We start from the raw sequence: 47344 nt of genomic DNA on the forward strand, positions 1-47344 counted from the left end.
AGGATAGTAGAGGGTCGCGCCCTTGCCGATGCGCCAGTTGTCGATGTTGCCGCCGGTGTAGCTCGGCGGGATCGAGTTCACCATCTCGGCTTCCTTGGGTGCCAAGCCCATCGTCCCGAAATGCGGTCGGATCGGCACGCGGAAGCCCTTGAGCGCATTGAAATTGCGCTGCGTGCGGGTGTGGTCCACCGGCAGGCCCGGATAGTCGATGGTCGGGTGGTCGACACCGGACGGGTCCGTCACGCCCGGCCAGCGAAAGCTGTAGACCGCCTGTGCCCAGTCGCGCGCGCCCGTGGCATCGACCTCGTAGATCGTCACCACCTCGCGGGGCCGATCACCGGTGATCATGTCCTTGTAGTGGTAACCCCAGTTCGCGGCGGCGTTGCTCCCGAAGGTGCGGCCCTTGAAGGCCGGGTTAGCCGAGGGGCGGGGCATCACGTCCAGGATGCGGACCTCGAGGACATCGCCGGGCTCGGCTCCACGGATCGCCACCGGGCCGGTACAGATATGCACGCCGAGGCCGCCGCCGGGGCCGAATTTGGTGTCCTCCGGGCCGGCCCCGCGCCGGGCGACGCCCTTCTTCTCCTTTGTCCAGAGAAAGACGCTCTCTGCACCGGGATCGCCATTGACCATGCGCTCGGCATCGTCGTTGGCATGGTGCGTCAGGGTTTCGATGGTGACGTAATCGCCGGAATCGATCTCGATCTGCGGTTTCAGGCTGCGGCTGAAATAGCCCCAATGCACGGTCTCGGCCGTGGCCGGCAGGTGGTAATGCGCCGTCCGCTTGGGGCCACGCTGCGCGCTCGCCTGGGCAAGGGCGACACCGGGCAACGTGAGGCCACCGGCCATCAGAGCGGCGGCGCCACCCGAAGCGACGAAGCCGCTTTTCAGGAAGGCCCGCCGCTCCGGTTCGAGGTCGCCCAGCAGGCGCCGCCGGTGCTCGGGAAAGTGGCTACAACTCGGATCGTCACCTTGGCACATCGCGATCTCCCGCCTAACCCATTCAGCAGGAATATTGCATGCAAAGCAGCGGCCACGCTTCCCGGTCCGGAACATTTCGGCAACGAGTCGGACGCTCCTGCGTTTGTTCCTCGGGCGAACGGATTCGTTCGCGTGAGGGGCGCCGACGCACCCGGGCGTCCTCTCCGGTGTCGGCGCCGCTTCTGTACACAGGATGCCAAAACCTTTGACGACGGGTGTCGACCGTTCTCAGCTGCACCAAATCATCGCCGGGCTCTCCGAGGGCGTGATCCTCATCGAGCCCGATCAGCGCATTGCCTGGGCCAATGCGGCCGCCCTCGCGATGCACGGGGCGGCTGACCTCGCCGAACTGGGCGGAACGGTCTCGGCATTTCGCGAGACCTTTGTCCTGCGCTACCGCAACAACCACGTCATCACGCGCACGCCGATCGAGCGCGTTCTCGCCGGCGAGACCTTCGATGAGGTCATCGTCAATGTCCGACGAACGGACCGGCCCGAATTCGATGTGATGCAGCGCATCCGCAGCCTCATCATCAGGGATGCGGCGGGCAAGCCCGATTGCCTCGTGCTGATCCTGGCCGACGTCACCTCGCAATTCGCAGCCGAAGAACGTTTCGAGAAGACATTCAACGCGAACCCGGCACCGGCCGTGATCTGCCGGCTGTCAGACCTCCGCCACGTGAAGGTCAATCTCGGCTTCCTGGAAATGACGGGCTATCGCAGCGCGGACATCATCGGGCGCAGCGTCTATGAGGTCGACGTGCTCAACGAGGCCCGCAGCCGGGACTTGGCCATCGCACGCCTCAACGCGGGCGAGACGATCCCGCAGATGGAGGCCTGCCTGCGTTTGCCCGACGGCGGTACCCGGTTCGTCATCGTGGCAGGCCAGCCCATCGACATGGGCGACGAGCCCTGCATGCTCTTCACCTTCGCCGATCTTGAATTGCGCAAGAAGGCCGAGACAGCCCTGCGCCACAGCGAGGAGCGCTTCGCGACGGCGTTCCGCCTCACGCCCGTTCCGACTCTGCTGTGTCGGGCCGATGGCCTCGCCGTGATCGGAATCAACCAAGCCTTCACGCGGACCTTCGGTCATGCGGAGGACGCCGTGGTGGGGCACGAACTCGATGCGATCGGCCTTTGGGCCAACGGCGCTCAGCGCGAGCGCTTCGGCCATGACCTTGCCGCGCAAGGCAGCGTTCTCGGCTTCGAGGCCTGCCTGCGCAGCCGCGATGGAATCGATCTCGACTGCCTCGTCTCGGCCGAGAGCGTCACCATCGGCGACGAACCCTGTCTCCTCGCGGTGCTGCAGGACATCAGCGATCGCAAGCGCTCCGAGCGTGAATTGTTCGATGCGATCGAGACCGTGATGGCCGACACCTCGTGGTTCAGCCGCGGTCTGATCGACAAGCTCGGCAGCCTGCGTCATCCGAGTTCGTCGGAGCCAGCGCCGGTCAGACCCGACCTCACCCGCCGCGAGGGCGAGGTGCTCCGCCTGATCTGTCAGGGCCTCGGCGACGGCGCCATCGCCAAGCGCCTGGGGCTGACCCCCAACACCGTGCGCAACCACGCTGCCGCACTCTATCGGAAGCTCGGCATTCATCGCCGCGGCGAGGCCATCATCTGGGGACGGGACAACGGCTTCGCGTCGTAGGTCGCGGCCGCGTCTCTGCCCGAGCCGCCGCGTCCGTTTCGGATCAGCTCCCTCGGCAAAGAACCGCCCGCTCCCTGTTGGAAGCGGGCGGTTCTCGAGGTCCCCGGCGGGGGTGCCCTGGAGCCGATGCTAGAGCGCCGCTCGAATCGCCGCGGCGATGCGCTTCAGGCCGGCCTCGACTTGACCGCCCTTGATATGGACGCGCAGGGCCCGGCGTCTGCGCTCGGCCAGAACCGCGAAATCGCCCCGGGCCTGGGCCGCTACCACCGTGGCGAAACCGAGGCTGCGACCGGGAATCGCGAGATCCGCCGAGGGATCGGCCGTGATCTGCAGGAACACGCCGGTATCGGGCCCGCCCTTGTAGGCCTGACCGGTGGAGTGCAGGAAGCGCGGCCCGAATTCGAGACAAGTGGCGAGGCGGCGCGTGTCGCGCAGCGCCACCCGGGCCTCCTGCAGGATCGCGTGGTGGCCGGGATTGCGCGCCACATAGGCCAGGAGCGCGACGTAGTCGCCGTCCTTCGCCCGGGCGAGATGGGCCGCGATGGCCGCCTCGAGCCCTTCGGTGGCCCGGGGCAGGGCGCCGGCATTGCCCGCATCCGCGTAGAGGGCCATCGTCTCGTCGGCGAAGATCGGCGTCTCGCCCGGCAGGGCACCGCTCTTCTCGGCCGCATCGAACAGCTTCTTCGTCTCGATCTTGCTCGCCTCGACGTCGGGCTGGTCGAAGGGATTGATACCGAGCATCGCGCCCGCGACCGCCGTGGCGATCTCGAAGCGGAAGAATTCCTGTGGCAGCTGCTCCTCGTTGGCCAGGGTGATGTGCGCCACCGGGTGGCCTTCTCGCTCGAGGTTGCGCACCGCCTCGTCCTGGTGAGGATCGGCGCGGCCGTCGAGTCGCAGGTAGACGAAGAAGCGGTCGCGGCCGTAGACGGCGGGTACGTCGACGGGCTCGCCGTCGATGGGGATCAGGCCCTTGCCCGCCTTGCCGGTGGATTCGGCGATGAGTTGCTCGGCCCAGGCGCCGAAGGTGTCGATGCCGGGGGACGCGACGATCGTGACCTTGTCACGGCCAGCGCTCAGCGCAGCCGCCCCCATGGCGGTGCCGAGGAGCACGCCCGGGTTCTGGGCAGGCGGCACGGCCGGGCCACAGGAGCGGACCATGGTCCGGGCGGTGTCGAGGAAGGCCCTCACGTCGATACCTGAGGCCGCCGCCGGGACGAGGCCGAACGCCGACAGGACCGAGTAGCGCCCGCCGATCTGCGGCACGCCGTAGAAGATCTTTCGGAAATTGTCCGTTTTCGCGGCCTTTTCCATGGCCGAACCCGGGTCGGTGACGGCGACGAAATGGGCACCGGCCTTGTCGGCCCCCACCGTCTCCCTCATCCGGCCGAGGAAGTAATCCCGGAAGACGTTGGGCTCGAGGGTCGAGCCCGACTTGCTCGCCACGATGAACAGCGTGGTCGGCAGGCTGATCGCGGCCTCCGTCTCGCGGACCTGATCCGGATCGGTGGAGTCGAGAATCCGCAGACGGGGGAAGCCCTCGCGGCTGCCGTAAGTCTCGGCGAGCACTTCCGGGCCGAGGCTCGAGCCGCCCATTCCAAGAACGACGACGTCGCTGAAGCCGCCCGCCCGCACGTCCTCGGCAAAGGCCTCGTAGTCGGCGACATGGTCGAGCTCGTCCTCGACGATGCGCAACCAGCCGAGCCAGCGGTCTTCGTCCGTCCCGCTCCAAACGGTCTTGTCGTGCGCCCAGAGCCGGCGGATCTTGCCGGACGCGCGCCACTCCTCGACCGCCTTCTTGGCGGCGGCGCCGAGCGTCTCGCCCAACACGAGAGTCTGCGCGTCGAGCTTCGGCCCCAGGAAGTCGATGCGCTTGGCCGCCACCGCACTGAGGAGCTTATCGGCGGCGTCGATGAAGAGTTGCACGCCCTCGTCGACCAGGGTGTCGGCGACCGTCTCGATGTGGATGCCGGCCTCGGCGAGGCGCGCCATCACGGCCTGCGCGCCCGAGACGTCGCTCTCGATGGCGGCCTTGACGGTGCCGTGATCGCGGAACGCGTCCATGGTGGCCGGCGGCATGGTGTTGACGGTATCGGGGCCGATCAGCGCCTCGACGTAGAGAACGTCGGAATAAGCCTTGTTCTTCACGCCCGTCGAGGCCCAGAGCAGGCGCTGCGCCTTGGCACCCTTCTGCGCGAGGGCCTGCCATTGCGGCTCGGCGTGGATAGCCTTGTAGCGCTGGTAGGCGAGCTTGGCATTGGCGATGGCGACCTTGCCCTTGAGGTCGTCGAAGCCGCCGGCCTCGTCCAAGGCCTTGTCGACCGCGACATCGATCCGGCTGATGAAGAAGCTCGCAACGCTCGCGACCTTCGACACGTCACCGCCTTTGGCCGCGAAGGCCTGCAGGCCGGCGATGAAGGCGCGGGCCACCGCCTCGTAGGTGTCGACCGAGAACAGAAGTGTGACGTTGATGCTGATGCCGTCCGCGGTCAGGGCCTGGATCGCCGGAATGCCCTCCCGGGTCGCCGGCACCTTCACCATCAGGTTGTCGCGGGCCACCATCGCGTGGAGGCGGCGGGCCTCGGCCAAGGTCTCCTCGGTGTCGAGAGCCAAGTAAGGCGACACCTCAAGACTGACGTAGCCGTCGGCGCCGTCGCTCTCGTCGTAGACCGGGCGCAGCACATCGGCGGCGGCCTGGATGTCGGCCACCGCGCAACCTTCGTAGAGGTCGATGACGCGCGCATCGCCTTGATCCATCACGGATTTCAGGGCGTCGTCGTATTCCGACGATCCGCCGATGGCCTTCTCGAAGATCGAGGGGTTCGAAGTGACGCCACGCAGGCCGTCCTCGTCCACCAAAGCCTTTAGCTTGCCTTGCGCAACGAAGCCGCGGGCGACGAAATCGAGCCACACGGCCTGCCCCTGTTCGGGAAAGAGAGCCTTGAGCGGGTTCATGGGAAACTCCTCGTCGTCCGGGCGCCGGGCGGGGAGCCCCGTCGCCGACATCCATCACCGGTTCTGTGCATCTCCCCCCAACGAGGGGAGGAGAGGATGGTAGGGTGGGGCCGGTCACGCTGACCGGCGGGGGAAGCTGGCGGCGCCGACTCGGCCCTCGGCCCTCCCCCAGAAGGGAAGGGGAAAACGTTCGCGCCGCCTACTTCCTGTGTCGAGCGATCTGATCGCGGGCGGCCTGGAGCACCTTCTCGGGGGTGAAGCCGAACTTCGTCTGCAGGTCCTTGATCGGCGCCGAGGAGCCGAAGGTGTGCATGCCGATGATCGTGCCCGCCGAGCCCGCAAAGCGGTCCCAGCCGATCACCGAGCCCTGCTCGACGGCGACGCGGGCCAGCACCTCGGGGATCAGCACGCTGTTGCGGTAGCCCTCGTCCTGACGCTCGAACAGGTCCCAGGACGGCATCGAGACGACGCGGGCCTTGACGCCCTCTGCCGTCAGCGCCTCGTAGGCCGAGACACAGAGCTGTACCTCCGAGCCCGTGCCGATGAGGATGACCTCTGGCGTTCCCTCGCAATCGGCTAGGACATAGGCCCCCTTGGCGGTGCCGGACGCCGCGGCGTACGTCGACCGGTCCAGGGTCGGCAGCGGCTGGCGGCTCAGCGCCAGCACCGCCGGCTGATCCTTCAGGCTCATGATCACCCGATAGGATTCCGCGACCTCGTTGGCGTCCGCCGGGCGGAGGGTGACGAGCCCCGGGATCGCCCGCAGCGTCAGCAGTTGCTCCACCGGCTGGTGGGTGGGACCATCCTCGCCGACGCCGATCGAATCGTGCGTGAAGACGTGGAAGACCGGCACCTCCATCAAGGCCGCCAAACGGATCGGCGGGCGCATGTAGTCGGCGAAGACCAGGAAGGTGGCGCCGTAGGCGCGCAGACCGACGAGGCCCAGGCCGTTCACGATCGAGCCCATCGCGTGCTCGCGCACACCGAAGTGGATGTTGCGGCCACCCGGTTCGAAGGGTGTCAGAGAGCCGGCTCCCTCGAAGGTGAGATTGGTCTTGTTGGACGGCGCGAGATCGGCCGAGCCGCCCAGCATGAACGGCACGTGCTGCGCGATAGCGTTCAGCACCTTCCCGGAGGACTCACGGGTGGCAAGGCCCTTGGCGTCCGCTTCGAAGACCGGGATGTCCTTGTCCCAGCCGGCCGGCAACCGGCCCTCGAGATAGGCATCGAGTTCCTCGGCATGCACCGGGTCCGCGGCCTTGGCCTCGTGGAAGAAGCCCTCCCAGGTGGCGTAGAGTTCGGCACCGCGCTTGCCGATGCCATTGCGGAAGTTGTCGTAGACCCCGTCGGGCACCAGGAACTGCGCGTCCTCGGGCCAGCCATAGACACGCTTGGCCCCCTTGACCTCGTCCTCGCCGAGCGCGTCCGAGTGGGCCTTGGCGGTGTTCTGCTTCTTGGGCGCGCCGTAGCCGATGATCGAGTTGACGACGATCAACGTCGGGCGGTCGCTGGACTGGAGGAAGGTCTCCAGAGCCGACGAGACCGCGTGGACATCGTTGGCATCGGCCACGCGCAGGACCTGCCAGCCATAGGCAAGGAAGCGGGCCGCGACCTCCTCGGAGAAGGCGAGTTCGGTGTGGCCCTCGATCGTGATGGTGTTGTTGTCGTAGATCCAGCACAGGTTCGACAAACGCAGGTGCCCGGCGATGGAGGCCGCCTCCGAAGCGACGCCTTCCATCAGGTCGCCGTCCGAGCAGATGGCGTAGACGTTGTAGTCGAACAGCGGCAGGTCGGGCCGATTCAGGCGCTCGCCGAGAAAGCGGCCGCCCATCGCCATGCCGACGGAGTTCGCCACGCCCTGACCGAGGGGACCGGTCGTGGTCTCGACGCCGGTGGTGAAGTGGTACTCGGGATGGCCGGGAGTCCGGCTGTCGAGTTGGCGAAAATTCTTGAGGTCGTCGATGGTCAGGGCGGGCGCGTTGCCGCCGTCCTTCTCGGTCACGCCGGCGAGATGGATCAGGCCGTAGAGCAGCATCGAGGCGTGACCGGCCGAGAGCACGAAGCGGTCGCGATTGGGCCAGTGCGGGTGCGCCGGGTCATAGCGCAGGTAGCGGTTCCATAGGGTGTAGGCCACCGGTGCCAGCGCCATAGGGGCGCCGGCATGGCCTGAATTGGCCTTCTGCACCGCGTCGATGGCGAGCGTCCGGAGCGTGTCGATGCTGAGCTTGTCGATCTCGCTCAGGGCCGCGTTCGGCTTGGTATCTGCTCCGCTCATCTCTCGTCGTCCTTCATCTGTGGGCTTGTTCGCCTGGAGCGTCCGAAACGCTCAGGCGTCGCACCGTTGGGGTGCAGGCGTGGTCGCACCCGGAGATTCGGCTTCCGCAGAGCCGCTGCTCCGCTCCCTGGCCGGCCCCTTGGCCCGGCTGTAGTTGAGAATGGTGTTCACCAGCGTGACGTGGCTGAAAGCCTGCGGGAAGTTGCCCACGAGGCGCCGGGCCTTCACATCATACTCCTCCGCCACCAATCCGACATCGTTGCAGACGCCGATCAGCCTCTCGATCAGCGCACGCGCCTCGTCGCAGCGCCCGAGACCGATGAGGTTGTCGGCGTACCAGAACGAGCAGGGCAGGAACGCGCCCTCGTCGCCGGGCAGACCGTCGGTGGTCTGGTTCTCGGTGTCGTAGCGCAGCACGAAGCCGTCGCGCATCAGGGTGTGCCCGATGGCCTCCACGGTGCCGACCACCCGCGGGTCGTCCTGGGGCAGGAAGCCCATATGGGCGATGAGCAGCAGGCTCGCGTCGAGTCGCTTCGAACCGTAGGACTGCACGAAGCTGTTCAGCTCAGGGTCGAAGCCCTTGGCGCAGACCTCCGCGTGAATCTGCTCGCGGATCTCGCGCCAGCGCGCCACCGGCACGTCACGAGCCTCCTTGGGCCGGTGGCTCAAACCGGTGGTCCGAATCTCATCCTGCTCGCGGGTCTCGGCCTCCTCGAAGGAACGGATGGCCCGATCGAAGGCGACCCAGGCCATGACCTTCGAGTGAACGAAGTGCCGGCGTCCGCCGCGCACCTCCCAGATGCCCTCGTCGGGCGTACACCAGACCTTCTCGAGATGGCGCAGCAGCGCTTCGCCGACGCGCCAGCCGTCGGCATCGCCCTGGAGGCCGCGTTGGTGCGCCTGATAGAGCGCGTCGAAGATTTCGCCGTAGACGTCGAGCTGGAACTGCTCCACCGCCGCGTTGCCGATGCGCACGGGCTTCGAGTTCTCGTAGCCGGGCAGCCAATCGAGCTCGATCTCGGGCAGCATGCGCTCCCCGGCGATGCCGTAGAGGATGTGCGCCTGCTCCGGGTTCCCAGCCACGGCGCGCACCAGCCAGTCGCGCCAGGCGCGGGCCTCGTCGAGGTAGCCGCCATCCATCAGGGCGATCAGCGTGAAGGTGGAATCGCGCAGCCAGCAGAACCGGTAGTCCCAGTTGCGTACGCCGCCGAGATCCTCCGGCAGGGACGTGGTGGGCGCGGCCACTATGCCGCCGGTCGGCTGGTAGATCAGTGCCTTCAGGGTGAGCAGCGAGCGCTTCAGGATCGCGTCCCAGGGCGTGCCGGAAGCAGCGCGGCTGGACCAGTCGCGCCAGTAGCGATCGGTCTCGAACAGCACCTTGCGCGGCTGGATCGGCGCCGGGTCGTCCTCGTGGGATGCCCCGTAACTCAGGGTGAAGGCCACGCTCTGACCGGCTTCCACCGTGAATTCCGAGACGGTGGTCTGATCCTGGCCGAACGTCGGCACTAGGGTGCGCAGCACCACCTTGTGCGGTCCGGAGATCGCGCGGAGATCACCGAGTTCGTTGTGCGAGACCCAGGGCACCGCCAATCCGTAATCGAAGCGGACGCGAAGGCGCATCCGCATGGGCACGGTCCCCTCGAGCCCCTCGACGATCCTGACGAGATGCGCGCCATCGTTGGCCGGCATGTAGTCGGTCACCCGCACGACGCCGGCGGCGGTTTCGTGCCGGGTCTCCAGGACGAGGCTGCCCTCGCGATACTGGCGCGTCGTGGCGGCCGCATCCATAGGGCCGAGCTTCCAGTAGCCGTGATCCTCGGTGCCGAGCAGGGCGGCGAAGCAGGCGGCGGAATCGAAGCGGGGCCAACAGAGCCAGTCAACGCTGCCGTCGCGGGCGATCAGCGCAGCGGTACGGCCATCGCCGACGAGCGCGTAATCCTCGATCCGTCCGGCCATCCAGGTCCTCGTCCTCGCGACGTCGACCGTCACGGGGCCGCGCAGCATCGCTGAGCGTCCACGTAGTCTTCGAAGGCGGCAGGGTCCAGGGTCAGGGGCGCTTTTGCTGGCCCGCCAACGCTTCGAAAGCGTTCAGCGGAGGCGCCCGATCCAACCGGAGACGGCGGCACCGAGGGTTGCGGTCTCCGCGCCGAGGGCCGCGCTCTGGTCGCTCACGAAGGTACCGGCGGCGGCGGTCTTAGCGCCCATGAAGGCGCCGGCAGCGGCGCCCGCCTGGGTCACCGCGCGGATCGTCGGCGCGAACGGCAGGGCGAGGTCGGGCAAGGTCGCGTCAGGCAGGCCGATCCCGGGCAGCACGCCCTCGTCCCCCTCGGCGGCGGCATGCGAGACCTCGGCCTCGGCCGCGGAGGGCAGGGCCTTCTCTCGAACCTGCGGCGGTCTCGCTGGGGCCTGCGGTGCCCTCTCGGAAACCTGCGGCGCCTTGTCGGTGGTCGGCGCGACCTTGGCGGCTGCAAGGCGGGGATGCTCGAACCCGCGCGGAGCGGCGAGGCGGGCAGGCCGAGGCAGGGTCCTGTGGGCTTGGGCGGCGGGCTCGGCCTGGGCGACGATGACCAGTGGGAACTGGGACTGGAAGGCAAGAGGGGCCGGGATGAAGGGCGCCACCGCCGTCGCCTCCGGTGCGGCAGCCACCGCTGTCGCCGGAACTGAGGCCGGTGCCACAGGGGCCGGCTCGTGGCAGAGATAGGAGGCTGCCCCGAGGATCACCGCCATGGCCAGCGTCGGCAGGAGGGGCGGCGTCACGCCACGCGCGGAACCCGATTCGAACGCCGTCTGATCGGGGGGCGTGCAGCCTGACATCCGGGGCACCTCGCTGTGCGTTTCAGCAACCGGTCCGATCGCCAGCGCCATTAGCCGGGCCGTTTGCGGCGGAACCTGGGCTGTTTCCTCTCCAAACGGTAATGTTTCGCCGGGCATGCGGCTTGCCTTCCCGGTGATGACCCTCCTGTTCCCCGCCTTCCGAACGCCACGCCCGCGCCCACAGCGTCATGTGCCTTGTCATCCCCTCGACCGGCATGCGACCTGCCGGGACCGCCCCAACCCCGATTCGCGTCCCCGGACACCGATGACCGAGCCGACCCTGACCGTCGCCGTGATCGACCCGAGCCGTGCCCGCGCCGCGATCCTCGAGGAGGGCCTCATGGCGGCGGGCTTCACCCGCGTCGTGGTCCTGCCCGACACCGCCGACCTGCCGGCCCGGGTGGCGGCCCTGAACCCGGACGTGGTCGTGATCCACCTGGAGAGCCCGAGCCGGGACATCCTGGAGCAGATGTCGGGCCTGTCCCGACACGTGGAGCGGCCGGTGGCGATGTTCGTCGACCGCTCGGACGTGCCGATGATGCAGGCGGCGATGGATGCGGGCATTTCCGCCTACGTCGTCGACGGATTGCAGCCGCAGCGCATCCGCTCGATCCTCGACGTGGCGATCCTGCGCTTCAACGCCTTCGCGCGGCTGCAACGCGAATTGTCGGAGGCGCGGGGCGAGCTCGCCGACCGCAAGCTCATCGAGCGGGCCAAGGGTATCCTGATGACGGCCAAGGGCCTCTCGGAGGAGGAGGCCTACCGGACGATGCGGCGCAAGGCCATGAACGAGAAGCGGAAAATCGCCGACATCGCCCGCGCCATCGTGACCGCGGCGGATCTCCTGGGATGAGAGGCCTGCCCCGATGAGACTCGCTCTCGGATACGTGCCGCTCATCGACGCGGCGCCCCTGATCGCCGCCGTGGAGGGGGGCTTCACCGCCGCCGAAGGCCTGGCGGTGGACCTCGTCAGTGAGCCCTCCTGGGCGACGCTCCGGGACAAGCTGGCGCTCGGGCACCTCGACGGCGCGCACATGCTGGCGCCCCTCGCCCTCGCCAGCGCCCTCGGCATCAGCGGGCCGGAGACCGACCTGGTGGTGCCCCTCGGGCTCAGCCTCAACGGCAATGCGGTCACGGTCTCGCGCCCGCTCTGGGCCGAGATGGCGCCGGAAGCCGACGATCTCGACTCGATGGCACGCGCGTTTTCCCGTGTCGCACGCGTGCGGGTCACACAGGGTCGACCCCTGACGCTGGGCACCGTGCACCCCTTCTCGTGCCACACCTACCAGCTCCGGATGTTCGCGGCCCGCGGCGGGCTCGACCTCGACGCCGCGACCCGGCTGGTGGTGATCCCGCCGCCCTGGATCGCCCAGGCCCTGCGCTCCGGGCAGATCGACGGGTTCTGCGCCGGCAGCCCCTGGAACAGCGTGTCGGTGGCCGAGGGATACGGCCGCATCGTCGCCCTCGGCTGCGAACTGGCCCCGGACTGCCCGGAAAAGGTGCTGGCGCTGCCAGCCTATGCGGCGGAGACGAGTGCGGCCCTGGTCCGCGCGGTGCGTCGGGCCGGGCGCTGGTGCGCGGCGGCCGAGAACCGGGGCGAGCTGGCAAGCCTGCTCGCCCATCCGAGCCATCTCGGCATCGATCCGGGCCTCGTCCGCCGGGCCCTGGCCGGCACCGTGGTGGTCGATCCGGACGGGACCGAGCGGCCCGCGTCGCGCTTCGTCGTGTTCGGCGGCGCGGCCGAGCGGCCGGTTCCCGACCAGGCCGACTGGCTCCTCGACCAGATGGGACAGGCCGGTCAGATCACGCCCACGCCCGCCCTGTCCGCCCGTGCCCGGGCGATCTACCGGCCCGACCTGTACGCGGCCGCCGGCTGAGAGGCCGCTGCTGCGGGCATCGGCAGGGTGCCCGCGGATTGTGCAGCGCAGCGCGTGGCGCGCAGGCAGGCAGACCGGGCGGCCGATCTCGCGGTCCGGCCTGGTTTCTCGCATCCGCACGGGCTCCGAAACCGAAGGCGGCCGCTGAGACGTTTCTGACAAAGACCTTTGATCGGAACCGGTTGGAGCGCATCCGGGATGCCCGGCATCGCAATGGTCCGGCGGCCGCACCAGACTTGGCACGCCCCGTGCAAAGCGTCGGGGGCTCGCCAACGATGACGAGCCTTATCCGTCGGCAGAGCCGCTGACCCGAGTCCCCCACGGAACGCCGATCGTGCGTTCGATGGATGTGCTTGGTCGGCGGTTTTTTCTTTGGCGGATGTCCATGATTGCGAGGGTTTCGGGTTCGATGACTGACGGTGTCCGCAACAACCGCCGTGACCTCCTGAAGGGGGCCGCCGCGACGCTGTCCCTGGCGGCCCTCGCCCGCACGGCCCTGCCGGGGGGCGCCTTCGCGCAGGGGGCCGGCCCCGAGGTGAAGGGCGCCAAGCTCGGGTTCATCGCCCTCACCGACGCGAGCCCGCTCTTCGTGGCTAAGGAGAAGGGCTTCTTCGCCAAGCACGGCATGCCCGACGTCGAGGTGCTCAAGCAGGCGAGCTGGGGCACCACCCGCGACAACCTCGTCCTCGGCTCCGAAGGCAACGGCATCGACGGCGCCCACATCCTGACGCCGATGCCCTACCTGATCTCGGCCGGACGGGTGACGCAGAACAACGTGCCCGTGCCGATGCAGATCCTGGCCCGGCTCAACACCAACGGCCAGTGCATCTCGGTGGCCAAGGAATACCTCGACCAGAAGGTCGCCCTGGACGCCAAGGTGTTCAAGGCGGCGATCGAGAAGAAGAAAGCCTCCGGCAAGTCGGTCAAGGCGGCCATGACCTTCCCGGGCGGCACCCACGACCTCTGGATCCGCTACTGGATGGCCGCCGGCGGCATCGACCCGGACAAGGACATCGAGACCATCGTCGTGCCGCCGCCCCAGATGGTGGCGAACATGAAGGTCGGCACGATGGACTGCTTCTGCGTCGGCGAGCCGTGGAACGCCCAGTTGGTGCAGCAGGGCCTCGGCTACACCGCGCTCACCACCGGCGAGCTTTGGAAGGACCACCCCGAGAAGGCCTTCGCCATGCGGGCCTCCTTCACGGAGAAGTACCCGAACGCCACCAAGGCTTTGCTGATGGCGGTGCTGGAAGCGCAGGCCTGGTGCGACCGGCCCGAGAACAAGGACGAGGTCGCCGCCATCGCGGCCAAGCGCCAGTGGATGAACGTCCCGGTCTCGGACGTCGCCGGACGCATCAAGGGCACGATCGATTACGGCGACGGCCGCGTGGTCGAGAACAGCCCCTTCGTGATGAAGTTCTGGAACGACAACGCCTCGTATCCCTACCAGTCGCACGACCTCTGGTTCCTCACCGAGGACATCCGCTGGGGCAAGTTCGACGCGCAGACCGACACCAAGGCGCTGATCGCCAAGGTGAACCGCGAAGACCTGTGGCGCGAGGCGGCCAAGGCCCTCGGCGTCACCGCGATCCCGGCCTCCACCTCCCGCGGAAAGGAGACCTTCTTCGACGGCAAGGTCTTCGATCCGGCCGATCCCGCCGCCTACCTGTCCAGCCTCGGCATCAAGAGGATCGCGTGATGGCCAACACCACCACCCTCGCGGCCAGCGCCGCCGCCGCGCCGGCCAAGCCGAAGCGGGCGCCCCTCGTCACGATGGCCACCCTGAACACCATCGCCAAGAACCTGATCCCGCCGGTCGTGGTGCTGATCGCGTTCCTGGTGATCTGGGAGATGCTCTGCTCGCGCCCCGGCGCCGGCCTGCCGCCGCCGTCGCGCGTCGTCACCGAGGCCTGGGACATCATCGCCCACCCGTTCTACGACAACGGCGGTACCGACAAGGGTCTGTTCTGGCACATCTCCGCCAGCATCCAGCGCGTCGCCCTCGGCTTCGCCCTGGCCACCGTCGTGGGCATCCTCACCGGCACCCTGATCGGGCAGTCGGAATGGGCCATGCGCGGCCTCGACCCGATCTTCCAGGTCCTGCGCACGATCCCGCCGCTGGCCTGGCTCCCGCTGTCGCTCGCCGCGTTCCGGGACGGACAGCCCTCCGCGATCTTCGTGATCTTCATCACGTCGATCTGGCCGATCATCATCAACACGGCGGTGGGCATCCGGAACATCCCGCAGGACTACCGCAACGTGGCGGCGGTGCTGCGCCTGAACCCGCTGGAGTTCTTCGCCAAGATCATGCTGCCCTCGGCGGCCCCCTACATCTTCACTGGCCTGCGCATCGGCGTCGGCCTGTCCTGGCTCGCCATCGTGGCGGCCGAGATGCTCATCGGCGGCGTCGGCATCGGCTTCTTCATCTGGGACGCGTGGAACTCCTCCCACATCTCCGAGATCATCGTCGCCCTCGTCTATGTCGGGATCATCGGCTTCATCCTCGACCGCTTCGTCGCCTTCGTCGGCACCCTGGTCACCCGCGGCACCGCGACGGCCTGAGGAGGGATTCCCATGAGCTATCTCAGCATCGAGAACGTCGGCATCAGCTTCACCCGCGCGGGCCGCACCAACGAGGTCCTGCGCGACGTCAGCGTGAAGATCGACAAGGGCGAGTTCGTCTCGCTGATCGGGCATTCGGGCTGCGGCAAGTCGACGGTGCTCAACATCGTGGCCGGCCTGCTCAAGGCCTCCACCGGCGGCGTGCTCCTCGAAGGCAAGGAGGTGAACAGCCCCGGCCCGGACCGGGCCGTGGTGTTCCAGAACCACTCGCTCCTGCCCTGGCTCACCGTGCGCGAGAACGTGGCGCTCGCCGTCGACAAAGTCTTCAAGGGCAAGAAGTCGAAGGCCGAGCGCAACACCTGGATCGACCACAACCTGGCGCTCGTGAACATGACCCACGCCGCCGACCGGCGCCCGAGCGAGATCTCGGGCGGCATGAAGCAGCGCGTCGGCATCGCCCGCGCCCTCGCCATGGAGCCGAAGGTGCTGCTCCTCGACGAGCCCTTCGGGGCCCTGGACGCGCTCACCCGCGCCCATCTCCAGGACTCGCTGATGGACATCCATGCCCGGCTGAAGAACGCCGTGATCATGATCACCCACGACGTCGACGAGGCGGTGCTCCTCTCCGACCGCATCGTGATGATGACCAACGGCCCCTCGGCCACGGTGGGCGAGATCCTGACCGTCGACCTCGAGCGGCCGCGCCGCCGCCTCGATCTCGTGGAGGACGCGACCTACACCCACGCCCGCGCCGAGGTGCTGGAGTTCCTCTACGCGCGCCACGCCAAGCCCACCATCGCGGCCTGACGGACGGATCGCGAGCGATGCGGGAACGGCTGGTGGTGATCGGCAACGGCATGGCGTCGTTGCGCTTCCTGGAGCGCCTGACCGAGGGGGCGCCGGGCCTGTACGACGTCACCGTCGTCGGGGCGGAGCCGCAGGCGGCCTACAACCGCGTGCTGCTCTCCTCGCTGCTGGGCGGCGAGGTCGACGAGGCCGGTTGCGCCTTTCGGGGCCTCGCCTGGTACGCCGATCACGGCATCCGCCTGATCACCGGCGCGCCGGTGACCGCAGTCGACCGCGAGAACGGCCTCGTGATCGTCGGCGAGACCCACGTCCTGCCCTTCGACCGGCTCGTGCTCGCGGTGGGCTCCCTGCCGATCCGGCTGGCCAAGCCCGGCATGGACCTGCCCGGCGTGCTGACCTTCCGCGACCTCGCGGACGTGGCCGCCATCCGCCGGGCGGCGGTGGAGCACGCCCGGGCCATCGTGATCGGCGGCGGGCTCCTCGGCCTGGAGGCCGCCGTCGGCCTCGCGCGGCTCGGCGTCGACACCACGCTCCTGCACGTCATGGACCGGCTGATGGAGCGCCAGCTCGACCACGCCGCTGCCGGCCTGGTGAAGCGGGCCATGGAGGCGCGCGGCGTCAGGGTGCTCCTCAAGGCCGACACCGCGTCGGTCGAGGGGGAGGGCCGGGTCGAGCGCCTGATCCTGTCCGATGGCACCGTGCTGCCGGCCGACCTCGTGGTGATGTCGGTGGGCGTGCGGCCCAACGTGGCGCTGGCCCAGAATGCCGGGATCGCGACCGCGCGCGGCATCCTGGTGGACGATCGGATGCAGTCGTCGGATGCCCGCATCTCCGCGCTGGGGGAGTGCGCCGAGCACCGGGGCCAGGTCTATGGCCTCGTGGAGCCCGCCTACGAGCAGGCCGAGGCCCTGAGCCGCCACCTCATGGGCGAGGACGCGGCCTATCTCGGCACCGCCCTCTCCACCAGCCTCAAGGTCTCGGGCCTGCCCGTGTTCTCCGCCGGCCAGATCGAGGCGCCGGAGGGGGCCGAGACCGTGCTGATGTCGGATCCCGGCCTCGGCCTCTACCGCAAGCTCGTCGTCGCCGAGGACCGGCTGCTGGGCGCGGTCTTCGTCGGCGACATCGCCGAGCAGGGCTGGTGCAAGGAGCTGATCCGCACCGGCGCCTCGATCGCCGAGCACCGCGACGACCTCCTGTTCGGGCGCACCGCGCCCGCATCCCAACCCCTCGCAGCGTGAGGAGGCTACCCATGGCCGATGCATTCAACGCCGAGCAGAAGCGCTATCTCGAAGGCTTCGCCTCCGGGATCGCCGCCGCGCGGATGACCGGCGGCCTGGCGCTCGCGCCGGGCGCCGCCGCCCCGGCCGAGCCCACCGGCCCCGACGCGATTCACATCAAGGCGCAGGACGCCACGGTGAAGGCCGGCGGCAAGCTCTGCGAGCAGGAGAAGTGGAAGCGCGCCGAGAACCCCTTCGACGGCCACAACCGCCTCATCGCCGAGGCGCAGACGGGCAAGCCACCGAAGCCGGAGGACAACTTCCGCTGGCGCTATCACGGCCTGTTCTGGGTGGCCCCGGCCCAGAATTCCTACATGTGCCGGCTGCGCATCCCCAACGGCATCCTTCACCACTGGCAGTTCGCCGGCATCGCGGATCTGGCCGACGCGCATGGGGGCGGCTATGCCCACGTTACCACCCGGGCCAACCTGCAGGTCCGCGAGATCGCCCCCGAGCACGGCCAGCCCTTCCTCGACGGGCTGATCGACCTCGGGCTGACCGCCCGGGGCGCCGGCGCCGACAACATCCGCAACGTCACCGGCTCGCCGGTGGCCGGCATCGATGCGCAGGAACTCCTCGACACGCGGCCGCTCGCCAAGTCCTGGCACAACCACATCCTCAACGACCGCTCGCTGTTCGGCCTACCGCGCAAGTTCAACGTCGCCTTCGACGGCGGCGGCGTGATGCCGGTGCTGGAGGAGACCAACGACATCGGCTTCCAGGCGGTGCGGGTGGGGGAGGGCGCGAGCGTCGCGCCGGGCATCTGGATGCGCCTCGTACTGGGCGGCATATCGGGCCACCGGGACCTCGCCCGCGACACCGGCGTCGTGCTGCGGCCGGAGGATTGCAACAAGGTCGCCGACGCCATCCTACGCGTCTTCATCCAGAACGGCGACCGCACCAACCGCAACAAGAGCCGGATGAAGTACGTCCTCGACGCCTGGGGCTTCGACAAGTACCTCGCCGCCGTCGAGGCGGTGCTGGGGACCACGCTCGACCGGGTCGACCCGGCCCACATCGCCCCGCGCGGGCCCATGGACCGCTTCGCCCATGTGGGCGTGCACCGGCAGGTCCAGGACGGCCTGAACTGGGTCGGCGTGATCCTGCCCGTCGGCAAGATGACCACCGACCAGATGCGCGCCCTGGCGGCGATCGCGTCCGAGTGCGGCGACGGCGCCATCCGCATGACCGTCTGGCAGAATTTCCTGTTTTCCGGCGTGCCCGACGCCAGGGTGGCGGAGGTCCGCGCCCGCGTGGCGGCCCTCGGCCTCACCACCGAAGCGTCGAGCATCCGTGCCGGCCTCGTCGCCTGCACGGGCAACCGCGGCTGCAAGTTCGCCGCCTCCGACACCAAGGGCCACGCCCTCGTCATCGCCGACCACATCGAGGCGAACCTGACGGAGCTCGACGTTCCGGTGAACGTCCACCTCACCGGCTGCCACCACTCCTGCGCCCAGCACTACATCGGCGACATCGGGCTCATCGGCGCCAAGGTCGTGGTCTCGGAGGAGGGCGACACGGTCGAGGGCTACGACATCGTGGTCGGCGGCGGCTTCGGCGACAGCCCGAAGATCGGCACAGAGATCTGGAAGGCCGTGCGGGCCGAGGATTGCCCGGCCCGCATCGAGGCGCTGCTGCGCAGCTACCTCGCCCGGCGCATCGGCCCGGAGGAGAGCTTCCAGGCCTTCACCGCCCGCACCGGCCCCGAGTCGCTGCGCCACATCGCCGAAGAGCAACCCGTCCTGAAGGCTGCCGCATGAGCGAGCACGTCACGCCCCCCCTGGTCCTCATCCCCGAGACCGCCCCGTTCGACCCGGACCAGCGCGCCTGGCTCTCGGGCTACTTCGCCGCCCTGCTCGGCCCCGCGGTGGAGGGCGCCACGGCCCTCGCGCCCGGCGAAGCGCCCGGCGGCGCGCAACAACTCGCGGACAACGACGACGCGCCCTGGCACGATCCCTCGCTGCCGCTGCCCGAGCGGATGGCGATGGCGAAGGAACGGCCCGAGCCGCAGAAGCTGATGGCCGCCATGGCGCAGCAGGATTGCGGCCAGTGCGGCTACAACTGCGCCGACTACGCCAACGCGATCTTCCTCAAGAACGAGGAGCGCCTGAACCTGTGCCAGCCCGGCGGCAAGGACACGCTCCGGATGCTGAAGAAGCTCGAGGAGGAGTTCGGGGCCGGCGGCGGCGGCGCGCCGAAGACGTCCGAGGACGCCGCCCCCAAGGCCGCTCCCGCGCTCGGCCCCCTCGGCTACTGCCGGGAGAACCCCGTGGAGGCGACCTTCGTCTCGCGCACCCGGCTCAACGCGCCGGGGGGCGAGAAGGAGACCTGGCACGTCGAGATCGACCTCACCGGTACGCCGATCGACTACGTGGTCGGCGATTCCCTCGGTCTGTTCCCCGCCAACGCCCCGGCCCTGGTCGATGCGGTGATCGCCGAGCTCGGCGCCCGGCCCGAGCGCCGGATCGGGGCCAAGACCCTGCGCGACCGGCTGCTGACCGACTACGCCCTGGGCGGCGCGCCGGACGGGCTTTACCAGCTCCTCTCGCTGCTCACCGCGGGCGAGGCCCGCCGGAAGGCGCAGGCGCTGGCCGCCGGCGAGGACCCGGACGGCGACGCCGCCCATCTCGACGTGCTGGGCGCGCTGCACAAGTTCCCCGGCGCGCGCCCCGACGCGGAGGTGTTCCTGGAGGCGCTGGACGAGCTGCAGCCGCGGCTCTACTCGATTTCGTCCTCGCCGAAGGCCGATCCGGGCCGGGTCTCGCTCACCGTCGACGCGGTGCGCTACAGCCACCGCTCGCGCTTGCGCCTGGGCGTGGCCTCGACCCATCTCGGCGAGCGCATCCCCGAGGGCATGCGGGTCAAGGTCTACCTGCAGAAGGCGCACGGCTTCGCCCTGCCGGAGGATCTCTCGAAGGACGTCATCATGGTCGGGCCCGGCACCGGCATCGCGCCGTTCCGCGCGTTCCTGCGCGAGCGCGACGCGACGGCAGCGCCGGGGCGCAACTGGCTGTTCTACGGCCACCAGCGCCAAGCCTCCGACTTCTTCTACAAGGACGAGCTCAACGCCCTGAAGAACCGCAAGGTGCTCACCCGCCTGTCGCTGGCCTGGTCCCGCGACGGCGCCGAGAAGACCTACGTCCAGGACCGCATGCGCGAGACCGGCGCGGAGCTGTGGACGTGGCTCGAGGGCGGCGCGCATTTCTACGTCTGCGGCGACGCCAAGCGCATGGCCAAGGACGTGGAGCGGGCGATCATCGACGTCGCCGGCCAGTTCGGGGGCAAGAACCCCGACGAGGCCGTGGCCTACCTCGCCCACCTCAAGAAGACCGGCCGCTACCAGGCGGACGTGTACTGAGGCGCAGCCCCTCCCCCTCGCGGGAGGACGGCCGCGGAGGGGGTGGACGAGGCCCCGCCCCGCGCCCCCCGACCCTTGCTCCACGCCACGACCCCGCTCTCCGCCGAGGATTCCGCCATGACCGCGCACGTCCAGGCACCGCCCACCTCCGTCAAGACCACCTGCCCCTATTGCGGCGTCGGCTGCGGGGTGGTCGCCACGCCGGACGGGCAGGGCGGCGCGGGCATCGCCGGCGACACCGCGCACCCGGCCAATTTCGGCCGGCTCTGCTCCAAGGGCTCGGCGCTGGGCGAGACGCTCTCCCTCGACAACCGCCTGCTCCACCCGCAGGTGGACGGCGTCCGGGCGAGCTGGGAATCGGCGCTCGGCACCGTGGCGGGGTCCCTGCGCCGGATCGCCGAAGAGCACGGGCCGGACGCGATCGCGTTCTACCTCTCGGGCCAGTTGCTGACCGAGGACTACTACGTCGCCAACAAGCTCGCGAAGGGCTTCCTCGGTACCCCGCACGTCGACACCAACTCGCGCCTGTGCATGTCGAGCGCGGTGGCCGCCCACCGGCGCGCCTTCGGCTCGGACACCGTGCCGGGCTGCTACGAGGACCTGGAGGAGGCCGACCTCATCGTCCTGGTGGGCTCGAACACCGCCTGGTGCCACCCGATCCTGTTCCGCCGCATGATCGACGCGCGGGCGAAACGCGGCACCAAGCTGGTGGTGATCGACCCCCGCCGCACCCAGACCGGTGCGGAGGCCGACCTCTTCCTCGGCCTGAAGGCCGGCACCGACACGGCCCTGTTCTCCGGCCTGCTGGTGCACCTCGCCAGCACCGGCTCCCTGGACTACCGCTTCGTCCTCGACCACACGAGCGGCTTCGACGGCGCCCTGGAGCGGGCGCGCGCCATCGCGCCGACGATTCCCGCCACCGCCGCCGCCACGGGCCTGTCGGAAGCCGACGTGGCCCGGTTCTTCGAGCTCTTCGCGCGGACGAAGCGCGTCGTCACCGCCTTCTCGCAGGGGGTGAACCAGTCGGCGCAGGGCACCGACAAGGGCAACGCGATCATCAACTGCCACCTCGCCACCGGCCGCATCGGCCTGCCCGGCGCGGGGCCGTTCTCCCTCACCGGCCAGCCCAACGCCATGGGCGGGCGCGAGGTCGGGGGCCTGGCCAACATGCTGGCCGCCCACATGCACTTCACCCCCGAGGAGGTGGACCGGGTCCGCCGCTTCTGGTCGGCGCCCAACATCATCACGGGCGAGGGCATGAAGGCGGTCGCCCTGTTCGAGGCGATCGAGCGCGGCAAGATCAAGGCCCTCTGGGTGATGGGCACCAACCCGATCGTGTCGATGCCCCGCGCCGACCGCATCCGCGCGAGCCTGAAGGCCCTCGACCTCTACGTCGTCTCGGAGGCGGTGGCCGACAGCGACAGCGCCCGGGCGACGGGACGCCGGACCGTGCTGCTCCCGGCCCTGGCCTGGGGCGAGAAGGACGGCACGGTGACGAATTCCGAGCGCCGGATCTCGCGCCAGCGCAGCTTCCTGACACCGCCCGGCGAGGCCCGGGCCGACTGGCAGATCATCTGCGACGTCGCCAAGCGCCTCGGCCACGGCGAGGCTTTCGCCTATTCGGGCACCGCCGCGATCTTCCGGGAGCACGCCGGCCTCTCGGCCTTCGAGAACAACGGCACCCGCGACTTCGACCTCGGGGCCGTCAGCGACCTGGCCGACGCAGCCTACGCCACGACCGCCCCGCTGCAATGGCCGCTGCCGAAGCGCGGCAAGGCGCGCGCCCGGCTCTTCGCCGACGGCCAGTTCTACACCTTCGACAAGCGCGCCCGCTTCGTGGCCGTGCAGACCCCGACGCTCGCCGAAGGCGTGAGCGAGGCCTATCCCCTCGTCCTCAACACCGGCCGGGTCCGCGACCACTGGCACACGATGACGCGGACGGGAAAGAGCCCGCGCCTCTCGGCCCACCGCGCGGTGCCCTTCGTGGAGATCCACCCGGACGATGCCGCCGCCCTCGGCCTGAAGGACGGGGACCTCGCCCGCCTCAGCACGCCGCACGGCAGCGCGACCCTGGAGGCGATGGTCACCGACGCGGTGCGGCCGGGCGACCTGTTCGCCGCCTTCCACTGGAGCGCCGCCACCGCCTCGGATGCCCGCGTCGGCGCCCTGGTGCGCGGCGTGCCCGATCCGGTCTCGGGCCAGCCCGAGCTGAAGGCGACCCCGGTCGGCCTCGCGCCGGTGCTCTATCGCAACCGGGGCTTCCTGCTGACCCGCGGCGAGCACACCCTGCCGGGGGGCTGGTGGTGGGCGCGGGCCACGATCGCCGGCGGCTCGGGGCTGCAATTCGCCACGCAGGAGAGCTCCCGCGCCGTGGCGCTGATGATGCGCGGCCTGTTCCAGGGCCACGAGCTCGCCGAATACGCCGACCACGCCCGCGGACGCTACCGCTGCGCCGTCTACGAGGCCGGCCGCCTCGTCGCCTGCCTGGCGCTGGGCCCCGCCGAGGCCCGCCCGGGCTGGGACGAGGCCAAGGCGCTGTTCGCGGACCCGGAGCCCGCGCCCTCGGCCCGACGCGCCCTCCTGACGGGCCGCGCCGAGACGGCCTCGGCCGGTCCCACCGTCTGTGCCTGCCACGGGGTCGGCCTCGACGTCATCACGGGGGCCATCGCCGCGGGGGCCGGCACCGTCGAGGCGGTGGGCGCCGCCTGCAAGGCCGGCACGAATTGCGGCTCGTGCATCCCCGAGATCCGCAAGCTGCTGCCCGAGGCGCTTGCGCGCAACGCCGCATAGGCTCACTTTCGGCCGAATCGACACCCATCTCCGAGCCTCATGAGCACGCCCCGCATCCCCCGTGAAACCCGGCCCGCCGGCACCGAATCAACGCGCGGCGGAGCCCCGGCCGGCCTGGAGCCCTTGGCCGTCCTGCCGGTCTTCGTGCCGCTGCAGGGCAAACGCGCGGTGCTGGCCGGCTCCAATGGCGGTGCGCCCTGGAAGGTGAAGCTGCTCGCCGCCGCCGGGGCCCACGTGGACGTCTATGCGCCCGAGCCCAGCGACGAGCTGCGCGCGGTGCCGGGCGAGATCGTCGCGGGCTCCGTCACCCTGCACGAGCGCCAGTGGCACGCCGACGACCTTGCGGGGTCCGCCTTCTGCATCGGCGCCATGGAGGACGAGGACGACTGTATCGCCTTCGTGGCCGCCGCCCGGGCGACCGGCGCCATCGTCAACGCGGTCGACCGGCCGCATCTCTGCGACGTGAAGTTCGGCGCCATCGTCAACCGCTCGCCCATGGTGGTGGGCATCTCGACAGAGGGCGCCGCCCCGGTCTTCGGCCAGACCGTGCGGGCCCGGATCGAGGGCATGCTGCCGCGCGGGTTCAAGGCCTGGATCGGCGCCGCCCGCGACTGGCGCGAGGAGGTCACGAGCCGCTTCCACGGCTTCTCGGACCGCCGCGCCTTCTGGGAGCGTTTCACGGATCGGGCCTTCGCGGAGCCCGACCGGGTGCCGACGGACCGGGACCTCGCCGAGCTCCTGGGGCAGACCGAGGCCGCGCCGAAGGGCGGGGCCGTGACCCTCGTCGGCGCCGGCCCGGGGGACGCCGAGCTCCTCACCCTCAAGGCCCTACGCGCTTTGCGCAACGCCGACGTCATCCTGTACGACGATCTCGTGGCGCCGGAGATCCTCGACTATGCCCGCCGCGAGGCCCGCACCATGCTGGTGGGCAAGACCGGGCACGGCCCGTCCTGCCGGCAGGACGACATCAACGCGCTGATGGTGCAGCTCGCCAAGTCCGGCAAGCAAGTGGTGCGCCTGAAATCCGGCGACCCCCTGGTGTTCGGCCGGGCCGGTGAGGAGATCGATGCCTGCCGGGCCGCCGGCATTCCCGTCAGCGTGGTGCCGGGCGTCTCCGCGGCGCAAGGGGCGGCGGCCTCGCTCTGCGTCTCGCTCACCCACCGCGACGCGGCGCGACGGCTGCAATACGTCACCGGTCACGACCGGCGCGGGGCCCTGCCCGAGGACCTGAACTGGGGCGCGCTGGCCGATCCGAGCGTCACCACCGTGGTCTACATGCCCAAGAAGACCCTCGGGGTGCTGCTGGAGCGGGCGATCGCCGAGGGCCTCGCCCCCGCGACTCCGGCCCTTCTCGTCTTCAACGCCACCCGCCCGAACCAGCAGGTGGTGGAGGGCACGGCCCAGGATCTCGCGACCCGGGTCGAGGCCGCCGGCCTCGACGGTCCGGCGCTTCTCATGGTGGGCGACGCCCTGCGCCGCGGGGACGCCGAGGCGGCGATCGCCGCGATCGAGCCGGACAAGCTCGCCATCTGAGGCAGGCCCAGCCGGGCGACGGTTTGGTGGCGACGGTTTGGTGGATTGCCCGGGGGCGGCGCCTGTGGTCTGAAGCCGCCACATCCCTGGATCGCAAGGCCGTTCCCATGCGTCGCACGCTCCTGCCCCTCCTCGCCTTCGCGATCGGCCTCGTGGGGCTCTGCGTCGCGGCCTTCGTGGTGCTGGCGCCCAAGACCCAGGAGGGCGGGACGAGCAGTGTCGGCGGCCCCTTCATCCTGACCAACCAGGACGGGCAGCGCGTCACCGAGCGCGATTACGCGGGCCGGACACATCTCGTGTTCTTCGGCTTCACCCACTGCCCCGACGTGTGCCCGACCACGCTGCAGCAGATCGGCGACGTGCTCCAGGCCCTCGGACCGAAGGGCCAGGACGTGCGCGCCCTGTTCATCGCCGTCGATCCCGAGCGCGACACGCCCACGGCCCTGAAGACCTACCTGGCGAGCTTCGACCCGCGCATCGTCGGCCTGACCGGCTCGCCGGAGGAGGTGAGCGCGGCGGTGAAGGCCTACCGGGCCTATGTCCGCAAGGTGCCGACCAAGGACGGCGACTACACGATGGAGCACACCGCCCTGGTCTACGTGATGAACGGCCAGAACCGCTTCCTCAACGCGCTCAATCTCGCCCGCCCGCCCCAGGAGGCGGCGGCCGAGCTCGCCAAGATGCTTTAGGTACACAGGTGCTGTAGGCACGAGGCTGTCAGGATCGCGTGGCGCCGCGGGGCGCCGGGCCGTCGGCCCTGACGACGGCGGGGGCCGGTGCCTCCCCGAAGCGTCCGCCCCGGAGCGACCATGACCGTCCTGTCGGCCTTCCCGATCACACCCTCGAACGCCGACGGCCAGGTGGACCTCGGCGCCTTGCAGGCTCTCCTGCAGCCCCTGGTCGCGGCCGGGGTCGGCTCGATCGGCCTGCTGGGCAGTACCGGCACCTATCCGTTCCTGGCGCGCCACCAGCGCCGCCGGGCCGTGGAGGCCGCCGTCGCGGCGGTGGCGGGCCGCGTACCGGTCCTCGTCGGGGTCGGCGCCCTGCGCACCGACGAGGCGGTGCGGATGGCCCAGGACGCCAAGGGCGCCGGGGCCGAGGGCGGGCTCCTGGCGGCGATGTCCTACACGCCGCTCACCGAGGATGAGGTCTTCGTGCATTGCGAGACGGTAGCGCGGGAATCCGGCCTGCCGCTCTGCCTCTACGACAATCCGGGCACCACCCATTTCCGGTTCACCCCGGCCCTCGTCGGCCGCCTCGCCCGGGTTCCGGGCATCGTCGCGATCAAGAGCCCGGCGCCGGAGCCGGGCGGGGCGGCGGAGCATCTCGGCGCGCTGCGCGCGGTGGTGCCGGCCGGGTTCTCCCTTGGCTATAGCGGCGACTGGAACGCGCTCGCGGCCCTGCTGGCGGGGGGCGAGGCCTGGTACAGCGTCGTCGCCGGGCTGTTCCCGCGGCCCGCCCTGGCGATCGTCCGGGCCGTCGAGGCCGGCGACACCGACGAGGCGCAGCGCCTGAACGCCCGGCTCGCGCCGCTCTGGGACCTGTTCCGGACCTATTCGAGCCTGCGGGTGATCTATGCCTGCGCCGATCTTCTCGGCCTCTGCCGCGCGGCGCCGCCGCGGCCGATCCTGCCGCTGGAGGGGGAGGCGCGCCGGCGGGTGGCCGACACCCTCGCGGCGCTGGAGCTCGGCTGAGCCGGACCGCCCTCACTGCGGGCGCAGCGCGCCGGTGCGGGAGGTGCGGGCGAGGCCGTGCTCGGTCTTGTTCCAGCGGTTCGGTGCGCGGACGAGCTCGTACAGCCCCGACCAGGCGGCGAGGCTGATGAGCAGGAAGTAGACCGGCATCCCCGGCACGGTGGTCAGGAGGTCGAACCAGCCGCGCCGGACGCAGCCGAGGGCCGCCGGCAGCAGCATGGCGAGCAATCCGGCGACGAACAGGGTGACGGAGGCGCCGGTGGGGAGGTTCGCCCAGAACCCCCCCGGGGCCGGGGACCCGTTCCACGCGAAGGCCGCGAAGTCGTAGGCCGCCCGGCCCATCAGGAACGGGTAGGCGAGGGCGGAGATCACCGTCCCGGGCACCAGGGCGACGGCGCAGAGGGTGCCGAGGGGGCCCAGCTGCCGAAGCGTCCGGCGGGGGGCGCGGGCGTGGGTGAGGCTGGTCTGCAGGAATCCCTTCATCCAGCGGGTGCGCTGGTGCAGCCAGGGCCGGACCGCGCGCGGCGCCTCCTCCAGGGTGTCGCTGCGCAGGTCGCCCACGCGGTAGCCCGCCCGCGCCAGGCGGATGCCGAGGTCGGCATCCTCGGTGACGTTCCACGCGTCCCAGCCGTGGAGTTCGCGCAGGACGCCGGTGCGGAAATGCGTCGAGGTGCCCCCGAGGGGAATCGGCACGCGCCAGGAGGCGAGGGCCGGGATCAGGACGTCGAAGAGGGCGGCGTACTCGATGGCGAAGCAGCGCGTCAGGCGTCCGTCGTCCATGTTGTCGATGACGAGGCGGCCCTGGAGGCAGGCCGTGATGCGGGAGGCGCGGGCGAAGCGGGTGGCCGCCGCGCGGAGCTGACCCGGGTCGGGCACGTCCTCGGCGTCGTAGACCACGAGGCAGGCCCCGCGGGCCAGGGGCAGGGCGGCGTTGAGGGCGCGCGGCTTGGTCCGGGGCAGGCCCGCCGGCACCCGGACGATCTCGAACCGGGCCGGAAGCGCCGCCGTCGCCAGGGCCGCGTCGGTCTCGCGGTCGTCGGCCTCGATCACCAGCTTGATGTCGAGCTTGGCCGCCGGGTAGTCGCGGTATTATGCAGCAACCTCACCCAAAAGCGTTGAGAGCAATTTTATTGATCCAGCCTTACTGGTGCTATGCGCGTATCATGGTTTGAACACGCCTTGACTCAGTTCTTTCCTACGCTTGATACAAAGCAAGGAAAGATTGGCGATAAAATGATCCAAATCGACTTGAACGCACCAACGATCCCAGACACTCAAAAAGTATGGAGATTGTTCCCTGGAGAAGGGTATCAGTTTCTAGATAATTTTGAAGAACAAGGCATAGCGTTCCTTGATACCCCAGGATTGGTTCTGCCCGACGGCGATCTTTCAGATGTAGATGACTGGGGACCAAGAATTGCTCATTCTCAAGGTATAAAGAACTTTATATCCGAGTATGGCCCCGACGAAGAATACGAAATTAATTTAGAGGATTTTGCCGACGCGACTGCGCAAGGTCGCGGGCGTGCTAGAATGTCAATAATAAACTTTTTTAATACAGCTAAACATTATGATATTGTTGTTTTGCCAAGCCCCGTCAGAATGGGGAAGATACTGATTGGCCAGATCGGCAACCGGCGCAGGGTCAAGGGTTTCGCACCTGAGAAGTATGGGAATACTTTTATTCCAGCCAGATCAGTAGAGTGGATAGGGTCTTTTCGAGAAAATACGATCTCTACAAAGTTATCGGAGAGCCTGAGAAATCAGCACGCATTTACGCTACTGGAGAAATCTCTGAAGCTTGAGGTTTGCGCCCTAGCGTTCGGCTCATTTGTTTCGGGTGATAACTACGTATCAACGGTTTATAATCAAGATAGCTTCAGAGACTCTGACGCCGCATTCCTCAGCAATTTATCACGCCTAGCGGCAGCGGCATGCATTTCTTTAGATTTGGGCGAGGCCGGTCTTAACCCAAACGATATTGTAGACATACTATTACGCGAGCCTCCGCTACAATATACCTGCCTACAAGAGTCGGATATTCACTCAGAAGGGTTTACGAGATACATAAGCCAAAGTATTGTTTCCTTTGTAATCGTTGCCCTAGCAAGCTCTTATATCCAATTATCTCAAGTCCATGGCGCTGAGCAGATGCAGCAAGAAATCAAGAAGATGGTGATTATGAATTCATCGCCAAACGCAGACCCTCGTTGCACTTCACGAGTTTCAGAAGCGGTGAAAAGAATTTACGACATGGTTCCGATGGACAAAACCATGGCAATATGCGATGCTGCTCGGTCAACGGGCGGGCGTGGAATATTGCCCAGTGCGCGCCCACGAAATGGGAATTAGAGTTTGACGATGCCGACTGAGCCATCAGTCTCCGAGAGACCCACTGAGGTCCAAGCGCCTAAATCAAGTGGGTTCTTGAGTCATGCTCTTACGGCCGCTGTAATTACGAGCCTAATTTCTGCTGGCGTAAGCGTCTATAGCGCACGTCTTTCCTACGAGTACCAATCCGTTACCCAGGTCAATCAGATCAAGATTGACAAGGTTCAGAAGTTTGATGCCAACAGTTCAGAAATCGTAGATGCTCTGAACACATTCATAATCGCCGTAAATAAGTCGCAAGACCTCACAAAGGCCAAAGAAAAATTTAAGACTGTACTGCTGTCTCAGATCCAAGATGCAGAGAGTATCAAGCGTCTATTTGGGAAAGAAGAAAATGCTCTGATTTCAAGTTATCAAAATGAAGTGGTAAAATTTAATAAGGATGTGCAGACATTTGTTGACGCAAAAGATATCGGACAGTGGGCGGAAAACCTTGGGAAGGTGCTTGATCTTCGCTCTGATCTTGTAAAGCAGCTACAGGAAAATGTTCAAAAAAAATCTACTTAGATTTCATCTGTATCCGCTAATTTCCACACTCGCACGTTAGCTCGTTTTCCAGCATCCCTAATCCGCCCTTGAACAGCGGCTTGGCTGAGGCTTTGAATTAGCCTATATGCAACCGCCTTGCGTAGCATTGCGTCCTTATCGTCCCACCCCTTCGCGCGTATGACGGCCAGAGCAATCTCACGTGTCGTCAGCGGTCTACCAGCTTCCGCAATGGCTCGCTTACACAGTCCAAACATCTCTCCATAGGCGAACAACCTGTTAAGGTGCGCGTAGGCTGGGAAGCGCGTCTGAGTGGTGGGCGATAGCTCGTAGAGTGAGAGAACAGCCGTCACCGCCGACAGATCGCTCTCTGCCGCCCGAAGCTGGTCACGCAGCACCATGATATGCGCTTCGATCTCATCCCGCTTGGCAGTGAGGGTGTTGACGATCTGAGGCAGGGCCATCTCAGGCCACCTTCGCCGTGTGACGCTGCCAGTAGCCCTTCCAGACTTTCGACGGGGCGTGCGTGAGCGCGGCGCCCGTGATGAGGGCATACTGCTCACCGTTGCTGACGCGGCGATGGTTCTCACGCCAAGCCATCTCGCCAGCGTAGGCGGCGAGGTAGGGGCCGGCGACGTGGTGATGCACGCCCATCTCGGCGCGGCGAAGGCGGGAGAAGAACGACTCGGCTTGGTTGGTGCAGGCGCCGTCAGCGCTGTACGCCTGCTGGTGATTGATGCGGTGAGTCTTGAACGAGGCGTGGAGACGATCCCAGCCCTTAGCCTCATCGGCGTGAACAACGCTGCCGGGGGCGACGCGCTCAACGATGGTCGGCACGGACTCGGCCTCAGAACGGAAGGCGAAGGTGAGAGCCTTGCCCTTGGTCTCACGGATCACGACGACGACGCGGCGCTTGCCGGTCTGGTTCTCGGCAAGGCGACGGTCGCGCCGATCCGCCTTCATGTTCTCGGGACGAACGTGGCCACCGAAGTAGGCGCCATCCACCTCAACGTTGCCCTCAAGGGTCGTATCAGCCGACTCGGCGGCGACAGCCTCGCGGAGCTTGTGAGCCATCACGAAGGCCGTGCGGTACTGGCAGTCGAGGTCGCGGGAGAGTTGGAGGGCAGAGTGGCCCTTTGCGCCGTTGGCGAAGATCGCGATGGCGAGAAGGTGGTCTCGGATCGGGAGCTTGCGCGAAGCGAAGATGGTGCCGCTGGTGACGCTGTACTGGTGACGGCAGCCGGCGCACTTGAAGAGCTTACGGGTGGCGATGAACGAGTGCTTGAGGCAGCCACAGCGGGGGCAGAACGGGGCGCCCTCGGTAGCCTCCCAGCGGATCGCCTTAAAGGTGGACCACGCCTCATCGTCCGACATGCGGGCGACCTTGGAGAGGTTGAGGGTGCGGGCCGCTTTTGAGAGAAGAAAGTGCTGGGCCACGGGTCAACCTCAACGTTTTGCGTTGAGGTGAGTTCTATGGGTTGAAAAGAGCTATGTCAACGCTTTGAATTGCCCTTGACGCAAAAAGACGCCTGCCTTAGCTCTCAATGGCAATGAGCCCTGAGCAATGCCGTGCCGCCCGAGCGTGGTTGAACTGGTCGCAGCAAGACCTGTCTGCCCGCGCCAACATCGGTCTGAGCACGATCCGTCAGTTTGAGAATGGCTTGCGAAAGCCGATCGCCAACAACCTGCTGGCGATGCGGCGAGCGTTTGAAGAGGCTGGCGTGACGTTCTCGGACGAACCGGCCGGGATCACCGTGGAGGGTAACCCCGGCGCGACTGCTTAGAACGGGAGCGGGGAGGCTCCGAAGTGCGAGAGGCCGCGCACGATCTTAGAGACCGTGCCGCCGTTCACACAGAAGTAGTGAGAAGCCTTCTGCTGGCTCCAACGGTTCACAAGGACGGCGTGCAAGATGTGGCAAGCCGTGACGTGGTCACAGGGGAACTCTGCGGGCATGACGTATCCTTTACCGAAATCGGTTTGAGGGATGCCGTCCGGCTTGAAAGATAGCCCCGAAGATGCGACTCTAAAGCTGTGACGCCTTGCATCGCGGGGTTCTTCCAAGTCGGATCGACTTAGCGCTGTGTGGTCCTGGCCGGGCCGGCATTCCCTTCCTAGGGGGATTGTCGGCCCGACTGCTTTCTCTCCCGGCTCGAACCTACGCCAGAGAGCAAGCCCGCAACTTCTTCATGTACCTTTGCTCAAAATATTGACAGTCTAGCCCTTATTATTCAGCAGCGAGATCTGCGGAATAGACTGCTCAAGATTACGATCTGGAATGTAGCCGCAGAGGCTCTGCACCATATCTAGCGAGAAGCCTATAGACTCCTCTGCGCCCTCTTCGTGGATCAGTCCCTTAGACACAAGCATAGCCCAAGCCTTGATAAGAAGCCCTGGCATCTCTAGCGGCAGCTCGCCGTCTAAAGGCTCGGTCTTAAGCCAGCCCTTCACAGCCAAGACTTTACGAAAAGCGATATACTGCCCTTCGTCTAGCGCGCCGATATCCTTGCAGCGATGAGCAATCGCCTGCATAGACACCCGCCAGCGCTTCTTCAGACCAATTAGATGAGACGATCTTGTAGAATAGAATTCCGCCAAAATGGACCCGCGAGGCAATAGAAAGGACCCCGCGAACCAATTGGCCTCTTTTTCTATGCGATCTCGGATTGTTTTGTCTTCGATGTCATCTTGAGATATGTGCTTGTGCAACACAAGATGGCCAAGCTCATGGGCTGCGTCGAAACGAGACCGAGCGCAAGACGACTTATCCGACCCAAGCAGAATATATGGTCGGCCTTCGATCCAGCATGAGAAAGCATCAATTTTGTCTGAGCCCATGGAAAAACGCGAGACAATAACGCCGTTAGTTTCCAGTAGGGCAATCATATTTGCTATCGGGCCATCACCCAACTTCCAATGGCGACGAACGCTAGTAGCAATAGCCTCAATAGCGTCTAAATCATACATGTCGCTTTGAAGCTCATCCTCTATCAGAGGAATGTTCGGAGTCGGAAGCTTGATGTGTCTCAAGAGAAATTGCAGAAACTCCCAAAGCCACTTTGTCTTAGCTTCTAAAGCATGGTTTATTTTGTTGGTCTTTGGTCCAACACTTCTAAAGTAACGAGCACCACGCACGCCTTCGATAGGCTTTGTAGGCTTCAGAAAGAACGAAACAGGTTGGTTCAAGATGCTAGAGATCTTGAGCAAGACGTCCATGTCGGGACGCCGGTCGCCCGCCTCATAATAGGCGACCGCCTGTCCAGTTATACCCAACTGTCGCGCCAAGTCGGCGCGCGCGACCTGTAGCGCAACCCGAGCTTCGGTGAGGCGCTGCGGAACGAAACCGTTAGTTCGGTCGGGGAAGCGGACGACGTTGCGCATTAACTGTTATCGCGGATCAATCTCAGGAGGTTTTCCAGGGCTTCGGGATCAGGTGATTGAGTCGGCCCCTCCTCAGGCGGCACCGGTGAAGTGGTGCCTGGAGGTATGTCAGCCACCTCAAAAACCTTGGGCAGAAGGTTCGGTGTTCGCCATATCAACTTAGCCCGAGTGGGATGAGGAAGGCCCAGCGTGGCGAACGTCAGATTTCGATGTCCATGTAAAAGTACGATATGTTTCTTTTCGTTTTCTTCTCGGATCGCTCGATTTTGCTCCGGAAACAGATCGGCCATGTTCGACTCGCCGAAATTGACCCGAAAGGCAGCTCGCCGGGGCTTGGTGTTCGGCTTATCGACCTGATTGATGGTGATGCGAGAGCGCTTCCCTCGCATCACGAGATGCTTGCCCGTCGGTGAGGCGTAGTCATCCCACGACGGCTCAAAGGGCAGGCTTCCAGCCTCTATAAGCCGCCGAAACTCGTGCTCAGCCGCCTTGCAGATCAGGTCGCCCCGCTGGTAGCGCCCGCTCGGATTGTCCAGAAACTCGGTACGAAGGATCAGCGAGTCGGCGGCTTGATAAGCGCGCTTCAGCGCAGGCGCAACGAGTGGCCGGAGCCCTATCGGAAATTCTTCATCAATCAATGATTGAGCAGGGTTCTCGGCCTCGGCCATCTCACCACCGTTGAAAAACGCGTCTTTCAACAGAACTAGCATTTCTCGGAAAAAAATCAACACCCAGGCCCGTCGCCACCACGCGCCTTAGCTATCCAACGACCTCAACGCTTTTGGGTGAGGTTGCTGCATAATACCGGGTAGTCGAAGCGCGACAGGGCCGCCACGAGCCGTGGCACGACCGGGGCCTCGCGGTGCAGCGCCACCAGCACCGTGTAGACCGGCAGGGCAGTGTCCGGCAGCGCCGCCTCGGGCGGCCGGTCCGCCTCGACGCTGACGGCGGCGATGCGGACCGTGACCATGACGAGGAAGCCGAGCTGCATCAGGGTCCAGGCGCCGACCAGCACGGGGGCGGGGAGGAACGCCGCGGCGATGCCGACGGCCCCGAGGACGAGGCCCGCGATGGCGAGGTGCGGCCCCTGCGTGTCCGCCCCCAGCGCCCAGTCGGGCCGGTGGCGCTGGAGCGTATCGGCGGCGGCGGCCGCGATGCCCACCGGGTTGGCGGCGAACGCCGCCGCCTGCAGGGCCCGCGGCGTGGTGATGGCCGCGCGCGTACCCGTCCGCAGCAGCGCGGCGATGGCGGCCCCGCGGGGGGCGCGGACCGTGGCGGGCCCCGGGGCCATCAGGGGCGCGACCCCGGCCACGAGGCTGTCGGGATAGCGGGTGCCCTCGCCGAGGCGCAGGTCGCCGGCCAGGAACGGGACGCCGAGGGCGGCGGCGAGGCCGCGGTAATAGGCCTCCTCGGTGATCAGGTCGGCGTGAATCAGGGCCGCGGCGGCATCGGTGCCGCAGGTCCGCGCCAGAGCGGCGGCCCGCGCCAGGCGGCCCGCGTCGAAGCCCTGGCGCGCGAGGAACGCGATCTCGGGCGGCAGGGGTTCGGGCGGCAAGGGGTCAGACAGCAGGGGCGCGGTCCGGCCGTCGGGGGTGCTGAAACCGCGAAGCGACACCGTGCACGACCTCCCGGCGGCCCGTGGATGTGCTAGGGGAGGGCCGTGAGCCAGTCCGTTTCCACGCGCAACCCGCGCGCCACGATTGCAACTTCCGCGTTTGCCGGCCGAAAGGCAAGGCGGCGTCGGGGCCGGGCGGCGGCTTGTGCACTGGCGGCGGCCGTGTGCGGCCTCGGCTCCGCTCCGGCGGCCCGTGCCGAGGGCGTGACGATCCCCAACTTCTGGAACCCGCGCGCCCGCCAGGAGCGCATGGAAACCCAGCCGAGCGCGCGCACGGTCCGCTTCCTCACCGACGACGACTTCCCGCCCCTGCACTTCGCCGGCCCCGACGGCACGCCCACCGGCTTCGTGGTGGAGCTCGCCCGCGCGGTCTGCGAGCGCCTGGCCATGACCTGCACGGTTCAGGCCCGGCGCTTCGACACCCTCCTCGACGCCCTGGCCGAACGGCAGGGGGACGTGGTCGCCGCGGCGATCCCCCTGACGCCGGCCCTGCGCGCCCGCTTCCTCGCCACGCGCCCCTATTTCCGCTGGCCGGCCCGCTTCGCCGCCCGCACCGACAAGGGCCTCCCCGCCCCCTCGGCGACCGCCCTGGCGGATCGGAGCGTCGGCGTGGTCGGCGGCACCGCCCACGCGGCCTATCTGAAGGCGTTCTTCCCCAAGGCCGCCGCCAAGGACTTCACCGACCTCGCCACCGCCGAGGGCGCCCTGCGCCGGGGCGAGGTCGACTACGTCTTCGCCGACGGCCTCAACCTCGCCCTCTGGATCGGCGGCGTCGAGGCCGCGGGCTGCTGCGCCTTCACGGGCGGCGACTACCTCGAGAACCGCTACTTCGGCGAGGGCATCGGCCTCGTCACCCGCTCCGACGACCCGGCCCTGTCGCGGGCGCTCGACGACGCGCTCCAGCGCCTCTGGGACGAGGGGAAATACGCCGAGCTGTACCTGCGGTTCTTCCCGGTGAGCCCGTTCTAGGAACCGGCGCGCCGATCCCGCAGCCCGGCCCTCTGCCCGAGGCGACCGGGCGTTGAGGCGGGCCGCAGCCCGCGCACCGAGGAGCCTTCCACCATGCTGCTCTACGAGCACCCGCTCTCGTCCTACGCCCAGAAGATCAAGATCGCGCTGCGCGAGAAGGGCGTGCCGTTCACGGCGGAGCTTCCCGAGAGCTTCGGCACGGGACGGGACGCGGGGCCCTTCGCGGCCGCCAATCCCCGCACCGAGGTGCCGGTGCTCCTCGACGGGGACGTGACGCTGTTCGAATCCACGGTGATCCTCGAATACGTCGAGGAGCGCTGGCCGGAGCCGCCCCTGCTGCCGGCCGAGCCCGCGGCGCGGGCCTTCGCACGGCTCACCGAGGAGGTCTGCGACACCCAGTACGAGGCGGTGAACTGGGGGTTCGGCGAGGTGCTGTGGTTCCGCCGGGCCACCGGAGACCTCGCCGCGCACCTGCGCGCCCAGGCGGCGGCGCAGACGGCGGTGCTCCAGGGCTGGCTGTCGGAGCGCCTCGGCGCGGCCGCGTGGTTCGGCGGTGCGGGCTTCGGCTGGGCCGACGCGGCGGCGGCCCCGATGGTCAACCGCTCGGTGCATTACGGCCTCGGGCCGGCGCCGGGGACCCCGCTCGCCCGCTGGCACGCCCGGGTGAGTGCGCGCCCCGCGGTGGCGGCGACCTTCGCCGAGTTCGACGCGGCCGCCGCCCGGATGGCCGAGGCCCCCGACCTCTACACTTCCGGCGGACGCCGCCGCGAATACCGCGACCATCGCCTCGACTGGATGATCCGGTCGGGCGGCATCGAGGTCGTGCTCGCCGGCCTGCGCGACGGCAACGTCCGCTTCTCCTGGCCGGCCCCCCTGGCCGAACCCGTCCCCGGGTGATCGCCCCTCAGAGGCGCAGGCGCCCGGCACCGGCCGCGACCGCGAGCAGGAGGGCGGCCACCGCGAGGAAGGCCAGGGTCAGGCTGGTGGCATGGGCGAGGAGCCCGATCGCGGCGGGGCCGGCGAGCACCCCGGCATAGCCCAGCGTGGTCACGGCCGGGATCGCGAGGGCGGCGGGCACGGTCTCCTGCCGGCCGGCGGCGGTGAACAGCACCGGCACGATGTTGGCGCAGCCCGCCCCCACCAGGGCGTAGCCGAGGAGCGTCGCCGGCCAGAGCGGCACCGCCGTCGCGAGGCCGAGCCCGGCGGCGGCGAGGAGCGCGCCCAGGACGACGATGCGGCGGCGGCCGATCCGGCGCACGAGGGCGTCGCCGGTGAGGCGGCCCGCTGTCATGGTCAGCGAGAAGGCAGCGTAGCCGAGGCCGGCCCGGGCCGGATCGAGGCCGCGCTCCTGGATCAGGAAGACGCCGCTCCAGTCGAGGGCCGAGCCCTCCGTGAGGAAGACCACGAAGCACAGGAGCCCGATGCCGAGCACGGGGCCGCGCGGCAGGGCGAAGGCCGGGCCGCCGGGACCCCCCGCCACCGCCGGCAGGATGCCGGGCAGGGCCACGAGGAAGGCGGCCGCGATGGCGGCGACCACCCCCAGGGTCGCGGCCGCCGGCGTCAGGCCGAGGCTCAGGAGCGCGCTGAAGCCGGCGGCCCCCAGGATGCAGCCGAGGCTGTAGAGGCCGTGGAAGCCCGACATCATCGGGCGCTCCGCCCGGCGCTCCACCGTCACCGCCTGAAGGTTCATGAGGCAGTCGAGCAGGCCGAGGCCGATGCCGAGGCCGGTGAGGGCGGCGGCGAGGACAGGCAGGCCGGCGGCGCGGGAGAGCACCATCAGGGCCGTTCCGGTGACGAACACGGCGACCGCCAGCACGGGGCGGGTGCCGAAGCGACCCGCCAGGGCGCCCGCCACCGGCATGGTGGCCAGGGAGCCGATGCCGAGGCAGAGGAGGAGCAGGCCCAGCGTACCGTCATCGAGGCTCGCTCGCGCCTTCACGAGGGGCACCAGGGGCGCCCAGGCCGCGACGCCGAAGCCGACGATGAGGAACAGGAGCCGGGTGGCGCGCGTCTCGGCGGGGCGGGCCGCCCGCGCGATCGCGCGAAGCGCGGCGGGTGCGGCCCGCGTGATCTTCGATCTCGCCGGGACGGAGCGTGCGGACAGGGAACGGGGAGACATGGAGCGCGCGGGCATGGAGCGGACCGACATGGAGCCTTTCGGGTGCGCCGGACGGGGCCGTGCAACGGAACGGGACGGTGTCTCGCAGACACCCGCGGCGATGGTGTGAAGCCGGACGGCGCCGGGAACACGTCAGACCCGCGGCCGGTGCATCGGCCGCTGCGCCCGCCACCGCCGTTGCGCGGCCCGGCGGGAACGAAGGCGCAGGACCTGCGGGATCCTGTCGCCACCGCGGCCGTCAGCGCCCGCCGTCGGGTGCCCGTCTCGAGTCCGTCGGAATGCCGCTGCCGGCATCGAGGTTCGCGTCGACGCAGCTCCGGCCGGGAGGGGGGAGGGCGTCAGGTGCGACAGCACGGCAAGCCCGAGGGGACACGGGCGCGGCATGAGACGCTCGGGACCGGAATCCGGCGGAGCGCCGTCAGACCGCACACGGTTTCGACCGCGTTTACAGGGCCGGATGCCAGTCGATCGATCCGCGTTGACCCTCCGGGTCGCCCTCCCTACGGTGCCGGCCTTCGCGATCTCCCGTTCCCCCATCCTTGCAGAACTGACGCTGTCCCCATGCCGTCCCCGCTTCCCTCCGACCCCGATCTCATCGCGGCGGCCGCCACCGCCGCGGCCTGGCCCTTCGAGGAGGCGCGCAAGCTCGTGGCGCGGCTGGAACGCCGCCCGAAATCGGAAGTTCTCTTCGAGACCGGCTACGGACCCTCGGGCCTGCCGCATATCGGCACCTTCGGTGAGGTCGCGCGGACCTCGATGGTGCGCCACGCCTTCCGGGTCCTCACCAACGACAGCGTGCCGACCCGGCTGATCGCCTTCTCGGACGACATGGACGGCCTGCGGAAGGTGCCGGACAACGTGCCGAACAAGCCCCTGCTGATCGGTGCCCTGAACCAGCCCCTGACCCGCGTCCCGGACCCGTTCGGCACCCATGACAGCTTCGGCGCGCACAACAACGCCGAGTTGCGCCGCTTCCTCGACGCCTTCGGCTTCGACTACGAGTTCCGCTCGGCGACCGAATGCTACCGTTCGGGCGTGTTCGACACGGCCCTCCTCACGGTGCTGGAGCGCTACGACGCCGTGATGGCGATCATGCTGCCGTCGCTGCGGGCCGAGCGCTCCGCGAGCTACTCGCCGTTCCTGCCCATCCACCCGGTGACGGGGGAGGTGATGCAGGTGGCCATCGACGAGGTCCGGGTCTCGGCCGGGACCCTGGTCTGGCGCGACCCCAAGACCGGCGAGGGGTACGAGACTCCGGTGACCGGCGGGCACGCCAAGCTGCAGTGGAAGCCCGACTGGGCGATGCGGTGGGTGGCCCTCGGCATCGACTACGAGATGGCCGGCAAGGACCTGATCGATTCCGTCAAGCTCTCCGGCGAGATCGCCAGGGCGTTGGGCGGCGAACCGCCGGAGGGGTTCAACTACGAACTCTTCCTCGACAAGGACGGCAAGAAGATCTCGAAGTCGAAGGGCAACGGCCTCTCGATCGACGAGTGGCTCGTCTACGGCACGGCCGACAGCCTGGCGCTGTTTATGTACAACAAGCCGCGCGAGGCCAAGCGCCTGTTCGTCGAGATGATCCCGCGCCAAGTCGACGACTATCTGAGCTTCCTGGAGAAGTTCCCGGGCCAGGAGCCGGCCCATAAGCTCGGCAACCCGGTCTGGCACCTGCATGCCGGGCATCCGCCGGCGGCCGAGGCGGTCGGCAAGGGGGGGGCCCTCACCTTCGCCATGCTCCTCAACCTCGCGGCGGTGGCCAACACCGAGGACCCGGCCGTGCTGTGGGGCTTCATCCGCCGCTACGACCCGGATGTGGGGCCGGAGACCCACCCCGTCCTCGCCCGCCTCGTCGGCCACGCGCTGGCCTACTTCCGGGACCTGGTGCGCCCGGCCAAGACCTACCGGGCGGCCACCGAGGCGGAGCGGGCGGCCCTGGAGGATCTCGCGCAGACCCTCGCGGCGCACGAGGGCTCCGTCGATCCGGAGGGCCTGCAGGCGGTGGTCTACGAGGTCGGACGCCGGCACTTCCCGGACCTGTCCGGCAAGGCCAAGAGCCCGGACGGGCGCCCCGGCGTGTCGCAGGCCTGGTTCACCACGATCTACAACGTGCTGTTCGGTGAGGCGCGCGGCCCACGATTCGGCTCGTTCATCGCCCTCTACGGAGTCGCCGAGACGCGGGCGCTGATCGCCCAGGCCCTGTCCGGCGCCTTCCTGGCGGACGCCCCGGCCGCCTGACGCGGACGATCCTGCGTCCTCTCCCGGGAGCGGCGCAGAATAATGTCTGCGTCTCGAGGTGCGATTGCGCACAATTGTGCTTGTCGGCGCGTCCCGGGGCGGATAGAACGCCCTTCCACTGGACAGAAAAAAAGGCCGCCCCGGTGAGGGAGCGGCCCGAAGTCTAGGGAGGAAACGCCCAAGAAGGGCACACCGCGGCGACGCCATCGCCGCGGTGCATGGCGATCAGATGCCATCTCGCACCGCACCATGCAATTGCTTCAGTGAGGGAGCGGGCATGCGCCCAGTGCATGAAAACGATTTCAGACACCCTGTCGTCGGGAGTGAGGGCGGCCTTCGTCGTCAGCTGCCGGTCGGATCCGCCAGGCCGAGCTGTGCCAGGCTGAAGGCCCAGACCCGTTCCTGAAGCGCCGTGTCCCGACCTCGGGCCGAGGGCTCCACCGGCGCGCACCGGTCGAAATAGAGACCCGTGCGGCCTTCGACCGCGGGCGCGGTGGCGAGGTACAGGGAGGTCGCCGCGCCGTCCGCGGGCTTCGTCATGAACGGGCGGATCAGACGCCAGCCGAGGCCGAACCAACCGCCGGTCTCCGACGCGAAGCCGCTGGCGATGACGCCGGGATGGAGAGCGTTGCTGGTGACGCCGGTGCCTGCGAGCCGCCGTGCCAGGGCCGCACTGAACAGCACGTTGCCGAGTTTGGCCTGGGAATAGGCGGCGATCGCGCTGTAGCGCCGCGCATGGCCGATATCGTCGAAGGCGATGCGACCACGCCGATGCGCCGTCGAGGCCACGTTGACGATGCGGGCCGGCGCACCAGCCTTCAGGTGATCGAGGAGGGCGAGGCTGAGCTGGAGATAGGCGAGGTGATCCAGCGCCCAGGTCCGCTCGATGCCATCCGTCGTGGTGGCGTAGCGGTCGAAGATCGCCCCGGCGTTGTTCACCAGCACGTCGAGGCGCGGATAGAGCGCCCGGACCTCCGCGGCGAGGCGGCGGATCTCGGCCTGGCTCGACAGGTCGGCGACGAAGCCGTCGACCCGGGCTCCCGGCACCGCTCCACGGATCTGCTCGGCCGTGCGGCCGGTGCGGCCGGCATCCCGGCCCACGAGCCCGACCCGGAACCCCGCCCGGGCCAGCCCGAGCGCTGTCTCGGTGCCGATCCCGGAGGTGGCGCCGGTGACGAGGGCGATCCGGCCGGCCACGGACGCCGCCCTAGAACACCGCCTGCCCGATGGCGAAGGCGACGACCACGATGACGATGGCCACAACCAAGAACAGGCCGAACAGGATCCGGGCCAGGGAGCCGGCGCCCGAAGCGATTCCGGTGAAGCCGAGGCCGCCCGCGATGAGGGAGATCACGAAACAGATGAGGGCCCATTTCAACAGGGTCATGCGCAACACTCCAGCTCGCGGAACCGACCGATAACCACCTGGGGACGCAAGCGTTCCGCTCAAGCTCGGCTGTTTTGCGCGGCGTGTCCGGGGGGCGCCGGCCCGGCCGGGCGGGCCTCGGTTCCGGCACGCTCCAGGAGGATGTGTGCCAGGGCATGATAGAGCCCCTCGCGGCAGACCGCCTTCGAGACGGCGTCGGCGATGAGCGCCGCCACCATGAGGGGGATCATCAGGGCGTGGTCCTGGGTCATCTCGGTGACGATGACGAAGGCGGTGATCGGTGCCTGCAGGGCCCCCGTCAGGTAGGCGACCATGCCGAGGAGCACGAGGGCGGCCACCGGCACGCCGGAGAACCAGCCCTGCAGGGCGGCGCCGAGGCCGGCCCCGACGCTGAGGGAGGGCGCGAACAGGCCGCCGGGAATGCCGCTGATCGCCGAGAGCAGCGACGCGGCGAACTTGAGGGGCGCGAAGTCCGGATGGGACGCCGCGGTGCCGTGTAGGAGGGCGCGCGCCTCCTCGTAGCCGGTGCCGTAGATCGTTCCGCCCGAGGCGAGGCCGCACAGGGCGACCCCGAGGCCGCAGGCCGCCGCGAAGGCGACGGGACGGGCGGCGATGGCGGCCCCGAGACGCCCGGGCAGGCCGCGGGCGAACAGGATCACGATACGGGCGAACCCGCCGCCGGCCAGCCCCCCCAGCGCCCCGATCACCGGCACGGCGATCCAGCCCGGCCCGAACGGCAGGGTGGCGCTCGACGTGCCGAAATAGGTGTAGTTGCCGGTGAGCGCCATGGCGGTGAGCCCGGCCGCCACGATGGCGGCGACGATCAGTCCGCCGGTGCGGGCCTCGTAGGCCCGGCCGAGTTCCTCGATCCCGAACACGATGCCGGCGAGCGGCGTGTTGAATGCCGCCGCCACCCCGGCCGCACCGCCGGCGAGGATCAGCCCCGGCACGCGTTCCGGCGTGAGGTGGCCGGCGGCCGCCATGATCGCGGCCCCGACCTGCACCGTCGGCCCCTCGCGCCCGGTGGAGGCGCCGAACAGCAGGCCGAGGCTCATCACCACGATCTTGCCCGCCGCGACCCGGAGGGAGACGAGGGCCCGGCGCAGGGCGAGATGGCCGGTCTGGCGCGCCGCGATCACCTGGGGGATGCCGGATCCCTGGGCGTTCGGGAAGACCTCGCGGGCGAGCCAGGCGCAGAGGGCGAAGCCGAAGGGCGTCAGGGCGAGGGCCACCAGGGGCGAGACGCCGAGCACCTGCCGGAACGCGCCCTGGGCGGCATCGGCGAGACCCGCCATCAGGACGGCGGCGAGCCCGACGCCGATGCCGCCGACGAGGAACAGGAGGCGGTGGCGCCACAGCCCGAACGCGTCGCGGGTGGCCCCGCGCAGGCGCCGCATGCGCGGGGCCACCCCGGACCGGACCTTGGCGCGCAGCACCTTCACGCGCAGCACCTGGGCGGGACGGGTTCGGGGCATGCGATCCGGGGCTCGGGCGGGTCAGGGGCGGGGGGTCGGGAGGAGCTCAGGCAAGGTGCGTACCCCGCGGGGCCCTAGGCCTTGTCCTCCGCCTCCGCCCGGCAGAGGTCTTCGACGGTCCGGAGATAGGCCTTGGCGTCGAATTTCCGCAGGGAATTCTCGCTCTGGTAGCGCACCGTCCCGAAGATCTTGCGACGGGCCCAGGGCCGGTCGTGCAGGCCGTAGACCCAGGCGACGTTGGTGAAGGAGTTCGGGTCGCGTCCGTCGAGGAAGTAGCGGTTGTTGAGCCGCAGCGTGCGGGCGAAGCCCTCCTCGGGGGTGGGCGACCATTCGAGGATCTTCTTGCCCCAGTACATGCGCAGGTGATTGTGCATGTAGCCGGTCTCGCGCATCTCGGCCTGGGCGGCGTTCCAGTAGACGTCGTGCGTCCGTCCCTCCGCGAGCTCGGTCTCGGTATAGGTCTTCGGCCGGGCGTCGTCGGCATGTTCGGCCAGGACCTTGCGGGCCCATTCGGGAACGGCGCGCTCGTAGCGGTCGTAGCCCTCCGTGTAGTGGACGTGGTTCATCGCCAGTTCCCGGCGGATGACGACCTCCTCGACGTAGGACGCCTTGTCCTCGGCCCCGCCCGCCTTGGCGGCTCGAACCGCCAGCACGATCTCCACCGGCGAGATCTGCCCGAAATGCAGGTAGGGGCTCATGTGGGAGGCCGCCCCGGCCTCCGGCCGGTTGCGGTCGCTGCCGTAATCGGCGAACGGGCCCCCGAGATAGGCCTTGAGGCGCCGGCGCGCCTCGGTCTCACCCCCGGTGAAGCGCCGCACCGGTCCGACCGCGCGGTCGAGGCTCATGCCGGCCAGCACCTTGGCCGGGTCGGCGATGTCGACCTCCGATGTCGGCAGGCCGCGCCCGGCCGGATGCTTCACCCTCCGGGCGGTCAGGGGCGCGACGTAGTCGTCGAGGTGCTTGTGCAGCTTCGGGCGCAGGGTGCGGGCGGCGTATTCGTGCTTGGGCGAGGTGACCTCAACCGGCACCACGACGTCCCCCTCCACCTGCACGATCCGGGTATCGACGGCCGCGACGATCTCGTCGTACCAGCGCTTCTGGATCGCGAGGTAGCCCCGGTCGAGGACCAGGAGGGCGGCGTCCCTGGCCAGATCGATGGCGACCCGGGCGGGGGAGGCCTTGCGCAGGCAGAAGCCGATGCCACGGGCCTCGAGACCGGACGCCGCATCGGCGAGTCCCTGGAGCAGGAAGGCGTAGTGCCGGGCATTGGCTTCCGGAAAGCCGTTCTTGCCGTCGAGCAGCCCGAAGCCGGCGAGCACCGGCAGGCCGAGCCGGTTGGCCTCCTCGATCGCAAGCTCGAGCGCCGGATTCCCGTGGGCCCGATTCGCCTGCTGCAGCAGGTAGAGCACGTAGCGCCCCGCCGCCCGAGGCTCGGCCTCCTTCAGGATCCGAATCCGTCCCGCCTGAATCGCCATCGTCGCTCATCGCCTCCTGGTGCTCGTCACGAAAGATCGGGCCGCCGCCCATCGGGACGCCCCAGGCAGAAAGGGCCGCCCCGACCGAATCGACCCCGGAGAATGCGGCATAGGGCTGTGCGAAAACTGAATTCAAACAGCCCTTTAATGTCGCTTCACTTGAGTCTTCCCCCTCCCGGGGTCATGAGAATTTGCAGCGTCTCGGGTGCGTCATTTTGGATACAGAAATCGGGCAATGTGTTCCGGAGCACGAAAAGCGACACGGATACTGCCCTATCCGCCTTGCAATTCCGCGTGGGAGGATCAGATTGTGCATTGCGGGACCGCGATGGCGTCGCAGTCCCGCTGCCCTCCTTGGGCGTTTCCTCCCTAGACTTCGGGCCGCTCTTCGGAGCGGCCTTTTTTCTGTCCCGACCGTCCTAGCCACGCGCACGGGCCCGGATCATGAAGTTGTCGTAGGTGTACTCCGCCACCTGGAACCAGAGGTATTCCTCGTTCCGGAAGGTCTTCATCGCCTCGTGGATGCGCCTGAAGTCGGCGTTCTTGGCGCCAATCTCGGCATAGACGTCGTTGGCGGCCTTCAGGGCCAGCTCCATCACCTCCTGCGGGAACGGACGCAGCTGCGCACCGGCCGCCACGAGGCGGCGCAGGGCGCGGGGGTTGCGCGCATCGTACTTGGCCTGCACGTCGGCATGGACCTGGGCGGCGGCCGCCTGGAGGACTGCCCGGTAGCTCTTGGGCAGTCCCTTCCAGGCCTCGGCCTGGATCCAGAGATGCAGCGTCGAGGCGCCCTCCCAGAAGCCGGGGTAGTGATAGGTCGGGGCCACCTTCTGCAGCCCGAGTTTCTCGTCGTCGTAGGGGCCGATCCACTCGGCGGCGTCGATCGCCTTGGCCTCGAGGGCGGCGTAGAGGTCCGGTCCCGGGGTGGCCTGCGGCACCACCCCGAGCTTGGCCAGAACCTGCCCGCCGAGGCCGCCGATCCGCATCTTCAGGCCCTGGAGGTCCGCCTGCGCCTTGATCTCGCGACGGAACCAGCCGCCCATCTGCGCGCCGGTATTGCCGGCCGGCAGGGCGACGAGCCCGTGCCTGGCGAAGATCTCCCCGAACAGGTCGGCGGCACCGCCCTGGAGCCACCAGGCGCTCTGGCCGCGCGCGTTCAGGCCGAAGGGCAGGGCGGTGGCCAGGGTGAAGGTCGGATCCTTGGCGAGCCCCAGGGTCGCCGGTCCGTAGCCCATCTCGACGGTGCCGGCGGCCACGGCATCGAGGAGGCCCTCGGCGGGCACCGGCTCGCCGGGCCCCGAGGGCTGGATCTGGAAACGGCCGTCGGTGGCCTCCGCGACGATGCGGGCGAGCTGGTCGGTCGCGCCGAACAGGATGTCGAGGTTCTTGGGGAAGGCGCAGGCCAATCGCCAGCGCAGATCCGGCGTCGCCTCGGCCCGGACGGGGCGTACCAGGAGGGTCGCCGCGCCACCGAGGCCCGCGGAGAGGATAGCACGGCGCCCGGTGGTCGGGCGCGCGGAGGATGGGGGCATGACGCCTCGCTGAGAGATCTCGAATCGTCCTGTTGCGGCGCGTCGCGGCCGACCCGCGGCCCGAAGGTCCGCCGTTCACGAACGGCGAAGGGCCGGAAACGATCCCGAAACGGGCGGAGGCCCCGCGCCGGCGGACCGGACGGCGCGCAAGCCCAGGGGGGCTGCGCCCGATCGGGCGCCCGTTACTTGGCGTACGTGAAGGCGCCGTCGTTCCAGACGTAGAGGACATAGCCCTGAGCGGTGACGTCCCCCTTGCCGTCGAACCCCACCGGGCCGAGCACGAGATCGAAGCGCTCCGCGTGCAGGGTGGCGGCGATCCGCTTCGAGTCCGCCGTGTGCGCGAAATTGCCGGCCGCCACGAGGGCCTGGAGGGCGGCGTAGCCGTAGATCGTCGATCCTTCGGGCTCGACCCCCTCGGCCTTGAAGGCCGCGACCACGGCAGCGGCCTCCGGCTTGCGGCGGGGATCGAGGTAGAAGGTCATCAGCACGCCGTTGCTGGCCGGCCCGGCGATGGTGGCGAATTCCTGGGTGGCGATGGCCGAGGTCCCGAACCATTGCGGCTTGAAGCCACGCTCCGCGGAGATCCGCACGAGGCGGCCCATCTCGCGGGCGTCCCCGCCGTAATACGCCACCGCGATCCCGGCCTCCTTCAGCCGGTCGGCGAGGGCCGCATCATCGGCATCGCCCGCCGCGAAGGCGGTGGCGATGGCCTCGTTGATGCCGATCCGGTTGAGGTTTTCCTTCGTGGCGGCGGCGAGGTTGCGCGAACCCGGCGTCAGGTCGTTGAGGATGGCGATCTTCTTCTCGCGGAACCGCTCGGCCAGTACGGTGGCCGAGAGCTTGGCCTGATCGTCGTCGCGCCCGCAGACCCGGAAGATCGTCGGCAGACCCCGATCGGTGAGCTTGGCGGCCACGGAGGCGGCAGTGATCATCACCGTGCCGTTGGCGGCGTAGACCTCGGAGGCCGCCAGCGATGCGTTCGAGCAGACGTGGCCGACCACGAGGCGCACGCCCTGGGTCGCGTAGTGGTTGGCCACCGCCACGGCCTTGTTGGAATCGCAGGCATCGTCCTGCACGTCGAGCACGATGGTCTGACCGTCGAGCCCGCCCTTGGCATTGGCATCGCGGGCCGCGGCCTGGACCCCGCGCAGGACCTGCTCGCCGACGGCCACGTAGGCGCCCGAGCGCGGGACGGCGACGCCGATCACCACGTCGGCCCGGGCCGGTGCGGCGCCGAGGATCGCGGCGGCGAGGACCAGGCTGCCAGCCAAGCCGCCGGCGCGCCCGAAGCGCCGGGCCGCGCGTCTGAACCTCATCCCGCCCCGTCTCACGCCTCGGTCGACCTCGCTTACAGATAGAGGCGGATCGGCCAGCCGCCAAGGTTCGGCGCGTGCACCGGGTCCACGGCCTGGTGCCTCCCGGCATCGCTCGGGCCTGGGCGACCCGTGCGCGATGCCGCGCCAGAACGCAAGGGGGACCTTCGGCGCGGGCGTGAGTCGCAGACGCGGCACGTCCGCATCGGGGCGCACACCTTACCGGGCCGTCGCGTAGACCGAGGCGCCGGCGGTGACCGGTGCGGTGACGGTGGAGAAGACGGAGAGGACCTTCTGGACCTCGGTGAAGGGGGCGTTGGAGACGTAGACGAGGTCGCGGTTGCGCATGCGGAAGGCCTGGGTCAGGAACAGGCTGTTGGGGTCGCGCATGTTGATC

The 47344-nt window shown here is 68.7% G+C and carries 36 protein-coding genes and 2 pseudogenes (1 of these 38 only partly in view); 19 read left to right on the forward strand and 19 right to left on the reverse strand.

The window, feature by feature from the left end; genetic code table 11:
• Positions 1–981, reverse strand: partial view of an acetamidase/formamidase family protein gene (locus tag ASG63_RS07095; RefSeq protein ID WP_056213548.1) — the 5' portion only. The gene continues 465 nt to the left of window position 1, outside the view; only the first 981 of its 1446 coding nucleotides appear in the window; it begins with the start codon at positions 979–981; its stop codon lies beyond the left edge, outside the window.
• Between the two features lie 205 nt (positions 982–1186).
• On the opposite strand from ASG63_RS07095, the gene ASG63_RS07100 reads away from it, so the two are divergent.
• On the forward strand, positions 1187–2632 hold the full coding sequence (locus ASG63_RS07100) for a helix-turn-helix transcriptional regulator (protein ID WP_056213552.1): 1446 nt from the start codon (positions 1187–1189) through the stop codon (positions 2630–2632).
• 129 nt (positions 2633–2761) lie between these two features.
• On the opposite strand, the gene ASG63_RS07105 is transcribed toward ASG63_RS07100, so the two are convergent.
• The 4 genes from ASG63_RS07105 to ASG63_RS07120 all read right to left on the reverse strand — a co-directional run bounded on the left by ASG63_RS07105 (position 2762) and on the right by ASG63_RS07120 (position 10616).
• Positions 2762–5584, reverse strand: a complete 2823-nt coding sequence (locus ASG63_RS07105; RefSeq protein WP_056213621.1) for a bifunctional transaldolase/phosoglucose isomerase — start codon at positions 5582–5584, stop codon at positions 2762–2764.
• Positions 5585–5783: 199 nt separating this feature from the next.
• The gene (gene tkt / locus ASG63_RS07110) at positions 5784–7859 is read right to left on the reverse strand and encodes a transketolase (protein ID WP_056213555.1); all 2076 of its coding nucleotides are present in this window, start codon (positions 7857–7859) and stop codon (positions 5784–5786) included.
• A gap of 51 nt (positions 7860–7910) precedes the next feature.
• Positions 7911–9815 carry a glycoside hydrolase family 15 protein gene (locus tag ASG63_RS07115; protein ID WP_056213624.1) on the reverse strand — a complete coding sequence of 635 codons (1905 nt, stop codon included), beginning with the start codon at positions 9813–9815 and terminating at the stop codon, positions 7911–7913.
• A gap of 132 nt (positions 9816–9947) precedes the next feature.
• Entirely contained in the window at positions 9948–10616 is a 669-nt protein-coding gene (locus ASG63_RS07120) for a hypothetical protein (protein WP_156394107.1), read from the reverse strand.
• 322 nt (positions 10617–10938) lie between these two features.
• On the opposite strand from ASG63_RS07120, the gene ASG63_RS07125 reads away from it, so the two are divergent.
• From ASG63_RS07125 to ASG63_RS07180, 12 genes are all read left to right on the forward strand, one after another.
• Entirely contained in the window at positions 10939–11526 is a 588-nt protein-coding gene (locus ASG63_RS07125) for an ANTAR domain-containing response regulator (RefSeq protein WP_056213559.1), read from the forward strand.
• Between the two features lie 13 nt (positions 11527–11539).
• A complete protein-coding gene (locus ASG63_RS07130) occupies positions 11540–12550 on the forward strand; it encodes a CmpA/NrtA family ABC transporter substrate-binding protein (protein ID WP_056213561.1) in 1011 nt (336 codons plus the stop codon).
• 409 nt (positions 12551–12959) lie between these two features.
• Positions 12960–14249, forward strand: a complete 1290-nt coding sequence (locus ASG63_RS07135; protein ID WP_056213563.1) for a CmpA/NrtA family ABC transporter substrate-binding protein — start codon at positions 12960–12962, stop codon at positions 14247–14249.
• Positions 14249–15112, forward strand: a complete 864-nt coding sequence (gene ntrB / locus ASG63_RS07140) for a nitrate ABC transporter permease (RefSeq protein ID WP_056213565.1) — start codon at positions 14249–14251, stop codon at positions 15110–15112. The genes ASG63_RS07135 and ntrB overlap by 1 nt, the downstream gene beginning before the upstream one ends.
• A 12-nt stretch (positions 15113–15124) precedes the next feature.
• Positions 15125–15919, forward strand: a complete 795-nt coding sequence (locus tag ASG63_RS07145; protein WP_056213566.1) for an ABC transporter ATP-binding protein — start codon at positions 15125–15127, stop codon at positions 15917–15919.
• A 17-nt stretch (positions 15920–15936) separates the two neighbouring features.
• The gene (locus ASG63_RS07150; RefSeq protein WP_056213568.1) at positions 15937–17157 is read left to right on the forward strand and encodes an NAD(P)/FAD-dependent oxidoreductase; all 1221 of its coding nucleotides are present in this window, start codon (positions 15937–15939) and stop codon (positions 17155–17157) included.
• Positions 17158–17168: 11 nt separating this feature from the next.
• On the forward strand, positions 17169–18956 hold the full coding sequence (locus ASG63_RS07155; protein ID WP_056213570.1) for a NirA family protein: 1788 nt from the start codon (positions 17169–17171) through the stop codon (positions 18954–18956).
• Positions 18953–20554 (forward strand): sulfite reductase subunit alpha, encoded by a 1602-nt coding sequence (locus ASG63_RS07160; RefSeq protein ID WP_056213573.1) that lies wholly within the window; start codon positions 18953–18955, stop codon positions 20552–20554. Before ASG63_RS07155 ends, ASG63_RS07160 begins: the two co-directional genes overlap by 4 nt.
• A 117-nt stretch (positions 20555–20671) precedes the next feature.
• Positions 20672–23344: a nitrate reductase gene (locus ASG63_RS07165; protein WP_056213625.1), complete on the forward strand. Its 2673-nt coding sequence runs from the start codon at positions 20672–20674 to the stop codon at positions 23342–23344.
• Positions 23345–23383: 39 nt separating this feature from the next.
• Positions 23384–24877 carry a siroheme synthase CysG gene (gene cysG / locus ASG63_RS07170; RefSeq protein ID WP_056213575.1) on the forward strand — a complete coding sequence of 498 codons (1494 nt, stop codon included), beginning with the start codon at positions 23384–23386 and terminating at the stop codon, positions 24875–24877.
• Between the two features lie 107 nt (positions 24878–24984).
• A complete protein-coding gene (locus ASG63_RS07175) occupies positions 24985–25566 on the forward strand; it encodes an SCO family protein (RefSeq protein WP_056213577.1) in 582 nt (193 codons plus the stop codon).
• Between the two features lie 120 nt (positions 25567–25686).
• Positions 25687–26571 (forward strand): dihydrodipicolinate synthase family protein, encoded by an 885-nt coding sequence (locus ASG63_RS07180; RefSeq protein ID WP_056213578.1) that lies wholly within the window; start codon positions 25687–25689, stop codon positions 26569–26571.
• Between the two features lie 24 nt (positions 26572–26595).
• On the opposite strand, the pseudogene ASG63_RS07185 reads toward ASG63_RS07180, so the two are convergent.
• A pseudogene (locus ASG63_RS07185) lies at positions 26596–27654 on the reverse strand (glycosyltransferase family 2 protein); the annotation flags it as partial.
• A 96-nt stretch (positions 27655–27750) separates the two neighbouring features.
• Here ASG63_RS07185 and ASG63_RS25100 point away from each other — a divergent pair.
• Together ASG63_RS25100 and ASG63_RS25105 are read left to right on the forward strand one after the other, a co-directional pair.
• Positions 27751–28923, forward strand: a complete 1173-nt coding sequence (locus ASG63_RS25100; RefSeq protein WP_156394108.1) for a hypothetical protein — start codon at positions 27751–27753, stop codon at positions 28921–28923.
• A gap of 75 nt (positions 28924–28998) precedes the next feature.
• Complete coding sequence (locus tag ASG63_RS25105; protein WP_156394109.1) at positions 28999–29469, forward strand: hypothetical protein; 471 nt, start codon at positions 28999–29001, stop codon at positions 29467–29469.
• Here ASG63_RS25105 and ASG63_RS25110 read toward each other — a convergent pair.
• Positions 29466–29912, reverse strand: a complete 447-nt coding sequence (locus tag ASG63_RS25110; protein ID WP_156394110.1) for a hypothetical protein — start codon at positions 29910–29912, stop codon at positions 29466–29468. The genes ASG63_RS25105 and ASG63_RS25110 overlap by 4 nt on opposite strands.
• A 1-nt stretch (position 29913) precedes the next feature.
• On the reverse strand, positions 29914–30885 hold the full coding sequence (locus ASG63_RS07190; protein WP_056213582.1) for an IS1595 family transposase: 972 nt from the start codon (positions 30883–30885) through the stop codon (positions 29914–29916).
• 113 nt (positions 30886–30998) lie between these two features.
• Here ASG63_RS07190 and ASG63_RS07195 point away from each other — a divergent pair, with 113 nt between their 5' ends.
• A complete protein-coding gene (locus ASG63_RS07195) occupies positions 30999–31232 on the forward strand; it encodes a helix-turn-helix domain-containing protein (RefSeq protein WP_056213584.1) in 234 nt (77 codons plus the stop codon).
• Between the two features lie 431 nt (positions 31233–31663).
• Here the strand turns inward: ASG63_RS07195 and ASG63_RS24030 are convergent, their stop codons facing one another.
• Genes ASG63_RS24030 through ASG63_RS07205 form a run of 3 tightly spaced genes read right to left on the reverse strand, consistent with a single transcriptional unit; the run spans position 31664 to position 34442 of the window.
• Positions 31664–32827, reverse strand: a complete 1164-nt coding sequence (locus ASG63_RS24030) for a helix-turn-helix domain-containing protein (RefSeq protein WP_082559210.1) — start codon at positions 32825–32827, stop codon at positions 31664–31666.
• Positions 32827–33558 carry a hypothetical protein gene (locus ASG63_RS25115; protein WP_156394111.1) on the reverse strand — a complete coding sequence of 244 codons (732 nt, stop codon included), beginning with the start codon at positions 33556–33558 and terminating at the stop codon, positions 32827–32829. The genes ASG63_RS24030 and ASG63_RS25115 overlap by 1 nt, the downstream gene beginning before the upstream one ends.
• Before the next feature lie 41 nt (positions 33559–33599).
• Positions 33600–34442, reverse strand: coding sequence for a hypothetical protein (locus ASG63_RS07205; RefSeq protein WP_056213588.1), 843 nt, complete (start codon positions 34440–34442; stop codon positions 33600–33602).
• 150 nt (positions 34443–34592) lie between these two features.
• Between ASG63_RS07205 and ASG63_RS07210 the strand changes: the two genes are divergently transcribed.
• Both ASG63_RS07210 and ASG63_RS07215 read left to right on the forward strand, forming a co-directional pair.
• Positions 34593–35411, forward strand: coding sequence for a transporter substrate-binding domain-containing protein (locus tag ASG63_RS07210; protein ID WP_056213629.1), 819 nt, complete (start codon positions 34593–34595; stop codon positions 35409–35411).
• 93 nt (positions 35412–35504) lie between these two features.
• The gene (locus ASG63_RS07215) at positions 35505–36308 is read left to right on the forward strand and encodes a glutathione S-transferase family protein (protein WP_056213591.1); all 804 of its coding nucleotides are present in this window, start codon (positions 35505–35507) and stop codon (positions 36306–36308) included.
• 7 nt (positions 36309–36315) lie between these two features.
• Here the strand turns inward: ASG63_RS07215 and ASG63_RS07220 are convergent, their stop codons facing one another.
• Positions 36316–37530 (reverse strand): MFS transporter, encoded by a 1215-nt coding sequence (locus ASG63_RS07220; RefSeq protein ID WP_156394112.1) that lies wholly within the window; start codon positions 37528–37530, stop codon positions 36316–36318.
• 561 nt (positions 37531–38091) lie between these two features.
• Here ASG63_RS07220 and ASG63_RS07225 point away from each other — a divergent pair.
• Positions 38092–39765, forward strand: a complete 1674-nt coding sequence (locus ASG63_RS07225; RefSeq protein WP_056213593.1) for a lysine--tRNA ligase — start codon at positions 38092–38094, stop codon at positions 39763–39765.
• A gap of 342 nt (positions 39766–40107) precedes the next feature.
• Here ASG63_RS07225 and ASG63_RS07230 read toward each other — a convergent pair whose 3' ends face one another.
• From ASG63_RS07230 to ASG63_RS26390, 7 genes and pseudogenes are all read right to left on the reverse strand, one after another.
• Positions 40108–40962 carry an SDR family oxidoreductase gene (locus ASG63_RS07230; protein WP_056213596.1) on the reverse strand — a complete coding sequence of 285 codons (855 nt, stop codon included), beginning with the start codon at positions 40960–40962 and terminating at the stop codon, positions 40108–40110.
• Positions 40963–40972: 10 nt separating this feature from the next.
• The gene (locus tag ASG63_RS07235; protein WP_056213599.1) at positions 40973–41152 is read right to left on the reverse strand and encodes a DUF1328 domain-containing protein; all 180 of its coding nucleotides are present in this window, start codon (positions 41150–41152) and stop codon (positions 40973–40975) included.
• Positions 41153–41211: 59 nt separating this feature from the next.
• Positions 41212–42549, reverse strand: a complete 1338-nt coding sequence (locus ASG63_RS07240) for a chloride channel protein (protein ID WP_056213635.1) — start codon at positions 42547–42549, stop codon at positions 41212–41214.
• 152 nt (positions 42550–42701) lie between these two features.
• The gene (locus tag ASG63_RS07245; protein ID WP_056213601.1) at positions 42702–44102 is read right to left on the reverse strand and encodes a deoxyribodipyrimidine photo-lyase; all 1401 of its coding nucleotides are present in this window, start codon (positions 44100–44102) and stop codon (positions 42702–42704) included.
• A gap of 419 nt (positions 44103–44521) precedes the next feature.
• A complete protein-coding gene (locus ASG63_RS07250; RefSeq protein ID WP_056213603.1) occupies positions 44522–45634 on the reverse strand; it encodes a TRAP transporter substrate-binding protein in 1113 nt (370 codons plus the stop codon).
• Between the two features lie 182 nt (positions 45635–45816).
• Positions 45817–46950: a branched-chain amino acid ABC transporter substrate-binding protein gene (locus ASG63_RS07255; RefSeq protein ID WP_056213606.1), complete on the reverse strand. Its 1134-nt coding sequence runs from the start codon at positions 46948–46950 to the stop codon at positions 45817–45819.
• Positions 46951–47166: 216 nt separating this feature from the next.
• Positions 47167–47344, reverse strand: a pseudogene (locus tag ASG63_RS26390) (polysaccharide biosynthesis/export family protein); the annotation flags it as partial.

The organism is Methylobacterium sp. Leaf94, assembly GCF_001426045.1.
GTDB lineage: Bacteria > Pseudomonadota > Alphaproteobacteria > Rhizobiales > Beijerinckiaceae > Methylobacterium.

What these genes read in the sequence shown, in the direction of transcription:
- ASG63_RS07175 (WP_056213577.1), top strand. Translation starts at nt 24,985, where the DNA reads ATGCGTCGCACGCTCCTGCCCCTCCTCGCCTTCGCGATCGGCCTCGTG.
- ASG63_RS07135 (WP_056213563.1), top strand. Translation starts at nt 12,960, where the DNA reads ATGACTGACGGTGTCCGCAACAACCGCCGTGACCTCCTGAAGGGGGCC.
- ASG63_RS07240 (WP_056213635.1), bottom strand. Translation starts at nt 42,549, where the DNA reads ATGCGGCGCCTGCGCGGGGCCACCCGCGACGCGTTCGGGCTGTGGCGC.
- ASG63_RS07215 (WP_056213591.1), top strand. Translation starts at nt 35,505, where the DNA reads ATGCTGCTCTACGAGCACCCGCTCTCGTCCTACGCCCAGAAGATCAAG.
- ASG63_RS07105 (WP_056213621.1), bottom strand. Translation starts at nt 5,584, where the DNA reads ATGAACCCGCTCAAGGCTCTCTTTCCCGAACAGGGGCAGGCCGTGTGG.
- ASG63_RS07115 (WP_056213624.1), bottom strand. Translation starts at nt 9,815, where the DNA reads ATGGCCGGACGGATCGAGGATTACGCGCTCGTCGGCGATGGCCGTACC.
- ASG63_RS07220 (WP_156394112.1), bottom strand. Translation starts at nt 37,530, where the DNA reads ATGTCTCCCCGTTCCCTGTCCGCACGCTCCGTCCCGGCGAGATCGAAG.
- ASG63_RS07235 (WP_056213599.1), bottom strand. Translation starts at nt 41,152, where the DNA reads ATGACCCTGTTGAAATGGGCCCTCATCTGTTTCGTGATCTCCCTCATC.
- ASG63_RS07165 (WP_056213625.1), top strand. Translation starts at nt 20,672, where the DNA reads ATGACCGCGCACGTCCAGGCACCGCCCACCTCCGTCAAGACCACCTGC.
- ASG63_RS25110 (WP_156394110.1), bottom strand. Translation starts at nt 29,912, where the DNA reads ATGGCCCTGCCTCAGATCGTCAACACCCTCACTGCCAAGCGGGATGAG.
- ASG63_RS07130 (WP_056213561.1), top strand. Translation starts at nt 11,540, where the DNA reads ATGAGACTCGCTCTCGGATACGTGCCGCTCATCGACGCGGCGCCCCTG.
- ASG63_RS07245 (WP_056213601.1), bottom strand. Translation starts at nt 44,102, where the DNA reads ATGGCGATTCAGGCGGGACGGATTCGGATCCTGAAGGAGGCCGAGCCT.
- ASG63_RS07180 (WP_056213578.1), top strand. Translation starts at nt 25,687, where the DNA reads ATGACCGTCCTGTCGGCCTTCCCGATCACACCCTCGAACGCCGACGGC.
- ASG63_RS07195 (WP_056213584.1), top strand. Translation starts at nt 30,999, where the DNA reads ATGAGCCCTGAGCAATGCCGTGCCGCCCGAGCGTGGTTGAACTGGTCG.
- ASG63_RS07160 (WP_056213573.1), top strand. Translation starts at nt 18,953, where the DNA reads ATGAGCGAGCACGTCACGCCCCCCCTGGTCCTCATCCCCGAGACCGCC.
- ntrB (WP_056213565.1), top strand. Translation starts at nt 14,249, where the DNA reads ATGGCCAACACCACCACCCTCGCGGCCAGCGCCGCCGCCGCGCCGGCC.
- ASG63_RS24030 (WP_082559210.1), bottom strand. Translation starts at nt 32,827, where the DNA reads ATGCGCAACGTCGTCCGCTTCCCCGACCGAACTAACGGTTTCGTTCCG.
- ASG63_RS07250 (WP_056213603.1), bottom strand. Translation starts at nt 45,634, where the DNA reads ATGCCCCCATCCTCCGCGCGCCCGACCACCGGGCGCCGTGCTATCCTC.
- cysG (WP_056213575.1), top strand. Translation starts at nt 23,384, where the DNA reads ATGAGCACGCCCCGCATCCCCCGTGAAACCCGGCCCGCCGGCACCGAA.
- ASG63_RS07125 (WP_056213559.1), top strand. Translation starts at nt 10,939, where the DNA reads ATGACCGAGCCGACCCTGACCGTCGCCGTGATCGACCCGAGCCGTGCC.
- ASG63_RS07155 (WP_056213570.1), top strand. Translation starts at nt 17,169, where the DNA reads ATGGCCGATGCATTCAACGCCGAGCAGAAGCGCTATCTCGAAGGCTTC.
- ASG63_RS07255 (WP_056213606.1), bottom strand. Translation starts at nt 46,950, where the DNA reads ATGAGGTTCAGACGCGCGGCCCGGCGCTTCGGGCGCGCCGGCGGCTTG.
- ASG63_RS07150 (WP_056213568.1), top strand. Translation starts at nt 15,937, where the DNA reads ATGCGGGAACGGCTGGTGGTGATCGGCAACGGCATGGCGTCGTTGCGC.
- ASG63_RS07145 (WP_056213566.1), top strand. Translation starts at nt 15,125, where the DNA reads ATGAGCTATCTCAGCATCGAGAACGTCGGCATCAGCTTCACCCGCGCG.
- tkt (WP_056213555.1), bottom strand. Translation starts at nt 7,859, where the DNA reads ATGAGCGGAGCAGATACCAAGCCGAACGCGGCCCTGAGCGAGATCGAC.
- ASG63_RS07225 (WP_056213593.1), top strand. Translation starts at nt 38,092, where the DNA reads ATGCCGTCCCCGCTTCCCTCCGACCCCGATCTCATCGCGGCGGCCGCC.